Genomic DNA, 55,489 nt, shown 5'->3' on the forward strand with positions numbered 1-55,489 from the left:
CCCCCCCGGGGGTTTCCCCGGGGTTCCCCCGGGCGCACCGGTTTTGCCCTTGGGGGGGCCCCCCCGGCGAAAACGATCCCGCAGCGAGGAAACCGCTGAGGTTCCGCCACCCGACCACGACGCGGCAGAAGCAGCGAGAACAGGCATCAGCCCTCGACGACCGCCGTCGCTTCCAGTTCGACGAGCATGTCCGGCTCGGCGAGGGCGGCCACCCCGATGCCGGTGAACGGGGGCAGCACGGCCCCGCCCAGCTGCGCGCTCGCCCGCGCGCGCCCCGCCATGAACTGCTCGAACTTCTCCGGCGTCCAGTCCACGAGGTAGGCGGTCAGCTTCGCCACGTCCGCGAACGAGGCGCCCGCCGCCGCCAGCGCGGTGGCGACGTTGAGGTACACCTGCTCGACCTGCGCGGCGAGATCGCCCGTCCCGACCCGGTCGCCGTGCGCGTCCCGGGCGACCTGCCCGGCGACGAACACCAGCTTCGAGCCGGTGGCGACCGACACCTGCCGGTACAGCTCGACCTCCGGCAGCCCGTCCGGGTTCACCAGCGTGATGGCCATCGAGTTCCTCCGTGCTCTCTTGTGGTTACCGGGAAACCGTAGGAGAGTGTCGCGTGATGTGGAAGAACGCACTTTTTCGTAACCGGGGAACCTGATGGGAACCACGAACTTCACCAGCCCGCTCGAAGACGAGGCCGACCTGCGGCGCGCCGACTCCCTCGCCCGGGAGATCTTCACCGAGGTCGCCAACAAGTGGGCGTTCCTGATCATCGATCTGCTCGGGGAGGAGCGCAGCCTGCGCTTCAGCGAGCTGCGCGCGCGGATCGAGGGCATCAGCCACAAGATGCTCACCCAGAACCTGCGGATGCTGGAGCGCAACGGCCTGCTGGACCGCACCGTGCACCCCACCGTGCCGCCGCGGGTGGACTACGAGCTCACCGAACCGGGACGGGCGCTGCGCCAGGTCGTGCACGGGATGTGCGACTGGACCCACACCTACCTAACGAACATCGACGCTTCCCGCCGTGAATTTGACGGATAGGTGGTTCGTTTGCGGAGGGGTGGGGTGGCGGAACCTCAGCGCTTCCCTCGCTGCGGGATCGATTTCACAGGTGGCTCCGCCACATGAGAAATCGCTGTCCTCGCGAGGAAAGCGCTGAGAACCCGCTGCGGTGCCGGTTGCTCTGGTGGTCGTCAGCTCAGCGGCTGCGCCGCTGACAGGCAATGGACTGAGAGGCGGTTGGGGGTTCAGGGTTTTGGGTGAGGGTTGCCATTGCTCGGTCGAATTCCCAGAAGGCTCGCATCGAGATGAGCAGGCCGGTGTCGTCCACGCGGTAGAGGAAGACGCCGTCGGCGTCCATCGTCGCGCCGTCGGGGAGGTGGGTGCGGATGCGGCCGGTGTTGGCGACCTCCGAGCCGGCGGCGAACGAGTCGTGCACGTGGAAGTGCAGGCTCGCCGCCCCGGCGATCACCGAGTCCCAGAACGCGCCGATCGCCGCCGTGCCCCGATGCCCCTGCCCGGACGGGTCCAGCGGGGACGGGCCCACCGGGTCCTGCACCAGCGCGTCCGCGGCGAACAGCGCCAGCCAGTCCGCCTTCGCGCCGCGCGCCACCGCCGCCATCGAGGCCCGCGCCGCCCGCCGCGCCGGGTGGTCGGCCTCGGTCGCGTCCCACCGCACCGAACCGGTCATCGTCGCCTCCGTCGCATCCGGGCCGCTCATCCGGCCGCCGCCAGCGGGTGGATCACCTCGTCGGCGAAGCGCCGCAGCGAATCCCGCTTCACCTCGATGTCCGCGTCGAAACCGTGGCCGTCGAGCACCCACGGCACCACGATCGCATCGGTCACGCCCGCCGCCTCCTGCTCCCGGTAGCCGTCCGCGCCGAATCGGTCCACGCACACCGCCTGGATCTCGAAGGGCTCCGCCTCGCGGCCGAACTCGGCGCGCAGCTCGCCGAGCCGGGCGATGGTGGTGCGCAGCTCGGCGATCCGCATCATCGCCGAGGACCAGCCGTCCCCGCGGGCCGCCGCCCGCCGCAGCGCCCGCTCGGTGTGCCCGCCGACGTAGATCGGCACTCGGCGGCCGGGGGCGGGGGACATCTGCAGCCGGTCGAAGTCGAAGAACTCGCCGTGGTGCTCCACCATCCCGCCGCCGAGCACCAGGCGCAGCACCTCGATCGCCTCGTCCACCCGCGCTCCGCGCCGCTCGAACGGCGCCCCGCACCACTCGAACTCCTCCGGCGTCCAGCCGATGCCGACGCCGAGCCCGAACCGGTCCCCGGTCAGCGCCGCCACCGACGCCACCTGCCGCGCCAGCAGCAGCGGATTGCGCGGGCCCAGCTTCAGCACCGAGGTGTAGAACCGCAGCCGCTCGGTCACCGCGCCCATCGCCGCGGCCGCCACCAGCGGATCGGTCCACGGCGTCTCCTCGGTCCACATCCGCTCGCCGTCGGGGGTGTACGGGTAGTCGGCGGCGACGTGCTCGGAGTAGAACAGCGAGTCCGGCAGCGCGATCGCGGCGAACCCGGCCTCCTCCGCCGCGCGTGCCAGCGCGGTCAGCTCCGGCAGCGGGCACATGGCCACGGACAACGTGAACTCCATCAGCGCTCCCCGGGCCGCGCGGCGCCCACGACCCACATCGAGAAGTATTGCGAGCCCCCGCCGTAGGCGTGCCCGAGCGCGGTGCGCGCCCCGTCCACCTGGTGCTCGCCCGCCCGGCCCATCACCTGCATCGCCGCCTCGGCGAACCGCAGCATCCCGGAGGCGCCGATCGGGTTCGACGACAGCACACCACCGGACGGGTTCACCGGCAGCCTGCCGCCGATCGCCGTCTCGCCCGATTCGGTGAGCTTCCAGCCCTCGCCCTCGGCGGCGAAACCCAGGTTCTCCAGCCACATCGGCTCGAACCAGGAGAACGGCACGTAGAGCTCGGCGACGTCCACTTCGGACATCGGGTCGTTGATGCCGCCCTGCGCCCACAGCGCCGCCGCCGCGTCCCGCCCGGCCTGCGGGCTCACCTGGTCGCGGCCGGCGAACGTGGTCGGCTCGGTGCGCATCGCCGTGGCGTGGATCCAGGCCACCGGGCGGCCGGTGGCCGCGGCGGCCGGGGGGGGGGGGGGGGCCCCCCCCCCCCCCCCCCCCCCCCCCCCCCCCCGCGGCGCCCCCCCCCCCCGGGGGGAACCCGCCCCCCGCCCCCCCGCCGCGCCCCCCCGGGCGGGGGGGCCCCCGGGGGCGGGGCGGGGGGGGGGGGGGGGGGGGGGGCCCCGCGCGGGGGGGGGCCCCCCCCCCCCGGGGGGGCGGGGGCCCGCGGCGGCGTGCTCGTCGCCGAGCACCATCGCGCACGCCCCGTCCGAGGACGGGCAGGTCTCGTCGTAGCGGATCGGATCCCACAGCATCTGCGAGGCCAGCACCGATTCCACCGTCAGGTCCGCCTGCCGCACGTGTGCCCACGGGTTGCGGCTGCCGTTGCGCCGGTCCTTGACCGCCACCATCGCCCCGATGTGCGGCGGGGCGCCGGAACGGCGGATGTAGGAGCGCACGTGCGGGGCGAAGTAGCCGCCCGCGCCCGCGCCCACCGGCATCGAGAACGGCGGCATGATCGACAGCGCCCACATGGCGTTCGACTCGGACTGCTTCTCGAACGCCACCGCCAGCACGCGGCGGTGCACCCCGGCCTGCACCAGGCTCGCCGCCACGTTCGCGGTCGAGCCGCCCACGGAACCGGCGGTGTGCACCCGCAGCAGCGGTTTCCCGGTGGCGCCCAACGCATCGGCGAGCACCAGCTCCGGCATCATCACACCCTCGAACAGGTCGGGGGCCTTGCCGACGACGACCGCGTCCACCTCGTCCCAGCCGACCTCGGCGTCGGCCATCGCCCGGTCCACCGCCTCCCGGCACAACCCGGCCATCGACACGTCGGTGCGGCGGCTGGCGTGCCGGGTCTGGCCGGTTCCGAGCACCGCGGCGATCTGCTTGCCCATCAGCCCTCCATCACGCACACGAGGTTCTGCTGCAACGCGGGTCCGCTGGTGGCGTGCGCGAGGACCTTTCCCGCCTCGCCCGACCACACGCGCCGCGCCGCCTCGCCGATCCGGGTGAGCCCGGCGGCGAACATCGGATTGCCGCACAACGCCCCGCCCGAGGGGTTGATCCGCACCGACCCGCCGAGGCCGAGGGCGTCGCGCAGCAGCAGCTCCTGGTGGGTGAACGGCGCGTGCAGCTCGGCGAGCTCGACGCCGTCGGCGCCCGCCGCCCGCCCCGCGTCCGCGGTGGACGGTGAAGCGGTGAGGTCCCGGCCGCCCAGCTCGGCCGACTCGATGCGGTGTTCCACCCCGGTGATCCACGCCGGGCGGTCCCGCAGTTCCCGGGCCCGCCCCGCGCTCGCCAGCAGCACCGCCGAGGCTCCGTCGGTGATCGGCGCGCAGTCGTGCGCGCGCAGCGGATCCGCCAGGTACGGCCGCGCCAGCAGCTCCGCGACCAGCACCCGGCCGGACAGCTGCGCGTGCGGGTTGTGCTCGGCGTCGGCGCGCGAGCGGGCCGCGACCTCCGCCATGTCCTGCTCGGCGAACGCCCCGGACTCCAGGCCGAGCCGCGCCTGCAACCCCGCGACGCCCACCGAGTCCGGCCACAGCGGCGCGGCGAAGTACGGGTCCAGCTGCATCGCCAGCACCCGCCGCAGCTCACCCGCCGAGGACTTGCCGAAGCCGTACACCAGCGCCGTGTCCACCTCGCCGGCGCGGATCTTCACCCACGCCTCGTACAGCGCCCACGCCGCGTCCATCTCCACGTGCGACTCGTTGATCGGCGGGAACGCGCCGATCGCGTCGATCGCCGCGATGAACGAGAACGCCCGGCCCGCCAGGTAGTCCGAGGAACCCGAGCACCAGAAACCCACGTCCTCCGTGCGCATCCCGGCGCCGGAGAGCAGTTCCTCGAACACCGGCACCAGCATCTCCACGCCGTTCGTGGTGCCGCTGGTGGCGCGGACGTTCGGCGCCTGGGCGAAACCCACGACGGCCACATCGCTGTCGGTCATGCGCGCTCCCAACGCCGGCGGGCGGTCACAGGTGGTGGGCGTAGGACTCGTACGGCGCGTCCGGTTCACCGGACGGGCGGAAGTGGTCGATGTTGCGCAACGTCGTGTCCCACTCGGCGCGCGGCTTCCACTCCGCCCGCACCCGCATGCCCATCCGGACCTCCTCGGCCGCGCACCCCAGCACCAGGTGCAGGAACGCGATGTCCGCACCGTCGAGCAGCACGTAGGCCGCGACGTAGGGCGGGGTGATGCGCTGGCCCAGGAACGGGACGTTGACGATGCAGAACGTCGTGACGATTCCGGTGTCCGGGAGCTCCACCTCCTGCTCGGTGGGCACGCCGTCGGTGGGGCAGGCGCCGCGCGGCGGGATGTAGACCTTGCGGCAGGCCGGGCACCGCTGGCCCAGCAACCGGCCCTCGGCGAGGCCGCGCAGGTAGCGGCTCTCCTCCGGGGAGGCGGAATGCCGGTAGTGCAGGTGGATCGGGGTGGTCAGCAGCTGCACGGGTTCGAGGCCGGAGTCGTCCCGCGGCGCGGAGGAGGTGGTGTTGCCGGGCGCACCGGCATCACCGGGTGAATCGGTGTCGCCGGGAGAACCGGAACCGCCGGGCGAATCGGTGTCGCCGAGGGAATCGGGACCGTCGGGAACCGGGTCGAAGCAGGCGATGTCCCGGATGCCGCCGACCCGTTCCGCCGCCCACCGCGCCCGCACCCGCATCCCGGTGCGCATCCGGTCCGGCGACCCGCCGTCCACCGCGTGCAGCAGCGCGGTGTCCGCCCCGTCCAGCCGCACCAACGCCCAGGCGAACGCGTGCGGCAGCGGCTGGCCTTCGAGCGGTTCCGGGATCCACGACCAGCTGCGCACCGTCCCGGTGTCGCCGACCTCGACGAGCTCGTCGAGCGGGGCGGCGGTGACCGGGTCGTGCTCGACGGCGGGCACGTGCACCCGGCCGTCCGAGCCGCGCACCCCGGTGATCCGCCGCTGCCGCAACCCGGCGGCGAAGCGGCCGAGCACGGGGCCCGGCGAACGGGTGTAGTCGAAGCCGACTTCGAGCGGGGCGCTGAGCGGTTCCGCGATCTCGGTCACGCGATGAAGTGAAACATGTTCTCGCCAAGGCGGCAACGTTCGGCGCACGATGGGGGCAGCCGCGGCCACCCGGCCGCACCCCGACGCGAGGAGGCCCGCCGTGCGGCTCGGACTGCAACTCGGATATTGGGGAGCGGCGCCCCCGGCGGACGCCCCGGCACTGGTCGCCGCCGCCGAATCCGCCGGTTTCGACGGGGTCTTCGCCGCCGAGTCCTGGGGTTCCGACGCGTTCACCCCGCTGGCCTGGTGGGGCAGCGCCACCAGCCGGGTGCGGCTGGGCACCTCGGTGGCGCAGCTGTCCGCGCGGTCCCCGGCGGCCTGCGCGATGCACGCGCTCACCCTCGACCACCTCTCCGGCGGGCGCCACGTGCTCGGGCTCGGCGTCTCCGGGCCGCAGGTCGTGGAGGGCTGGTACGGCGCCCCGTTCGGGAAACCCTTGGCGCGCACCAGGGAATACGTCGACGTGGTGCGCCAGGTGCTGGCCCGCGAGGCGCCGGTGCGCAACGACGGCCCGCACTACCCGCTGCCGGCCACCGGTCCGGGCGCGCTCGGGCTCGGCAAGTCGCTGCGGCCGATCACCCATCCGCTGCGCGCGGACCTGCCGATCTGGCTCGGCGCCGAGGGGCCGCGCAACGTGGCGCAGACCGCGGAGATCGCCGACGGCTGGATCGCGGTGTACTTCTCGCTGCGCGCCGCCCCGCTCTACCAGCAGTGGCTCGCCGACGGCTTCGCCCGGCCCGGTGCGCGGCGGGACCGCGCCGGGTTCGAGGTCGCCGCCACGTGCCAGGTCGTGGTCACCGACGATCCGGCCGCGGCGAAGGAGCAGGTCAAGCCGTCGCTGGCACTCTACATCGGCGGCATGGGCGCGACCCGGATGAACTTCCACGCCGACCTGTTCCGGCGGATGGGCTACACCGCCGCGGTCGAGGAGATCACCGCGCACTTCCAGGCCGGGCGCCGCGCCGAGGCCGTCGCCGCGGTGCCGGACGAGCTGGTGGACGACGTCGCCATCATCGGCGACCGCGAGCAGGTCCGCGCCGGGGTCCGCGCCTGGCGGCGGGCCGGGGTGGACGTGCTGCTGGTGGGCTGCCGGGACGTCGCGCAGCTGCACGCGGTGGCGGACGCGGTGCTCGGCGCGGACGACGAGCCCTTGCCGTCGAAGTGAAACGCGTTCTAGCTTGGTGGGAACCGCCGGCCCCGGGAACAGGAGTGCGCCGTGACCGACATCGGACTCTGGAACATCGCCGCCGAACATCCCGGCCGCACCGCGCTGATCACCCCGGAGGAGCGGGAGATCGGCTACGGCGAACTCGCCGCCGAGGCCGACCGGCTCGGCCGCGGCTGGCAGGCGATGGGGCTCGAACCCGGCGACAGCGTGGTGCTGCTGCTGCCGAACGGACCCGAGCTGCTCGCCGCCTACTTCGCCGCGCTGCAGACCGGGCTGTACGTGGTCACGGTGAACTGGCACCTCGTCGGCGCCGAGATCGCCTACATCCTCGGCGACAGCGGGGCGAAGGCGTTCCTCGCGCACGAGCGCTTCGCCGCGGCCGCCACCGATGCCGCCGACCGCGCCGAGCTGGACGAGCACCGCCGGTTCGCCGTCGGCGAGGTCCCGGGGTTCCGGCCGCTGGCCGAGCTCGGCGGGGGGGGGGGGGGGGGGCCCCCCCCCCCCCCCCCCCCCGCCGGGGGGCGGGGGGGGGGGCCCGGGGGGCCCGGCCGGGGCCCGCGCGGGCCGCGGGCCCCCCCGCGACCCGCCCGGACGTGCGCACCGCGGGCTCGCCGATGCTCTACACCTCCGGCACCACCGGCAGGCCCAAGGGCGTCCGCCGGGCGCTGACCGGCGCCGATCCCGACCAAGTCCCGGTGTACTCGCAGTGGTTCTTCGGCATCTTCGGGCTGGAACCGTTCGACGGGCACGTGCACCTGTGCGGCTCGCCGCTGTACCACACCGCGGTGCTCAACTTCGCGAGCATTTCGCTGCAGCTGGGCCATCCGGTGGTGCTGGTGGACCGGTGGGACCCGGAGCGGATGCTCGCGCTAGTCGAGCGGCACCGGGTGACGCACACGCACGTGGTGCCGACCCAGTTCCACCGGCTGCTGGCGCTGCCCGAGCAGGTGCGGGAGCGCTACGACGTCTCCTCGATGCGCGTCGCCATCCACGGAGCCGCGCCTTGCCCGATCGAGGTGAAGCAGCGGATGCTCGACTGGTGGGGGCCGGTGGTCGTCGAGTACTACGCGGCCACCGAGGGCGGCGGCACCGTGATCCCCGCCGCCGAGTGGCTGCGCAAACCCGGTTCGGTCGGCCGGGCCTGGCCCGGGTCGGTGGTGCGGGTGCTCGACGACGACGGGGCGGAGCTGCCGCCGGGGGAGGTCGGGACCGTGTACATGCGGATGGGCACCTCCAGCTTCGAGTACCACCAGGCCCCGGAGAAGACCCGCGAGGGACGCGTCGGCGACCTGTTCACCCTCGGCGACGTCGGGTACCTCGACGAGGACGGGTACCTGTACCTGCGGGACCGCAAGAGCGACCTGATCATCTCGGGCGGGGTGAACATCTACCCGGCGGAGATCGAGAACGCGCTTTCGGTGCACCCGAAGGTCGCCGACGTCGCCGTGTTCGGCGTGCCGCACGAGGACTGGGGCGAGCAGGTCAAGGCCGTCGTGCAGCCCGCGCCCGGTGTCGCGGGGGAGGAGGCGCTCACCGCGGAACTGCTGGAGTTCGCCGCGGACCGCATCGCCGGGTTCAAGTTGCCGCGCATCGTCGACTACACCGACGAACTCCCGCGCGACCCCAACGGCAAGCTCTACAAACGCAAGCTCAAGTCCTGACCGCACTCGCCCGGACGGTTCAGGTGAACGGCTCCGCCCGATCGGACGGGCCGTTCACCCGGCGGTCATTCGCCGCGGAAGCGGGGCGTGCGCTTCTCCGCGAAGGCGCGGGGGCCCTCCTTCGCGTCGGCGCTGCGGAAGACCTCCAGGCCCAGCCGGGTGTCGACCTGGAAGGCCTCCTGTTCCGGCATGCCTTCGGTCTCGCGCATGGTGCGCAGGATCGCGCGCACCGCCAGCGGCCCGTTCGCGGCCACGAGCTCGGCGAGTTCCAGCGCGGTCGGCAGCGCCTCGCCGTCCGGCACCACCCGGCCGATGAGCCCGACGTCCGCGGCCTCCTCGGCGCTGAGGTGCCTGCCGGTCAGCAGGATCTCGGCGGCCCGCGCGTAGGGGATCTGCCGCGGCAGCCGCACCGCGGAACCGCCGAGGGGGAACAGGCCCCACCGGCACTCCGAGACGCCGAACCGCGCGCTGCGGCCCGCGATCCGGATGTCGGTGGCCTGCAGGATCTCGGTGCCGCCCGCGACGGCCGGGCCTTCGACGGCGGCGATGAGCGGTTTGGTGAGCCTGCGGCCCTTCAGCAGCGGTTCGATCACCGACAGGTCCCGCCCCGCCGTGGTGTCGCCGGGGTGGCTGCTGGTCATGGCCTTGAGGTCCGCGCCGGCGCAGAACGCGCCGCCCGCGCCGGTGAGCACGCAGGCGCGGATGTCGGGATCGGCGTCCACCTCGTCCCAGGCGCGCTGCATGATCGCCATCATCTCGGCGGACAGCGCGTTGCGGGCTTCGGGCCGGTTGAGCGTCACGACCAGCACCGGACCGCGCCGGTCCACCAGGCAGTGCGGGGATGTTCCGGACATGCGTTCCTCCCGGGGTGCGAGCGGGAAAGCCTTGCAGGGAAACGTGAACCGATCGGCCCGTTGCCTCGAACGATAACATGTTCTAATTTCGATCGGGTGGCACACAACATCGCGGATCTCTTCGAGCACGCCGTCGACCTGACACCCGAGCGCGTCGCCGTGATCTGCGGCGAGCGCCGGGCCACCTTCGCCGAACTGGAACGCCGATCGAACCGGCTCGCCCACCACTGGGCCGACCGCGGGCTGGGCCGGGGCTCGCACATCGGGGTGCACACCCGCAACCGCATCGAAGCCCTCGAAGCCATGCTGGCCGCGTACAAGCTGCGCGCGGTCGCGGTCAACGTCAACTACCGCTACGTGGCGGGAGAACTGCGCTACCTCTACGAGGACGCCGACCTCGTCGCACTGGTGCACGAACGCCGCTACGCCGACCGGGTGGCGCAGGCGCTGCCGCCCGGGCTGCGGCACGTGCTCGTCCTGGAAGACGGCAGCGACCTGGACTGCGACGCGACCCCCTACGAGACCGCCCTCGCCGAGGGCTCCGACGAGCGCGACTTCCCGGCCCGCTCCGACGACGACCTGTTCCTGCTCTACACCGGCGGCACCACCGGCGACCCGAAGGGCGTGATGTGGCGCCACGAAGACGTCTGGCGCACCCTCGGCGGCGGCATCGACTTCATGACCGGCGAACCGATGGCCGACGAGTGGCAGCAGGCCCGCGATGGCGCCGCGAACGGCGGGCTGGTGCGCTTGCCGGCCGCCCCGTTCATCCACGGTGCCGCGCAGTGGGCCGCCTTCGGGAACCTGTTCGCCTGCAGCCCCGTCGTGATCGTCCCCGAGTTCGACCCGCACGAGATCTGGCGCGCCGTCGAACGCCACGGCGTGCACGTCCTGGCCATCACCGGCGACGCGATGGCCCGGCCGCTGATCGAAGCGCTGCACGAGGGCGAGCACGACGTGTCCTCGCTGGTCGCGATCTCCAGCAGCGCCGCGCTGTTCTCCCCGTCGGTGCAGCGCCAGTACCTCGACGCGCTGCCCGGCGTGCTGCTCACCGACTCCATCGGCAGCTCCGAAACCGGGTTCAGCGGCATCGGCGTGCTCAGCGCGGACACCTCGACCACCGGCGGGCCCCGGGTGAACGCCGACGCGGCCACCGCGATCATCGGCCGGGACGGGACGCTGCTGCCGCCGGACTCGACCGAGGTCGGGCTGCTCGCCCGCTCCGGGCACGTGCCGCTGGGCTACTACAAGGACCCGGACAAGACCGGCGCGGTGTTCGTGGAGATCGACGGCACCCGCTACGTGGTGCCCGGCGACTACGCCCGCTACGAAGCCGACGGCACCGTCACCATGCTCGGCCGCGGCTCGATGTCGGTGAACACCGGCGGCGAGAAGGTCTACCCCGAAGAGGTCGAGGGCGTGCTCAAGGCGCACCCCGCCGTGTTCGACGCGCTCGTGTTCGGCGTCCCCGACGAGCGGCTCGGGCAGTGCGTGGCCGCCGTCGTGCAGACCCGCGACGGGGCCGCGCCCGTCTGGGACGACCTGGACCGGCACGCGCGCGAGCACATCGCCGGGTACAAGGTGCCGCGCAAGCTGTGGCTGGCGGGGGAGGTGCGCCGCTCGCCCAGCGGCAAGCCGGACTACCGGTGGGCCCGCGGGCTCGCCGAGCGGTTCCGGCCGAGCTGCGCCCGCTCCGGCAGAACTCCCGCCGCAGCAGCCGAATCCGGCCCGCAGCGCACCGCCGCCGAGAAGTCCGACCCACCCGCCGACGACCCCGGCTCCGCCGCGCGGGACGCGGCCGAAAGGACCCCCTGATGCGCACCGACCTCTGCGACCGGCTCGGCATCGAGCACCCGATCGTCGCCTTCACCCCGTCCGAGCACGTCGCCGCCGCCGTCAGCCGCGCGGGCGGGCTGGGGGTGCTCGGCTGCGTGCGGTTCAACGACGCCGCCGAGCTCGACGCGGTCCTGGACTGGATGGACCGCAACACCGGCGACCGCCCGTACGGCGTGGACGTCGTGATGCCCTCCACCGTGCCCACCGAAGGGTCCGATGTGGACCTGGCGGCGATGGTGCCGCAGCAGCACCGGGATTTCGTGCGCCGCACCCTCGACCGGCTCGGCGTGCCGGAGCTGCCCGCCGGGCAGGGGGCCGGGGACGCGGTGCTCGGCTGGCTGCACTCGGTGGCCCGCTCGCACGTGGACGTGGCGCTGCGGCACCCGGTCGCGCTCATCGCCAACGCGCTCGGTTCCCCGCCGCCGGACGTGATCGGCCGCGCCCACGAGCGCGGCGTGCAGGTCGCGGCGCTCGCCGGCAAGGCCGAGCACGCCCGCAGGCACGTCGAACAGGGCGTGGACCTGGTCGTGGCGCAGGGCCACGAGGCGGGCGGGCACACCGGCGAGATCGCCACCATGGTGCTGGTGCCGGAGGTCGTCGACGCCGTCGGCGACCGGGCCCCGGTGCTCGCCGCGGGCGGCATCGGCTCCGGGCGCCAGATCGCGGCCGCGCTGGCCCTGGGCGCGAGCGGGGCGTGGATGGGTTCGTACTGGCTGGCGACCCGCGAGTACGCGCAGACCACCGGCGGCGCGGCGATGCAGCGCGCGCTGGTCGCCGCGGGTTCCGCGGACACGGTGCGCACCCGCATCTACACCGGCAAACCGGCGCGGCTGCTCAAGACCCGCTGGACCGAGGCGTGGAGCGAACCGGACGCGCCCGAGCCGCTGCCGATGCCGCTGCAGAACATCCTGGTCAGCGAGGCGCACCAGCGGATCAGCGCGGCCGAGGACCCGGAGGTGGTCTCGATGCCGGTGGGGCAGGTCGTGGGCCGGATGAACGCGGTGCGCGGCGTCGACGAGCTGATGGGCGAGCTGCTCCGCGAGGCCGACGACACCCTCGCCCGCCTGGGCCGCCTGCGCTGACGCCCGTCGTCCGGGGCGGGCCGATCCCCCCGCCGCGGCCGCCGGGGTGCGCGTCGGCGGCAGCGCCCTCGTCCGGTGCTGCCTACAGGACCCCGACGCGGTGCAGCGGATGTGGGACCTGGGGGTGCGGCTGCCGGGCTACCTGTTCGCGGCGGTGGCGCTGCTGCTGCGGACCGCGGTGCTGCGGACCGCGGTGCGCCACGGCGCGTTCACCGACCTGGTACCGCGCCGGATGGCCGCGCTCGGGTGGTTTCTGGTGCTCGGCGTCCCGGTCGCCGCCGCGGTGACCGGGTGGTCGCGGCAGGCCCTGGTCGCGAGCACGGTCCCGGCGGCCACCCCGCCCGACGTGTTCGGCGGCGGCCAGCCGTGGCAGGCGATGAGCGGCAACCCGTTCCCGTGGTTCGCGGTGCTGGCCGGGCTCGCCGCCCTGATCCTCGCCCGGATCATGCGGGAAGCCGTGCGGATGCGCGAGGACCTGGCGGGGACGGTGTGACCGCCGACGACGAGCCGCACGGCGTCCGCGTGCACCTGGACCGGCTGCTGGCCGAGCGGGACATGACCCTGACCGAGCTCGGCGACCGGATCGGCATCACCCTCGCGAACCTGTCGATCCTGAAGAACCAGCGGGCCAGGGCGATCCGGTTCTCCACGCTGGCCAAGATCTGCGGCGCTCGACTGCCAGCCCGGGGATCTGCTCAGCTTCGAGGAACCGGACGCGTAGCGCGGCCGTCCAGCTCGGCCGCCCGCTCCGGGGGCAGGACCTCGTAGACCGGGTCCGGCCCGGGACGCCACCACACCGGGTCCGGGCAGTTCCAGCGTTGGGCGGCGAGTTCGCGCTTGAGCACCTTGTGCGTGCCGGTGCGCGGCAGCTCCGCGGCGATGCGGACGAACCGCGGCAGCTGCTTCGGACCCAGATCCGGTTGCGCGGCCAGGAAATCACCGAGGTCGTCGAGCTCGTCGGCGAGCACCAGCGCCGCCATTACCTGGTCGCCGACCGCCGGGTCCGGCACCGCGTACACCGCGGCGTGCGCGATCGCCGGATGCCGCAGCAGCACCCGCTCGATCGGCGCGGCACCCAGGTTCTCCCCGCCCAGCCGCAGCCATTCCGCGGAACGGCCCGCGAAGTAGCAGAACCCGTCCGCGTCGACGTAGCCGAGGTCGCCGGACCGGTACATGCCGCCGCCCATCCGCCGCGCGTCGTCCTCCGGCGCGCCGTAGTAGCCGGCGAACCAGCCGGCGCCCGCGGTGTTGACCAATTCGCCGACCGCCTCGTCCGGGTTGGCGAGCCGTCCGTCCCGGTCGAAGACCGCCACCGCGCACCGCCGCCCGGTGTCCGGGTGCAGCACCGCCACCCCCGGGCCGGGTCTGCCGAGCGAACCGGGTGGCGCGTCCGGGGTGCGGGCGATGGCGATGCCGCCTTCGGTGGAGCCGAACCCGTCCACCACCCGGCAGCCGAAGCGCTCCGCGAACCGCGCCAGGTCCCGCTCGGCGCCCTCGTTGCCGTAGGCGATCCGCAGCGGGTTGTCCGCGTCGTTCGGCCGCGGCGGCGTGGCCAGCACGTACGACAGGGGCGTGCCGACGTAGTTCGCGTAGGTGGCGCCGAACCGGCGCACGTCGGACAGGAACTCCGACGCGGAGAACCGGCGCCGCAACGAGATCGCCGCGCCCGCCGCCAGGCCCACCGCCCACCCGGCGAACAGTGCGTTCGAGTGGAACAGCGGCATCGAAACGTACGTGCCGTCCCGCCCGCCCAGCCGGAACCGGTCGGCGAGCATCCGGCCCGGGAACGCGACCTTGCCGTGCGTGCAGCGCACCGCCTTCGGCTCGCCGCCGGTGCCGGAGGTGAACAGCAGCGCGAACAGGTCGTCCGGGGTGGCGGGCACCGGGTCGAGCGGGGCGCCGCGGTGCGCGGCCAGCGCCCGCTCCCACTCCGGGGAGCCGAGCACCAGCACCTCGGCGTCGAGCTCGGCACTGTCCAGCAGCGGGGCGTGCCGCGGCTCGGTGATCACCAGAGCGCAGTCCGCGAGCCGCACGTCCCGAGCCAGCGCCGCGCCCCGGCGGCCCGGGTTGAGCCCGGCCAGCACGGTGCCGGACAGCGCGGCCGCGCCCAGCAGGAAGGAGAACTCCGGCACGTTGTCCAGCAGCACCCCGACGTGCGGCGGCCCGTCGGTGGGGTGCCGCGCGCGCAGCAGGGCCGCGAGTTCGGCGCTGCGCCGCACGTGCTCGGCCCAGCTCCACTCCCGGTCCTCGAAGCGCAGTCCGGGCCGCGCGTCGTCCGCGCGGGCCAGCAGCAGTTCGGTCACCGTCGGAGTCCGCTCAACCATGCCCGCTCCTCCCGTCGCTTCGATTTCCCACTGGTGTTGCGTAGCACTGGGGTGGCGGAACCTCAGCGGCTTCCTCGCTGCGGGATCGATTTCTGATGTATGTCCAACACACGGCGAAATCGCTGTCCTCGCGAGGAAGCCGCTGAGAACCCGCGGGTGGTCTTGTTGCTCTGGTGGTCGCTGCTCAGCGGCTTCGCCGCTGACAAGAAAACGACAAGGCCCAGTGGGCGCTACGCAACACGAGTGGAAGACAAGCCAGTCAGTCCAAGGAGATTTCGTCGGTGGCCAGCGCCTCGCCGATGCGGTGCAGCTGTGCGGTGGCGCCGCCGAGGACGAACTCGCGGCGCTTGGCGGCGGTGAAGTAGCGGTGCAGGTCGTGGTCCAGGTCGATGCCCGTGCCGCCGTGCACGTGGACCGCGGTGTGCGCCACGCGGTGCCCGGCTTCGGCGGCCCAGAACTTCGCGACGGCCACCTCGGCGGAGCACGGCAGGTCCTGCGCGGCGCGGCACGCGGCCTGCCACAGCGTGAGCCGGACGGCCTCCACGTCGACGTAGGCGTCGGCGAGCCGCTGCGAGACCGCCTGGAAGGTGCCGATCGGACGGTCGAACTGGACGCGTTCGCGGGCGTGCGCGGCGGTGAGCTCCAGCGCCCGCTCCAGCACGCCGAGCTGTTCGGCGCACGCCCCGAGCGCGTACCGGTCGGCGAGCCACCGCGCGACCTCGGCGCCGCCGAGCAGCCGGTCCGCGTCGAGCGCGACCGCCGCCAGCTCCAGCACCGCTTCCGCGTCCCCGTCCACGACCTGCTGCGCCCGTACCGAGACGCCCGGGTCGGCGGCGGCGACCACGAACACCCGGGTGCCGTCCGGGGTCGTGGCGGGGACGAGGAACGCGTCGGCGACCGTCCCGGCGGGCACCGCGACCTTCGCGCCGTGCAGCACCCACCGCTCGTCCGCCCGTTCGGCGCGGGTCGCGGGCGGGTCCGGAACGGGTTCGGCGCCTTCGGCGAACGCGGCGGTGAGCACGATCTCGCCGCCGCCCGCGGGCCGCGCCCAGCGCTCGCACTGCTGCTCGTCGCCGAACCGGGCGAGCGCACCCGCCCCGGCGACCAGCGACGCCAGGTACGGCACCGGGGCGACGGCGCGGCCCAGTTCCACCAGCACCGCGCACTGCTCCAGCGGCCCGCAGCCCCCGCCGCCGAGGGAATCGGGCAGCCCGGCGCCGAGCACGCCCGCCTTCGCCAGTTCCGCCCACAGCGCGCGGTCGAAGCGCTCCGGCCCGGATTCCACTTCGCGCAACCGCTCGCTGGTGACCCGGTCGGTCGTGATCCGGCGGGTCAGCTCGGTGAGGTCCTGCTGCTGCTCGGTGGGGGTGAAGTCCATCGCGGTGCTCCTCTGCGAGTGGTGGGTTCCGGCGCGCGTCACCGGCGGGCGCGCGGCAGGCCGAGGCCCGCGGTGGACACGATGTCGCGCTGCACCTCGTTGGTGCCGCCGCCGAAGGTGAGGATCAGCGCGGCCCGGTGCATCCGCTCGATCCGGCCGCGCAGCGCCGCACCCGGTGCGCCGCCGCGCACGTGAGCGGCGGGGCCGAGCACCTCCATCAGCAGCCGGTAGGCCTCGATGGCCAGCTCGGTGCCGTAGACCTTCGTCGCCGACGCCGCGGCGGGCGCCGGTCGTTGCTCTGCGGTCCAGGCGATCTTCCAGTTCATCAGCTTGAGCACCTCGGCGCCCGCGTGCACCCGCGCCAGGTGCGAGCGCACCCACTCCTGGTCGAGCACCCGGCGCCCGTCGGCGAGTTCGGTGCGCCGCGCCCACTCCCGCACCTGCCCGAGCGCCGCGATGATCGGGGCCGCGGAGGTGAGCGCGACCCGCTCGTGGTTGAGCTGGTTGGTGATCAGCGGCCAGCCGCCGTTCTCCGTCCCGACCAGCGCGCTCACCGGCACCCGCACGTCCTCGTAGTAGGTGGCGCTGGTGGTGGGCCCGGCGACGGTGCGTACCGGGGTCCAGGAGAAGCCGGGGGAGTCGGTCGGCACGACCAGCACGCTGAGGCCCTCGTGCTTGCGGGCGTCCGGGTCGGTGCGGCAGGCCAGCCAGATGTGGTCGGCGTACTGCACCAGGCTGGTCCACATCTTCTGCCCGTTGATCACGTAGTGGTCGCCGTCGCGCACCGCGGTGGTGCGCAGCGAGGCGAGATCGGTCCCCGCCTCGGGTTCGGAGTAGCCGATGGCGAAGTGCAGTTCGCCCGAAGCGATGCCCGGCAGGTACCGGGCGCGCTGCTCCGGGGTGCCGTAGCGCATGATCGTCGGGGCGATGCTGTTGAGCGTCAGGAACGGTACCGGGACGCCGGCGACGGCCGCCTCGTCAGTGAAGATGAGCTGTTCCAGCATGGTGCCGCCGTGGCCGCCGTGTTCGCGGGGCCAGCCGAGGGCGAGCCAGCCGTCGGCGCCGAGCCTGCGCACGACCCGCTCGTAGGCCCCGCCGTCGCCGTAGTCGCCGTCGCCGGTCAGTTCGGCGCGCAGCTCGTCGGTCATCAGGTCCGCGAAGTAGTCGCGCAGCCGTTGCCGCAGCCGCTGCTGCTCGGGGGTGAAGCCGATGTGCATGGGGCCTCCTGGCGCGAGCGATGCACGGTTCGAGTGCAACGTGTTGCAGTGACCATAGACCGGCGGGCGCTCGCGGGTCGACCTTCCTCCTACCGGTCGGCATCCATCGATTCCGGAGGTCCCGATCGGATAGCGTGGAACGCGTTCTAGGTTCGGATCCTCGCCGGGACTGACCGCGCTGGTCCGCTCGGGTGATCCGGCGGCCGGACGGTGTCCCGGGGCGGGTGCGGCTCGTTGGCCTCGCGGGAGGCCGATGCCGATCCGTCGCGCGGACAGGGGTCCACGAGTGCGGAGGTGGTCATGGAGATCGGCGTGCGACCGGAGCTGTGCGAGGCCAACGGGGTCTGCGCCGGGCTCGCTCCGGAGGTCTTCGAGCTGGACGAGGACGAGCGGCTGCACGTCCACCGCCCCGTCCCCGCCGAGCGGGTAGAACGTGTTACCAAAGCTGTGCAGCTGTGCCCCAAAGGAGCGTTGTACTTCGTTGAGGGAACCGATGAACTCGGGTCTTGAGCAGAACGGTAACAAGTTCTACCGTGTGTCGCAGGTAACGGTCCGCTCCGGCGGGCGTGGACGCGACGAGGGGACAGGACCGTGGAAGCAGCGGTGCTCGATCAGATCGGCGACGACCGGCTCCACGTCCGCTCGGACGCGGCCGTGGTGGCTCCCGGGCCAGGTGAAGTGCACGTGCGGATCCGCGCGGCCGGCATCTGCCACAGCGACCTGTCCGCGATGAACGGCACGCTTCCCGCGCTCGCCCCCGGCGTGATGGGCCACGAAGGCGCGGGCGAAGTGCTCGCCGTCGGCGACCAGGTGACCGACCTGGTGCCCGGCGACCACGTCACCATCACCTTCGTCCCGCCCTGCGGGACCTGCCGGGAATGCCTGCACGGCCAGCCGCACCTGTGCGCGGTGCACACGGTCGCCGCGTTCACCTCGCCGCGCTTCGAGGTGGGCTCCCAGCCGGTGTTCGGGTTCGCCGGCTGCGGCACCTTCGCCGAGGAGCTCGTGCTGCCCCGCGCCGGGGCGATCAAGGTCGAGCCGGACGTGCCGTTCGAGGTGGCCGCGCTGCTGGGCTGCGGGGTGCTGACCGGCGTGGGCGCGGTGCTCAACACAGCCCGGATCGAACCGGGCGCCACCGTCGCCGTCATCGGCTGCGGCGGCGTCGGGATCTCGGTGGTCCAGGGGGCGCGGCTGGCCGGGGCGACCACGATCGTCGCGGTGGACCCGGTGGTCGGCAAGCACGCCGGGGCTCGCCGGTTCGGCGCGACGCACACCGCCACCCCCGACGGCTTCGACGAGCTCAAGCAGGAGCTCACCGGCGGCGCCGGGTTCGACTGCGCCATCGAGGTCGTGGGGCTGGCGGGCACCATCCGCGCCGCCTACGACGCCACCCGCCGCGGCGGCAGCACCGTCATCGTCGGCGCGGGCGGGGCGGAGCAGAAGGTCGAGTTCACCGCGCAGGAGCTGTTCCTCAACGAGCGCAGGATCCTGCCGTCCTTCTACGGCTCGGCCGACCCGCGCCGGGACATCGACCGGATGCTGCGGTTCTGGCGCGCCGGGCTGCTCGACCTGGAGGGCATGGTCAGCAGGCGGCTGCCGCTGTCCGAGATCAACGAGGGGCTGGCCGCGCTGCAGGGCGGCGATGCCGCGCTGGTGCGCCAGATCGTCACCTTCGACTAGACCGCCGACCGGCCGGGCCGCCGACCGGGCCACCGACCGGCTGAGCCACTGATCTGCCGGGCCACTGACCGGCTTCGCCACCGAGCGGCCCGGCCACCGATCACCGGAGCAACCGACCTGAGGAGTCCACTGTGGAGCAGAGTCCGGAGCTGCGGCTGGACGGGCGGGTCGCCGTGGTCACCGGCGCGGGCGCCGGGCTCGGCCGGGCCGAGGCGCTCGCGCTCGCCGGAGCGGGGGCGAGCCTCGTGCTCAACGACGTGTCCGCCGCCGCCGACGACGTCGCCGCCGAGATCACCGGAGCGGGCGGCCGGGCCGTCGCGGTGCGCGGCGACGTGGCCGAGCGGGACACCGCGGACGGGCTGCTGGCCGCCGCGCTGGAGCACTTCGGCGGCCTGCACGTGGTGGTGAACAACGCGGGCGTGCTGCGCGACCGGATGGTGTTCGGCATGTCCGACCAGGACTGGGACGAGGTGGTCCGGGTGCACCTGCGCGGGCACTTCCTGCTCACCCGGGCCGCCACCGCGCACTGGCGCCGACTGTGCAAGGAGACCGGCGCCGAGGTCGGCGCCCGGATCGTGAACACCGCCTCCGAGGCGTTCCTGCTCGGGTCCGGCGGCCAGCCGAACTACGCGGCCGCGAAGGCCGGGATCGCCGCGCTCACCGTCTCCACCGCCCGCGCCACCGCCCGCTACGGGGTGCGCGCCAACGCGATCTGCCCGCGCGCCCGCACCGCCATGACCGAGGACGTCTTCGGCCCGGCGCCGGACGGCGGCGTGGACCCGCTGTCCACCGAGCACGTCGCGCCGTTCGTCGCCTACCTGGCGGCCCCGGCCGCCGACGCCGTCAACGGCCAGGTGTTCGTGGTGCACGGCGGGAAGGTGGCGCTGATGGCCCCGCCGACGATCGAGCGCCGCTTCGACGCCGCCGGACCCACCTGGACCACCGAGGAGCTGCACCGGGCCGTCGGCGGCCACTTCGCCGACCGCGCGGGCGGCATGTTCACCAGCGACGACCTGCTGTCGCTGGGCTAGACCCCGAAGCACGCCCGACCGCTCGACCAGGAGGAGTGACCAGGATGTCGCTGACCGTGCAGAAGCACCGCGAGCGGATCGGGCTGCCGGACGGCTCGCTGCTCGTCGACGGCGAGCGGCGCCAGGCCCGCTCCGGTCGCACCTGGACCCACCGCCATCCCGCCACCCAGGAGGAGATCGGGACGTTCCCGGTCGCCGGTGCCGAGGACGTGGACGACGCGGTCCGCGCCGCCCGCCGCGCCTTCGACGAGGGGGAATGGCCGGGACTGCCGGCCGGCCGTCGCGCCCGGTTGCTGCACCGCTACGCCGAATCGCTGCGGGAGCACGCCGAGGAGCTGCGCGGGCTGCAGGCGCTGGACAACGGGGTGCCGCTGTCGTTCGGCACCGTCTACGCCGGTTCCGTTGACGTCGCCGCCGACGTCTTCGACCACCACGCCGGGTGGATCGACAAGGCCGGTGGCGAGACGCTGCCGCCGTACCAGGGCGGCGACCACCTGGCGATGACGCTGCGCGAACCGATCGGCGTGGTCGCCGCGATCCTGCCGTGGAACGCGCCGTTCCTGCTGTTCGCGCAGAAGGTCGCGCCCGCGCTGGCCGCCGGGTGCACCGTGGTGCTGAAACCGTCCGAGCACGCGACGTTCTCGGTGCTGCGGATGGTGGAGCTGCTCGTCGAGGCGGGGCTGCCCGGCGGGGCGCTCAACGTGGTCACCGGGACCGGGGAGACCACCGGCGAAGCGCTCATCACCCACCCGGCGGTCGACAAGGTCAGCTTCACCGGCAGCCGCGAGGTCGGGCGGCGCATCGTGGAGGCCTCGGCGCCCACCTTCAAGCGCGTTTCGCTGGAACTCGGCGGCAAGAGCCCCGCGCTGGTGTTCCCGGACGCCGACGCCGGGATGGCGGGCATGACCGCGATGGGCATGGTGACCCTGGGGCTGTCCGGGCAGGCGTGCGTCGCGCACACCAGGGCGCTGGTGCACCGCGACGTCTACGACGAATTCCTCGGCGCGGCCGAGCTGATCGCCGCCTCGGTCACCTACGGCGACCCGTTCGACCCGGGCGTGCTCTCCAGCCCGCTGATCAACGAGCGGCAGCTGGAACGGGTGCTGGACCTGGTGGGGCGGGCGGAACGGGACGGCGCCCGGCTGGTCACCGGCGGGGTGCGCGCCGACGGCGAGCTGGCCGCAGGGAACTTCGTCACCCCCGCGATCTTCGCCGACGTGGACAACGGGATGGAGATCGCCCGCCAGGAGGTGTTCGGCCCGGTGCTGTCGGTGGTGCCGTTCACCGACGAGGACGAGGCGGTGCGGCTGGCCAACGACACCGAGTACGGGCTCGGCGCGGGCGTGTTCACCGCCGACGCCGCGCGGGCGTTCCGCGTCGCGCGGAAGCTGCGCGCCGGCACGGTCGGCATCAACGGGTTCCAGGTCGAACCGCACCTGCCGTTCGGCGGGTACAAGCAGTCCGGGCTGGGCCGCGAAGGCGGCCGCAGCGCCTACGAGGCCTACACCGAGCTGAAGTCGGTGCTGCTGCCGCTGACCGACGAGCTGATGTGAGGTGGCCGGGTTGCGCGGCAAGGTCGCGATCATCACCGGGGCGGCGGGTGGCCAAGGCGCGGCGGCGGCGCGGCGCGGCGGGGCCCCCGCGCGGGGGGGGGGGGGGGGGGCGGGGGCCCCCCGGGGGGGCGGGGGGGGGGCCCCCGGCCCGCCGGGGGGGGGGGGCGGCGCGGCGGCGGCGCCGTGGCGGTGGGGCGGGCGCTGGCCGCCGAACTCGGGGCGGACGCCCGGTTCCGGCACCTCGACGTCACCGACGAGGCCGGGTGGGACGGTGCCGTCGCGGCCGCCGAGGACGCGTTCGGCCCGGTGGACGTGCTGGTGAACAACGCGGGCGTGCTGCACCTGGCGCCGCTGGCCGAGACAGAACCCGCCGACTTCGAGCGGGTGGTGCGGGTCAACCAGTTCGGCGCCTTCCTCGGCATGCGGGCGGTGCAGCGGTCGATGCGCGACGGTGGCTCCATCATCAACGTCTCCTCGGTCGAGGGATTGGCCGGGATGGCCGGTTCGATCGCCTACTCGGCGAGCAAGTTCGCGGTGCGCGGCATGACGAAGGTGGCCGCGCTGGAGCTCGGCCACCGCGGCATCCGGGTCAACTCGGTGCACCCCGGCGTGATCGACACCGCGATGGTGCGCGCGCAGGTGGGCGCCGCGCTGGACGACTTCGCCGCCGCCCGGCTCGCCCTCGGCCGCGTCGGGCGGCCCGAGGAGGTCGCGAACCTGGTGGCGTTCCTGGCGAGCGACGACAGCTCCTACTGCACCGGCGCCGAGTTCGTCGCGGACGGAGGTGCCACCGCAACGCATTCCCTGGCCAGATGACCCCGCCGCCGGGCCCGCCGGGTCGGGCACCGGCGGGGACCGAGCAGGTCGCCCCCGGTGCCGCCGCGGGCAGGACCCGACGCGAGCGCGACGACGAGGTGGTGCAGCGATGGGCGTCGAAGTGGTGCGGTGCCGCCGCGCGGGCGGGGAGTCGCCGTGAACTCGCCCGGCTCCAGCCACCGCGTCCCCGCGAGCGCCGCCTTCGCCCAGGTCGGCAGGCTCGCCACGCTGTCCTGGGAAGTGCTGCGCGCCGTGCCCAGGCGCCCGTTCCAGGTGCGGGAGTGGGTGCAGCAGGCGTGGCTGTTCGCGAGCGTCACCATCCTGCCGACCGCGCTGGTGGCCATCCCGTTCGGCGCGGTGATCGCCATGCAGCTCGGGTCGCTGACCCAGCAGATCGGCGCCCAGTCGTTCACCGGCGCGGCCAGCGCGCTGTCCATCCTGCAGCAGGCCAGCCCGCTGATCACCGCGCTGCTGGTGGCCGGGGCGGGCGGTTCGGCGGTGTGCGCGGACATCGGCGCCCGCACCATCCGCGAGGAGATCGACGCGATGGAAGTGCTCGGCGTCTCCGTGGTGCACCGGCTGATCGTGCCGCGCGTGCTCGGTGCCGTGTTCGTGTCGCTGCTGCTCAACGGGCTGGTGAGCGTGGTGGGCGTGGCGGGTGGCTACTTCTTCAACGTGGTGCTGCAGGGCGGCACGCCCGGCGCCTACCTGGCCAGCTTCAACGCGCTCGCGCAGCTGCCCGACCTCTACGTCAGCGAGCTCAAGGCGCTGATCTACGGGTTCGTGGCCGGGGTGGTCGCCGCCTACCGGGGCCTGCACCCGGCCGGCGGGCCGAAGGGCGTGGGCGACGCGGTGAACCAGGCCGTGGTGATCACCTTCCTGCTGCTGTTCGCGATCAACCTGGTGATCACCGGGATCTACCTGCAACTCGTTCCGCCGAAGGAGTTGTGATGGTCGCGACCGAGCAGTACCTGCCGCCGCCGACGCCGTGGCGGCGCCGGTTCGCGCTGCTGTTCTCCCGCCCCGGCGACGCGCTCGCCGGGCTCGGGTGGCAGCTGGCGTTCTACCTGCGGGCGCTGGCGCTGGCGCCGTTGACGTTGCGCAAGTACCCGCGGGAGACGGGGCGGCTGCTCACCGAGGTGATGTTCGGCAGCGGCGCGCTCGCCGTCATCGGCGGCACGCTCGGCGTGATGATCGGGATGACGGTGTGCACCGGCGCGATCGTCGGGTTGCAGGGCTACTCCTCGCTGGACCAGCTCGGCACCTCCGCGCTGACCGGGTTCATCGCCGCCTACTTCGACACCCGCGAGGTCGCGCCGCTGTCGGCGGGCCTGGCGTTGTCGGCGACGGTCGGCTGCGGGTTCACCGCGCAGCTCGGCGCGATGCGCATCTCCGACGAGATCGACGCGCTGGAGGTGATGGGCGTGCGCACCGTGCCGTACCTGGTGACCAGCCGGGTGCTGGCCGGGCTCGCTGCGGTGATCCCGCTGTACGTGGTGGGGCTGCTCGGTTCCTACTTCGCGTCGCGGCAGATCACGGTGTGGTTCTACGGGCAGTCCGCGGGCACCTACGACCACTACTTCCACCTGTTCCTGCCGCCGCAGGACGTGCTGTGGTCGTTCGGGAAGGTGCTGGTGTTCAGCCTCGTGGTGATCCTGACGCACTGCTACTACGGCTACACCGCGCGCGGCGGGCCCGCGGGCGTGGGCATCGCGGTGGGGCGGGCGGTGCGCACCTCGATCGTGCTGGTGGCGGTGCTGGACTTCTTCCTGAGCCTGGCGATCTGGGGTTCCACCACGACCGTGCGGATCGCCGGATGAGGCGGGCGCGGCGGGACCGGCGCGGGCACCAGCTGCTGGGGCTGGTGTTCCTGCTGGTGTCCGCGCTGTTCTTCACCAGCATGATCGGCTTCTACCGGAAGTCGTTCACGCCGGTGGTGCCGGTCGTGCTGCACACCGACCGGGCGGGCAACGAGCTGCGCGCCGGATCGGACGTGAAGGTGCGCGGCGTGCTCGTCGGCGAGGTGCGCGCGGTGCGGCCCGGGCCGGACCGCGCCGAGCTGGACCTGGCGTTGCGCCCGGAGATGGCCGAGCGGATCCCCGCCTCCGCCACCGCGCGGCTGCTGCCGAAGACGCTGTTCGGGGAGCGCTACGTGTCCCTCGCGCACACCGGCCCGGGCACCGGCCCGCACCTGGTCGCCGGGGACGTGATCGGGCAGGACCGCAGCTCCGCCGCCATCGAGGTGGAACGCGTCCTCGACGACCTGCTGCCACTGCTGCAGGCCGTGCGGCCGCAGCAGCTCGCGGCCACGCTGAACGCGGTGTCGCAGGCGCTGGACGGACGCGGCGCGCAGCTCGGCGGCACGTTGCGCGACCTCGACGGCTACCTCGCCCGGTTCAACCCGTCGCTGCCGCGGCTGCGGTCGGTGCTGGGCCGCGTCGACGACGTCGCCCGCACCTACCACGAGGCGGCACCCGACCTGCTGCGCGCGATGCGGGACCTCACCACCACCAGCGGCACGATCGCGGAACGGCGCGACTCGTTCGAGCAAGTCTGGAACACCACCGCCGTCACCGCGGAGAACGCGACCCGGTTCCTGGAAGCCAACGGGGACAACCTGATCCGGCTCGCCGCCGATTCGCGGTCCACAGTGGACCTGCTCGCCCGGTACGCGCCGCAGTACGGCTGCGTGCTCGATCAGCTCACCCGCAGCATCCCCATCGCCGAGCGGGCGTTCGGCGCGGGCGACGCGAACCCGATGCAGAAGGTCACCATCGAGATCACCGGCAGCCGCGGGAAGTACCTGCCCGGCGTCGACACGCCCCGCTACGAGGACACCCGCGGCCCGCGCTGCTACCCGTGGGTCGAACCGCCGGACCGCTTCCCGCAGTACCCGCCCGGCGGGCCGTTGCAGGACGGCTCCACGCACCCGCCGCCGCACGGCCCGGGGGAGCAGCAGCCCGCCGCCACCAGCGCGCAGTCCGCGGACGGGCCGCTGGTGAACTCGCCCGCCGAACGCGACCTGGTCGCCGCGCTGCTCGCGCCCGAGCTGCACCGCATCCCGGGCGACGTGCCGGACTGGAGCAGCGTGCTCGTCGGACCCGTCTACCGCGGAGCGGAGGTGACCCTGCGATGAGGGCCGGACTCGCCGCACCGCTGGTCAAGCTGTCGTTGTTCACGCTCGTCACCGGGCTGCTCACCGGGCTGCTCGCGATGACCATCGCCGCCTCCGACGTCGGGTCCACCACCGGCTACGCCGCCGAGTTCGACGACGCCTCCGGGCTCGGCGAAGGCGACGAGGTCCGCATCGCCGGGGTGCGGGTCGGGCAGGTCACCTCGCTGGAGGTGATCGACGGGCGCCGCGCGCTGGCCCGGTTCCAGGTGGACGCGGCGCGGCGGCTGCCCGCGGACGCCATCGCCACCGTGAAGTACCGCAACCTCGCCGGGCAGCGCTACCTCGCGCTCGACGCGGCCCTCGACCCCGGCGAAGCCGTGCTGCCCGCCGACGCGGTGCTGCCCGTCGCCCAGACCCGGCCGGCGCTGAACCTCACCGCGCTGTTCAACGGGTTCCAGCCGCTGCTGCGCGCCCTCGAACCGGGTGACGTCAACCGGCTCTCCGGCGAGCTCGTCCAGGTGCTGCAAGGGGAAGGCGGCACCGTGCAGAGCATCCTCGCGCACACCGCGTCGCTGACCGGGACGCTCGCCGAGAAGGACCAGGTGATCGGGCAGGTGATCGACAACCTCAACGCCGTGCTCGCCCAGGTCGGCGCCCGCGGACCGGAACTCGCCGGGCTCGTCGACGCGCTGCAACGCCTCGTCAGCGGCTTCGCCGCGCAGCGCGAACCCGTCGGTGACGCGGTCGCCGCCCTCGACGAGCTCACCGGCACCACCGCCGGGCTGCTGCGCGACGTCCGGCCGCCGCTGCGCGAGGACGTGGCCGCGCTCGGCGACCTGTCGGCGAACCTGAACGCCGGGCTGCCGCAGCTGGAGCACGACCTGCGGACGCTGCCGGGCCGCCTCGACTCGCTGACCCGCACGGTGAGCTACGGCAGCTGGTTCAACTTCTACCTGTGCCGCCTCACCGGAACCGTCGGCATCTCCGGGCTCGACGTGCGAGCCCAGGTGCTGCCGCTGCCCCCGACCCGGATGCCCGAGAGGTGCCGCCCATGAGCACCGCGCTGCGCGACCGCGACCAGGCCACCGTCGGCGTCGTCGCCCTCGGGCTGCTGACCGCCGTGACGCTGCTGGCGTTCTTCGCGAACGACCTGCCGCTGCTCGGCGGCGGCACCACCTACTCGGCGCGGTTCACCGAATCCGCCGGGCTCGCCGCGGGCGACGACGTGGAGGTCGCCGGCGTCCGCGTCGGCGAGGTCACCGAGGTGGGCCTCGACGGGAACCGGGTGCTGGTGCGGTTCCGCGTCGAGGACGTGCCCGTCGGCGACCGCAGCACGGTGTCCATCCAGCTGAAGACCTTGCTGGGCGCGAAGAACCTGGCGCTGCGTCCCGACGGCGCGCACCCGCAGGACCCGGACCGCACCATCCCCGACGCCCGCACCGAGGTGCCCTTCGACATCCCCGACGCCCTCGACCAGGTCGCCCGCAGCACCGGCCGGGTCGACACCGACCAGCTCGCCCGCAGCTTCCAGGTCCTGTCCGAGAGCCTGCGCGGCGGGGAGCAGCACCTCGGCGGCGCCGTGGACGGGCTCGCCGCCCTGTCCCGCACCATCGCCTCCCGCGACGAGCAGCTCGCCGACCTGCTGCACCACGCCGCCGACGTCAGCGGCATCGCCGCCGACCGCGACGCGCAGGTCGCCCGGCTCGTCGGCGACGGGAACCTGCTGCTCGGCGAACTCCAACGCCGCCGCGACGCCATCGGCTCGCTGCTGCGCGGCACCCAGGAGGTCTCCGCGCAGCTGCGCGGGCTCGTCGCCGACAACCAGCAGCGGCTGAACCCGGCGCTGCGCGAGCTGCAGCAGGTCACCGCCATGCTGCAGCGCAACCAGGACCAGGTGGCGGCCACCATCGCCGCGCTGCGGCCCTACGTGACCGGGTTCAACAACACCGTCGGCAACGGGCGCTGGTTCGACGGCTACCTGTGCGGGCTGGTGCCGCCGACCGTGGACGCCGGCCCGCTGCAGATCAACCCGCACGGCTGCGACCTCCGCGGAGGTGGACGATGAACCGGAGACCGGCGACGGCGCTGCTCGCCTTCGGCTGCGTGCTGGTGCTGCTGCTCAGCGGCGCGCTGTGGTGGGTGCTGCGCGACCCGGGCACCCGCATCACCGCCTACTTCGAGCGGGCCGTGGGCCTGTACCCGCAGTCGTCGGTACGGGTGCTGGGCGTCGAGGTCGGCCGCGTCACCTCGGTGCGGCCCGAAGGTGGCCGGGTGCGGGTGGAGCTGAGCGTGGACCGCGAGCTCCGCGTCCCCGCCGCGGCGGGCGCGGTGGTGGTGGCGCCGAGCCTCGTCAGCGACCGGTACGTGCAGCTCACCCCCGCCTACGAGGGCGGCCCGGAGCTGGCCCCCGGCGCGGTGCTCGGCACCGACCGCACGATGGTCCCCGCCGACCTCGACGACCTGTACCGCAGCGCCAACGCGCTCACCGAAGCCCTCGGGCCGGACGGCGCCAACCGGGACGGGGCGCTGTCGGACCTGCTCGGCACCGCCGCGGCGAACCTCGACGGCAACGGGGCGAAGCTGAACGAGACGGTGCGGCGGCTCGGCGAACTGTCGGCCACCCTCGACGGCTCGCACGACGACCTGTTCGCCACCGTCGACCACCTCAACGAGTTCACCGCGACGCTGGCCGCCAACGACGCGCAGGTGCGGGACTTCCACACCCGGCTCGCCGACGTCTCCGGGTTCCTCGCCGACGAGCGGCAGCAGACCGCCGCCGCGCTGAGCTCGCTGACGGCCGCGCTCACCGAACTCGACGGGTTCGTGCGGGACAACCGGGAATCGGTGACCGCCAACGTGGACCAGCTCGCCGACGTGACCCGGGCGCTGGTGGAGCAGCGGGAAGCGCTCGGCGAAGTCCTCGACATCGCCCCGACCGGGATGAGCAACTTCATCAACGCCTACGACGCCGCCTCCGGCACCGTCGCGGTCCGCGCCAACATCAACGAGCTGACGTTCCCGCCGGTGCTGCTGGTGTGCAAGCTGCTGGAATCCGCGGCGCGGGGGGGGGGGGGGGGGGGGGCGGGGGGGGGGGGGGGGGGGGGGGGGGGGGGGGGGCCCCCCCCCCCGCCGCCCCCCCCCCCCCCCGGGGCCCCCGGGGGCCGGGGGGGGGGCCGCGGTGCGTCCGGGCCGGGCTGGACGAAGATCCACCTGGTGGCGGTGCCATCGCCCGACCGGGAATTCCGGCCGGGTGCGCGGAGGTTCCGCTGTGAAGTCGGGTGCTGGGGCGGCACGCGAGTCGCGCGGACACGTACGCTCTAGGGGTGCTCTCCGTGGTACCCACCCCCATCACCGTGCGTGTCCCGGCCAAGGTGAACCTGCACCTGTCGGTCGGCGATACCCGCCCGGACGGCTACCACGAGCTGGTCACCGTCTTCCAAGCGCTCTCGCTCACCGACGAGGTGACGGTGCGCACCGCCGACGAGCCCGGCATCGAGGTGCACGGCGAAGGCGCCGACTCGGTCCCGACCGGGCCGAGCAACCTGGCGTGGCGGGCGGTGCAGCTGCTCGCCGAGCACTCCGGCCGCGACCCGGAGGAACCGGGCGTGCAGCTCACGATCCGCAAGGGCATCCCCGTCGCGGGCGGCATGGCGGGCGGCAGCGCCGACGCGGCCGCCGCGCTGCTGGCCGTGAACGCGCTGTGGCGGCTGGAGATCGGCCGGGACGACCTCGCCGACCTCGCCGCGAAGATCGGCAGCGACGTGCCGTTCTCGCTGCTGGGCGGGACCGCGCTCGGCACCGGTCGCGGCGAGCGGCTGGTCCCGGTGCTGGCCCGGCACACCTTCCACTGGGTGATCGCGCTGGACCGGCGCGGCCTGGAGACCCCCGGCGTGTACGCAGAGCTGGACCGGCTGCGCGGCGACACCGGCCCGCACCGCGTCGGCGAGGTGGAACCGCTGCTGGAGGCGCTGGCCTCCGGCGACCCGCGGCAGCTGGCGCTGCTGCTGGGCAACGACCTGCAGTCCGCGGCGGTGTCGCTGCGGCCGAACCTGCGCCGCACGCTGCGCGCCGGCGTGGAAGCGGGCGCGCTCGCCGGGATCGTGTCCGGCTCCGGCCCGACCTGCGCGTTCCTGTGCACCGACGACGACGCCGCGGTCCGGGTGGCCGCCGAGCTGTCCGGCGCGGGCGTGTGCCGCACCGTGCGGGTCGCGCAGGGCCCGGTGCCCGGCGCGCGGATCGTCGGTGACGACCGCGCCGACCGGCCCACCCCGCCGCAGGTCCACGCCTGACCCACCCCCACGTTCCTCTGGAGATCCACACCCCCGATGGCGAACCTGATCAACCTCGAATCGGTGAGCAAGAGCTACGGAGTGCGACCGCTGCTGGATGGCGTCTCCCTCGGCGTCGACGAAGGCGAACGCATCGGGGTCGTCGGCCTCAACGGCGGCGGCAAGACCACGCTGCTGGAAGTGCTCTCCGGTGCCGAAGAACCCGACTCCGGCCGCGTCAGCCAGTCCCGCGACCTGCGGATGGCCGTCGTCACCCAGCGCACCGAACTCCCGCCCGGGTCGACCGTGCGCAACGCCGTGCTCGACCCGCACGGGTTCACCGCCGAGCACGAGTGGGCCGCCGACGCGCGGGTCCGCTCGGTGCTCACCGGGCTCGGCATGACCCGGCTCGGGCTGGACACGCCCGTCGCCGACTTCTCCGGCGGGGAGCGCCGCCGGGTCGCGCTGGCCGCCGCGCTGGTGCGCGACCTCGACCTGCTGGTGCTGGACGAGCCGACGAACCACCTCGACGTGGAAGGGGTGCGCTGGCTGGCCGATCACCTGCTGGCCCGCCGCTGCGCCCTCGTCATCGTCACGCACGACCGCTGGTTCCTGGACACCGTCTGCAACCGCACCTGGGAGGTCACCCAGGGCAAGGTGGAGCAGTACGAAGGCGGCTACGCCGACTGGATCTACGCCCGCGCCGAGCGCGGCAGGCTCGCCCAGCAGGCCGAGGAGAAGCGGCAGAACCTGGCCCGCAAGGAACTCGCCTGGCTGCAGCGCGGTGCGAAGGCCCGCACCTCCAAGCCGCGCTACCGGGTGGAGGCCGCCGAAGCGCTGATCTCCGACGTCCCGCCGCCGCGGGACACCGTCGAACTGGTCAGCTTCGCGAAGCGGCGGCTCGGCAAGACCGTCGTCGAGCTGGAGGACGTCGACCTGCGGATCGCCGACCGCACCCTGCTGCGGGACGTGACCTGGCGAATCGGCCCCGGCGACCGGATCGGCGTCGTCGGCGTGAACGGCTCCGGCAAGACGACGCTGCTGCGGCTGATCGCGGGCGAACGCGAACCGGACGCGGGCACCCGCAAGGTCGGCGCCACCGTGCGGCTCGCCCACCTCACGCAGGAACTGCACGACCTGCCCGGCGACTGGCGGGTGCTGGAGGCCATCGAGGACGTGGCCGAACGCGTGCAGCTCGGCAAGTACGAGCTCACCGCCTCCCAGCTGGGGGAGCGCTTCGGGTTCGGCAAGGGGCGGCAGTGGACGCCCGTCGGCGACCTCTCCGGCGGGGAGCGCCGCAGGCTCCAGCTCGCGCGGCTGCTGATGGGCGAGCCGAACGTGCTGGTGCTCGACGAACCGACGAACGACCTGGACATCGACACCCTGCAGCAGCTCGAAGACCTCCTCGACGGCTGGCCCGGCACCCTCGTCGTCGTCTCGCACGACCGGTACCTGGTGGAGCGGGTGTGCGACCGGGTCGTCGCCCTGTTCGGCGACGGGAAGCTCAGCGACCTCGTCGGCGGCATTGAAGAGTACCTGCGGCGGCGCAGCTCGCTGCTCGAAGCGGAGGAGTCCGTCGGCAAGCAGGCCGTCGACTCGGCCGAGGCCAAGGAGAACAAGCTCTCCGGGGCGCAGGAGCGGGCCGCGCGCAAGGACCTCGCCAAGCTGGAGCGCCAGCTCGACAAGCTCGGCAAGAAGGAGCAGGACCTGCACGTCAAGCTCGCCGAGGCCGCCACCGAACCCGAGCGGCTGCAGGGGCTCAACGCCGAGCTGCGGGCGCTGTCGCAGGAGAAGGACGAAGTAGAAGCCCGCTGGCTGGAACTGGCCGATCAGCTGGATTGAGGTCGTTGTCCTGCTGCGAGGGGGTGGGGTGGCGGAACCTCAGCGTTTCCCTCGCTGCGGGATCTTTTTCCCGAGTGGCTCCGCCACGAGGGGAAAGCTGTCCTCGCGAGGGAAACGCTGAGAACCCGCGGGTGGTCCTGTTGATCGGGTGGTCGTCAGCTCATCGGCTTCGCCGCTGACATGCAACGGATACGACCTGCCGAGCAGGTTCACGGGCAGGCGGTCCTCGCTGTGGGTCGAGGTGGGCGGGTTCGGTCGGTAGGACCTTTCGCCGGGGTGGATTGGTCGCTGCGACGGTTTCCCGCACCTGGGAACGGTCGTAATGTGCGTCACATGAGCCGGTTCGTGGACGGGATCGTGGCCTCGGCGCTCGACGGCGGGGCGGACGCGCGCGGGCTGGTCACCGGCGAACCCCGCGCACCCCGGCGCCGCACCTGGGCCGAGGTGCACGAGCAGGCCCGGTGCGTTGCCGCCGCGCTCACCGGCACCGTCCGGCCCGGCGCGGCGGTCGCCGTGCTCGCCGCCGACCCCGGCCTGATCGCACCGGCCGTGCAAGGCGGCTGGCTCGCCGGGAACAGCGTGACGATGCTGCACCAGCCGACGCCGCGCACCGACCTGGCGCGCTGGGCGCAGGACGCGGTGCGGGTGCTCGGCGTGATCGACGCCGAGCTGGTGCTGCTCGGGCCGCCGTTCGAGCCGCTCGCCGACCTGCTCGACTCGCACCGCATCCGGTACCGCGACCTCGCGGGCCTCGTCGCGCACCCCGAGCCGCTGGCCGAGCCGGTGCCGGTGGCGGAGGACGCGACCGCGCTGCTGCAGCTGACCAGCGGATCGACCGCGGAGCCGAAGGCGGTGCGGATCACCCACGGCAACCTGGCCGCGAACACCGCCGCGATGGTCGAGGCCGCCCACCTGGACCCGGCGGGGGACGTGGCCGTGTCCTGGCTGCCGCTGTTCCACGACATGGGCCTCGTCGGCACCCTCACCGTGCCGATGGCGATCGGGATGGAGGCGGTGCAGGTGACACCGACCGACTTCCTCGCCGCCCCGCTGCTGTGGCCGAAGCTGATCGGCAAGTACGGCGGCACCGTGACCGCGGCGCCGAACTTCGCCTACGCCATCGCCGCGCGCCGGATGAGCCGCGCCGAGGACGGCGAGTTCGACCTGTCCGGGCTGCGGTTCGCGCTCAACGGCGCCGAACCGATCGACGTGTCGGCGGTCCGCTCGTTCACCGCGGCCGGTGCCCGCTTCGGGCTGGGCGACGCGGCGGTGGTGTGCGCCTACGGGATGGCGGAGGCGACGCTGGCCGTGACGTTCGCCGAGCTCGACCGGCCGACGCGGGTGGACGTGGTCTCCGCCGAAGCGCTGGAGGTGCGCGGCCGCGCCGAACCCGCCACCGGCGGCGGAACGCGATCGTTCGCGCTGCTCGGGCCGCCGCTGCCCGGGATGGAAGTGCAGGTCGTCGACGACGCGGGGAACGAGCTGGGCGAGCGCGCGGTGGGCCGGGTGCGGGTGCGCGGCGCCGCCGTCACGCCCGGCTACCGCACCGCGGACGGGCCGGTGCCCGCGCAGGACGCGGCGGGCTGGCTGGACACCGGGGACGACGGTTACCTCGTCGACGGCCAGGTCGTCATCTGCGGCAGGCGCAAGGACGTGATCATCATGGGCGGGCGGAACGTCTACCCGGTGGACGTGGAGCGCGCCGCGAGCGAGGTCGCCGGGGTGCGCGCGGGGAACGCGGCCGCGGTCCGGCTCGACGCGGGGAGCCGCCGGGAGCGGTTCGCGGTCGTCTGCGAATCGGCGTCCGCGGGCGACGGGGCGGCGGAGAAGGCGCTGCGCAAGGAGATCACCAGCAGCGTGGTGCGGGCCGTCGGCGTCCGCCCGGCCGCAGTCGTGGTGCTGCCGCCCGGATCTCTGCCGAAGACCCCGTCCGGCAAGCTCAAGCGCGCCGCCACCGCGGAACTCGTGCCGCCCGCCGCCGGCTGATCAGTGGAAGCGGTTCTGCGCGGCTTCCAGACCGTCCGCGGCCAGCGCCTCGACGGCGTCGGCGCACAGGTCCACGAAGTAGCCGAGGTCCTTGCGCTCCGCGCCGGAGAAGTCCTTGAGCACGTAGTCCGCCGGGTCCATCCGGCCCGGCGGGCGGTCCACGCCGAACCGCACCCGCAGGTAGTCCTTGGTGCCCAGCGACTTGGTGATGGACCGCAGCCCGTTGTGCCCGTTCTCGCCGCCGCCGCGCTTGAGCCGGACGGTGCCGTACGGCAGGTCCAGCTCGTCGTGCACCACGATCAGCGTCTCGGGGGTGGCCTTGAAGAACTTCGACGTGCCCGCCACGGGGCCGCCGGAGAGGTTCATGAACGACCGGGGCTTCGCCAGCACGACGCGGCGGGCGCCCAACCGGCCTTCGACGACGTCGGCGCCGGACTTGTGCGCCTTGAACCCACCGCCGACGCGGGCGGCGAGCTCGTCGGCGACGAGGAAACCGACGTTGTGCCGGTTGCCCGCGTAGCGCGGTCCCGGATTGCCGAGTCCGACGATCAGGACGGGCGAGTCAGGAGTGGTCACCAGGCTGCGTCCTCGGATGGGGGTCGCAGCTGATCAGCGGCGACCTCGGGATGGCCGGCCCCGTGCCGGGGCGGCCGCGCGGTGTTCGGCCCGGGCGGGCCGGAGCCGCGGCGGCCGGGACGCGGTTCACCGCATCCCGGCCGCCGGCCCGACGTCGTGGGCTCAGGACTCCGAGGCGGTGGCGTCCTCGGGCTCGTCCTCGACGCCGACCGCACCCTCGGCGTCGATCTCGGACTCCATGTCGGCGGCGCTGGGGGCCTCGCTGATGCTGGCGACCAGGCCCTCGGGGGCGGAGCTCAGCGTGACGCCCTTCGGCAGCCGCACGTCGGAGGCGTGGATCTGGGTGCCGTCCTCGGCGCCCTCCACGGAGACCTCGAACTGCTCGGGGATGTGCAGCGCCTCGGCCTCGACCTCGAGCTCGTTGAGGTCCTGGGTGACCAGGGTGCCCGGGGCGGCGTCGCCGACCAGCACGACCGGCACGTTCACGGTGACCTTCTCGCCGCGCTTGACCAGCAGCAGGTCGACGTGCTCGATGTAGTTCTTGATCGGGTGCGCGGTGATGGTCTTGGTCAGCGCGAGCTCGTTGGCCGAACCGGCGACCTCCAGGGTCAGCACCGCGTTCTGGCCGTTGTCGCGGACGGCGCGGGCGAACTCGACCGCGGGCAGCGACAGGTGCTTCGGGTCGGAGCCGTGGCCGTAGAGGACCGCGGGGATCTTGCCGGCGCGGCGGGTGCGACGGGCTGCGCCTTTGCCGAACTCGGTGCGCGGTTCGACGGAAATACGTACCTCGGACACGGTGGTGCACTCCTCGTGACGTCGGGCGGAACGGAACTGGTCGGCGGCCTGCGGCGGCGGGGGCACCACTTGCGTGGTCGGCGCGTACCGGACGGGGCGGCACCTTGTGCGGGCGGCGCCGGCGGTCCTTCGCGTCCACGAGGGCGAACACCGAGCCGCCGCGTCGATCACGCCGGGTGGCAGGACCCGGCCTCGCCGAGGCAACCCGAACAGTTTAGAGCCTGCGCGGGAAGGGGGCGCCGCCCGGGTGGGTGCAGGGGCGATCAGCGGTCCTCGCGGGCCGCGTCGTACTCGGCACGGGCGGCTTCCACGTCGGTCACGTGGGCTTCGGCCCAGTCGGTGATGGCCTGGATCGGGGTGCTCAGCGACCGGCCCAGCGCGGTGAGCTCGTAGTCCACCCGCGGGGGAACTTCCGCGTGGACGGTCCGGTGGAGCAGGCCGTCGCGCTCCATCGCGCGCAAGGTCTGGGTGAGCACCTTCGGCGCCACTCCGCCGATGGCCGCGCGCAGCCGGGTGAACCGCAGCGGGCCGTCCAGCAGGTTCAGCACCACCAGCGACGTCCAGCGATCTCCGATGCGGTCGAGCACCACGCGAGTGGGGCAGGCGGGGTCGTGCACGTCCGGGACCAGGTTGGTAACCACCAGGTACTTATAGCACTGTGAAGTCACTGGTCACCAATGGTTACCATCCTGGTCAGGTCCACGACTGGAGGAGATCTCGCATGCGGATCGTTCTGTTCGGCGCCACCGGGTACGCGGGCGGCCGGATCGCGAAGGAAGCGCTGTCCCGCGGCCACGAGGTGATCGGGGTGGCCCGCGACGTGAGCGGACTGCCCGAAGCCGACGGGCTCAGCGGGCGCCAGGGCACGATGCACGACCCGGCGTTCGTGCTCGACGTGACGAAGGGTGCCGACGCGGTGCTCATCGCCACCCCGGGCCGCCCGGCGGCCGACGGCAAGAAGCTGCTCGACGCGGTGCCGACACTGCTCGACGCCGCGCGCACCAACGGCTTCCGGCTCGGCGTCGTCGGCGGGGCGGGCAGCCTGCGCGTCGCCGAAGGCGGTCCCCGCGTCATCGACACCCCGGACTTCCCGGCGGAGTTCAAGCTGGAGGCGGGTTCGCACGCCGAGGTGCTGGACGCGCTGCGCGAAGCCCCCGCCGACGTCGACTGGTTCTACGTGAGCCCGCCCGCGGTGTTCGGCGCCTACGCGCCGGGGGAGCGGACCGGCACCTACCGGGTCGGCGGCGACCTGCTGCTGTCCGACGAGGCGGGGAACTCGACGATCGGCGGCGACGACTTCGCCCTGGCCTTCGTCGACGAGCTCGATGCACCGGCCCACCACCGCACCCGCTTCACGGTCGCTTACTGAGGCTTCGTGGGCTCGTCTCCGCTCAGCGGCTTCGCCGCTGACAGGCGAAGTGCGGCAGTGCCGGTGCCCGTGCGTCACGGTTTGGTCGCCGACGGGTGACCGGCACCACGCGCGGCGATAGTTTGACGCGCATGTCCGCAGACACGAGCTCCGGCCAGGGCGCCGAGAACGGCAGCGCGCCGCAGGTCCCGGCCACCGGCTGGGCGCGGTTCAAGCAGATCGGCCCCGGCATCATGGCCGCCGCCACCGGGGTCGGCGCGGGCGACCTGGTCGCAACCATGGTCGCCGGCGCCCGGTACGGGTACACGCTGTTCTGGGCGGTGCTGCTGGGCACGGTGTTCAAGCTGGCGCTCGGCGAGGCGGTCGGGCGCTGGCACCTCGGCGGCGAGCGCACGATGCTCTCCGGCTGGCGCTCGCTCGGCCGGTGGGCCACCGCCTACTTCGGCGTGTACATCGTGATCTGGGGCTTCGTGTACGGGGCCACCGCGATGTCCGCCTCGGCGCTGCCGCTGAACGCGCTGTTCCCGGTGCTGCCGGTCGGCGGCTGGGCGGCGCTGTGCGGGCTGCTCGGCCTGGCGCTGGTGTGGTTCGGCCGCTACGCGGTGCTGGAGAAGATCATGACGGTGCTGGTCGGGGTCATGTTCGTGACCGTCGTCGGCACCGCGTTCCTGGTCGGGCCGAACCTGCTGGAGCTCGGCGAGGGCCTGGTGCCGCGGCTGCCCGCGGGCTCGGTGGCCTACGTGCTCGGCCTGATGGGCGGTGTCGGCGGCACCATCACGATGGCCGCCTACGGCTACTGGACGTTCGCGAAGGGCTGGCGGACGCCGAAGTGGCTGCCGATCATGCGGATGGACAACACCGTCGGCTACCTCACCACCGGCATCTTCGTGGTGGCGATGCTGGTGGTGGGCGCGGAGATCCTGCTCGGCCAGGACCTGACCGAGAGCGACAAGGGCCTGCTCAACCTCGGCGACGTGCTCGCCGCCGACTACGGCGAATGGGCGCGGATCCCGTTCCTGGTCGGCTTCTTCGCCGTCGCGTTCAGCTCGGTGATCGGCGTGTGGAACGGCGTGAGCCTGCTGTTCGCCGACTGGTGGCGGACTTGGCGGCTGCCGAAGGAGGCGCCGGTGGAGACCGCCGAGGCCTACGACCACAAGGCGGGCATGCACAGCGCGCCCTACCGGATCTACCTGCTGTGGCTGACCTTCCCGCCGATGCTGCTGCTGCTGTTCAGCAAGCCGTTCCAGCTGACGCTGGTGTACGGGGTGCTGGGCGCGCTGTTCATGCCGTTCCTGGCGGGCACGCTGCTGGTGCTGCTGAACTCGCGCTCGATGATGCCGGCCGAGCACCGCTCCCGGTGGTTGTCGAACACGCTGCTGGTGCTGTGCCTGCTGCTGTTCGTCGGCGTGGCGATCAACGAGCTCGTCGGCCTGTTCTGACGAGCGGGACGGGTGTGACGCGCGCCTCTGCCGGAATGGTGGAAGCTTCAAACACGTTGCTCGGAGAAACCGCGAGCAAGGAAGTGATCATGACCTCGACCGATTCGACGACCGGCCTCCAGCTGTCCGAGGAAGCCCAGGACCTGCTGTTCCGCAACGCCCGCACGGCCAACACCTTCAGCGCCGACGAGGTCACCGACGAGCAGCTGCGCGCCATCCACGACCTGGTCAAGTGGGGCCCGACCTCCATGAACCAGCAGCCGCTGCGCATCGTCCTGATCCGCTCCGACGAGGGCAAGCAGCGCCTGCTGCCGCACCTGGGCGGGGGCAACCGGGCCAAGACCGAGAGCGCTCCGGTCGTCGCCGTGCTCGCCGCCGACACCGACTTCCACGAGAACCTGCCGCGGATGTTCCCGCACGCCCCCAACGCCAAGGACATGTGGGCGGACGACGACTTCCGCACCGAGCACGCCAGGCTCAACGCGAGCCTGCAGGTCGCCTACTTCATCCTCGGCGTGCGCGCCGCCGGCTTGGCCGCGGGCCCGATGACCGGCTTCGACCCGGCGGGCATCAACGCCGAGTTCTTCCCGGACGGCAAGCAGCAGGTGCTCGTCGTGGTCAACATCGGCAAGCCGGGCGAGGACCCGTGGTTCGACCGCCTGCCCCGCCACGACTACGACGAGGTCGTCACGACCATCTGATCGCGCTCGGCCCGCCCGCTCCGGGCCGACCGCCGCGGACGCGCAACGGCCCGGCCCCGAGGGGGACCGGGCCGTCGTGCGTTCGGACTTCGCTCAGGCGTGGCCGTCGAACAGGCTGGTGACCGAACCGTCCTCGAACACCTGGTGGATCGCCTCGGCGACCAGCGGGGCGATCGAGAGCACCCGCAGCGTGTCGAAGTGGTGGTCGTCCGGGATCGGCAGCGTGTTCGTCAGCACGACCTCCTTCGCCCCGCAGGACGACAGCCGCTCCACCGCCGGGCCGGAGAGCACGCCGTGGGTCGCCGCGATGATGACGTCCTTCGCGCCGGACTCCAGCAGCTGCTCGGTGGCCTTGGTGATCGTGCCACCGGTGTCGATCATGTCGTCGACCAGCACGCACAGCCGGCCTTCGACGTCACCGACGACGCGGTTCGCGACGACCTGGTTCGGCTTCGTGGGGTCCCTGGTCTTGTGGATGAACGCAAGCGGGGTCCCGCCGAGGTTGTCCGCCCACTTCTCCGCGACCCGCACCCGGCCGGAGTCCGGCGAGACCACGGTGATCTTCTCGTCGGAGTAGGTCTGCCGGATGTAGTCCGACAGCACCGTCTGCGCGAGCAGGTGGTCCACCGGCCCGTCGAAGAAGCCCTGGATCTGGTCGGTGTGCAGGTCCACCGTCATGATCCGGTCGGCGCCCGCGGTCTTGAACAGGTCCGCCATCAGGCGGGCCGAGATCGGTTCGCGGCCCTTGTGCTTCTTGTCCTGCCGGGCGTAGCCGTAGAACGGCATGACCACGGTGATGCGCTTGGCGCTGGCCCGCTTCAGCGCGTCCACCATGATCAGCTGTTCCATGATGGCGTCGTTGAGCGGCGTGCAGTGCGACTGGATCACGAAGGCGTCGCAGCCGCGGACCGACTCGTCGTAGCGGACGAAGATCTCGCCGTTCGCGAACTTGTAGGCCGATTGGGGCGTGACCGTCACGTCGAGTTGCTTGGCCACCTCCTCGGCAAGTTCCGGGTGGCTGCTCCCGGAGAAGAGCTTGAGGCTCTTCTTCGGGGTCGCAGACATGGCACTCACGGTCATCGTCCCTCCCCGTTGACGCCCATCATCGGGTGTCACTCGTCGGATTGGTGGTCAGGTCGTCAGATCCCGACCGCTGCTGAGCCTGCCGGGAGGCTCGATCGGCGGCGGTGTCCGGGCGGCGGCGAGCCACCCAGCCTTCGATGTTGCGCTGCCTCCCGCGGGCGACCGCCATGGCGCCCGGGGGGACATCTTGGGTGATGACCGAACCGGCGGCCGTGTAGGCGCCGTCCCCGACCTCGACGGGAGCGACGAACATGTTGTCCGCCCCCGTCCGGGCGTGGGAACCGATCACGGTGCGGTGCTTGGCGACGCCGTCGTAGTTCACGAAGACGCTCGCCGCACCGATGTTGCTGCCCTCGCCGATCTCGGCGTCGCCGACGTAGGTGAGGTGCGGGATCTTGCTGCCGGTGCCGATCTCGGCGTTCTTGACCTCGACGAAGGTGCCGATCTTGCCCTTCTCGCCGAGCCGCGCGCCGGGGCGCAGGTAGGCGAACGGCCCCACCGAGGCGCCGGGACCGACCTCGGCGCCTTCGCCGTGGGTGCGCACGACCGAGGCACCCGGGTGCACGGTGCAGCCGGTCAGCGTGGTGTCCGGGCCGATCAGCGCGCCCTCGCCGACGGTGGTGCCCGCGCGCAGCTGCACTCCCGGCTCCACGGTCACGTCGCGGTCGAGCACCACGTCGCAGTCCAGCCACACCGAGGACGGGTCGGTGACGGTGACGCCCTCGCGCATCCAGCCGAGCACCAGCCTGCGGTTGAGCTCCGCACCGAGCCGGGCCAGCTGCACCCGGTCGTTGACGCCCTCCACGAGCCAGGTGTCCGCGCACACCAGCGCGCCCACCGGGTGGCCGTCGGAGCGGGCGATGGACAGCACGTCGGTCAGGTACAGCTCGCCCTGCGCGTTGTCGGTGGACAACCGCTCCAGCGCGTCGGAGAGCACCGCCGCGTCGAACGCGTACACCCCGGAGTTGATCTCCCCGATGGCGGCCTGCTCGGCGGTGGCGTCCTTCTGCTCGACGATGCCGGTGACGTTCCCGGCGGCGTCGCGGACCAGCCTGCCGTAGCCCGTGGGGTCGTCGACGACCGCCGAGAGCACGGTGACCGCGTTGCCGCGCTCGTGGTGCTCGGCGAGCAGCGCGTCGAGCGTCGCGGTGTCCAGCAGCGGGACGTCGCCGTAGCTGACCAGCACGGTGCCCTGCCGCTGGTTCGCCAGCGCGGTCATCCCGCACGCGACCGCGTGCCCGGTGCCGAGCTGCCGGTCCTGGACGACGGTGTGCACCTTGCGGCCGAGGCCGTCGGCGACCTGCGCGAGGTGCTCGCCGACGGCGTCCCGGCCGTGGCCGATCACGACCACCAGGTCGTCCGGCCCGGTCCCGGCCGCCGCCCGCACCGCGTGCTCGACCAGCGGCCGGCCGGCGAGCGGGTGCAGCACCTTCGGCGTCGCGGAGCGCATCCGGGTCCCCTCGCCCGCGGCGAGCACGATGGTGCTGACCGCGGAGCCCGCGTTGCCGAGTGCGGAGGGGGAAGCGGAGGAAGCCGCGCCGGACGTGCTGGGGGCGGGCCGGGCGTTCTCGCCCTGAGGCATCAACGCACTCCCTTGGGTCTCAAGCGGGTTCGACGCCGACACGCCGGAGTCGCCCTGGTCGGTGTGGTCACGGTGAGCAGTCTCGCCGCGAACCGGCTGCTGGTGGCGTCCAAGCGGGTGAAGGGTAACCGGGGCGTGCCGCGCGCGCGCCGGTGGCCCTTCCCGCTTGTCCGGCGGACGCCGATGCTACCTGCCCGGTCCACCCCGCTCCGGACGTCGCAGCCGTCCCGAACTGCTGCTTTGTGATCAATCGGGCGGAATGCTGGCGGGTGGTCGCCGACGTCGCGGTGCGTTGCGGGCCGCCGGGTCCCGACTGCCCGCCCCGGGGACGGGTCGCTCACGGAGAGTGCACGCACGAGCATCGGCTGGGCCGGTCCGGGTGAACCATCAGCGGGGCTGCGGCGGGATCCAGGTCTCCTCGTCGTCGCCGCCCGACGACTCCACCGCGAACGTGGCCACCTGGTTACCGCCGTCCCGCTTGGCCTGGTACATCGCCGCGTCCGCGCGGGCCTGCACCTGCGCGCCGGACTCCTGCGGTCGCCGCGCGACCACGCCGATCGACAGCGTCACCCCGCGGGACAGCGCCTTCGGCAGCCGCGCGATCGCCTCCACCGTCCGCCGCAGCGCCGACTCGGCCGCGGCCAGCGTCACGCCGGGCAGCAGCACCACGAACTCGTCGCCGCCGTAGCGGGCCACGAAGTCGTCCACCCGCAGCGTGTCCCGCAGCGTGCTCGCCACGACCCGCAGCACGTCATCGCCCTCGGCGTGCGAGCAGCGGTCGTTGACCTCCTTGAAGCCGTCCAGGTCGACCAGCGCCACCGACAGCGGCTGCGCCTCCGGGGAGTCCAGCAGCGCGTCCAGCCGTTCGTCCAGCGCCCGCCGGTTGGACAGCCCGGTCAGCGGGTCCTGCAGCGCCTGCTGGGTGATCGCGTCGTGGCGCAGGTTCAGCCGCGAGTTCTCCAGCCGCGTGCTCAGCGTCAGGTAGCGGCCTTCCCGCATCGCCCACAGCTCGTTCTCCAGGTCCAGCACGTAGTCGTGCACCGCATCGCTGGTGGGCCGGTCCTGGTCGAGCTCGGTGAGCTGCGCGTACTCGCGGGCGAGCGAGATCCGCAGCGTGGGGTCGGCGGCGTCGCTGGTGACCTTGGAGCGGGTGTCGGAGAGCATCCGCACCGCCTCCGACCGCCGGCCCGCGCCGATCAGGCAGCGGGACAGCGCGATCGTCACGATGATCTTCTCGCGCGGGTGGATGGCCCGGTCCAGCGAGCGCAGCCGCCGCAACCGCTCGATGTGCTCCTCGCCGGGCTGGGCGAGCGCGTGCGCGGCGCCGAGCACCGGGATCTGGTCGGCGGCGGAGCGGTCCGCGAGCCGGGGGAACAGCGATTCCCGCCACGGCACCTCCACACCGAGCGCCAGCCCGGAGGCGGTGGCGAACCGCTCGCCCGCCGCGTCCTGCTGGCCGATGCGCTCCAGCCGCAAACCCCAGCCGAGGAACATCCGGCAGCGGTTCATCATGTGCAGCGCTATCTCGTGCGGGCCGCCGCTCTCCCGGATCCGGTGCAGCGCGCGGGCCATCACCTCGTCCGCGGTCTCGTACACGCCGAGCTGGGTGAGCACCGAGCCCAGGTCGATCAGCGCGGTCGCCAGCAGCCGGTCCCAGGAGCGCCTGCCCAGCGCGGTGTCCGGGACGGGTTCGTCCTCCAGCATGGCGAGCCCGCTGGCGACCTCGGTGATCGCGTTGTCCTCGCTGCCGGTGAGCAGCGCGCGCCTGCCGCGCAGCGCGTAGGCGTCGGCTTCCAGCACGGTCAGGCCGTGCCTGCGGCTGTGCGTGAGGAGTTCGTCCAGCAGCGGTTCGGCGCCGTGCGCGAGCCCGGAGGAGGACAGCCGCATCGCGGCGCAGTGCCGCAGCAGCTGGGCGACGATGCGGGGTTCACCGCGCCGCTGCGCCTCGGCGAGCAGGCCGTCGGCTTCGCGGATGGTGCCGCGCTGGCCCAGTGCGTCGCTGTTCTGGCCGACGGCGTTGAGTTCGCGAGCGCGACCGACCAACCACGCGTCGCTGACCTCGCTCAGCGCGGTTGCCGCATCGTCGCGCACGTCCGTCGTGTCCTCGCGCAGCGGCGCACACCCCCTGCTGGCATCCAAGCCCGGCCGGGGCCGGGGAGGTCGGCGATCGACCACGGTTCCCGTCGGGACATCGCGCACGGCGTCGCGGGGACCGCTGCTCCGCCGCCAGGACTCGAACCTGGACCATCAGAACCAAAATCTGAGGTGCTGCCTTTACACCACGGCGGATCGGGCGATGTGGTCCGGCGCCAGAGCTTACCGCCACGCCGACCGACCGCGGTCGCCCAGTCGACATCGTGGCATGCCCGTCCAGGGTGATCGTTCTCACGGGTGCACGAACGATCGGAACCGACGATCCGGACACGCCCGGGCGGTAGCGACACGCCGTATTTCCGTCGCCGGGGGGTGACGATTGTGCATCCACCAACTTACGCTGGCGTAGGTTACGGTCCCGTAGGATCTGCGGGGCCGACACCGCTTTCCCGGCGCTGCCGACCAACGTTCTTCCGCCACCTGACCCAGTAGAGGTACTGAGTATGACCGCAGCAACCGACGTTGCCCCCGAGACTTCCGGGGCCGAGTCCGGGCCCAAGCCGCTCACCGCGGGGGCCCGTCCCCGACTCGCCCAGTTCTTCGTCTACGCGTTCGTCCTGATCCCGTGCGTCGCGCTCGTCGCCGCGATCCCGTTCGCCTGGGGCTGGGGCCTCGGCTGGGTCGACGTCGGCCTCGCGGCCTTCTTCTACGTGTTCAGCGGGCTCGGCGTCACCGTCGGGTTCCACCGGCTGTTCACGCACGGCTCGTTCAAGTCCAACTGGCCGGTGCGCGCCACGCTCGCGATCGCGGGCATGACCTCGCTGCAGGGCCCGGTGATCACCTGGGTCGCCGACCACCGGCGGCACCACGCCTACTCGGACCGCGACGGCGACCCGCACTCGCCGTGGCGCTTCGGCAGCACTCCGGGTGCGCTGGCCAAGGGCTTCTGGCACGCGCACATGGGCTGGCTGTTCGACCGGAACATGACCAACGAGGAGCGGTTCGCGCCCGACCTGCACAAGGAGGAGCGGCTGGTCAAGCTGAACAACCTCTTCGTGCTGTGGACCGCGCTGAGCCTGGTGCTGCCCGCGGTGCTCGGCGGGCTCCTCACCTGGTCCTGGTGGGGCGCGCTGACCGGCTTCTTCTGGGCCGGGCTGGTGCGGGTCTCGCTGCTGCACCACATCACGTGGTCGGTGAACTCGATCTGCCACATGATCGGCGAGCGCCCGTTCAAGAGCCGCGACAAGGCGGCGAACTTCTGGCCGCTGGCGATCGTGTCGTTCGGCGAGTCCTGGCACAACTCCCACCACGCTGACCCGACCTGCGCCCGGCACGGGGTGCTGCGCGGGCAGCTGGACATCTCGGCGCGGGTGATCTGGTTCTTCGAGAAGGTCGGCTGGGCCTGGAAGGTCCGCTGGCCGAACGAGAAGCGGCTGGCCCGGATCGCGGTCACCGACTACAAGGGCTGACCCTCCGGCGGTCACGGCGGTGGAACCTCGCCGGGGCCGGTCCTCGCGGACCGGTGACCCAGCGGGGGCGCCGCCGGGCCGGCCTCCTCGTCGCGCGGCCGCGCGCCCGCCCTCCCCGGGTGCGCAGCGCCGCGCGCGATCGGGGAGGCGCGCACCTCGGCGGATCTCGACGGATAGGGTGACCTGCGTGGCAGCAGGACGGCGCAAGCGGAACTCGCCGGATTCGGAGACCAGGCGGCGTTCGGCCCGCACCACCCGAGTCCGGATGACCGGTGAGGAACGACGTCAGCAGCTGCTCGACGTGGCCAGGGCCCTGTTCGCGGAGAAGGGCTTCGAAGCGGCCTCCATCGAGGAGATCGCGCACCGGGCCGGCGTGTCCAAGCCGGTCGTCTACGAGCACTTCGGCGGCAAGGAAGGCATCTACGCGGTGGTCGTGGACCGCGAGATGCGCGCCCTGCTGGACCGCATCGTCTCGGCGCTCTCGGCCGGGCACCCCCGCGCGCTGCTGGAGCAGGCCGCGGGCGCGCTGCTCGAATACATCGACACCTGCACCGACGGGTTCCGCATCCTGGTCCGCGACTCGCCGGTGGCCTCCACCACCGGCACGTTCTCCTCGCTGCTCAACGACATCGCCAGCCAGGTCGAGCACATCCTCGGGCTCCAGTTCAGCGCGAAGGGCTACGACGCGAAGCTCGCCCCGCTCTACAGCCAGGCGCTGGTCGGCATGGTCGCGCTGGTCGGCCAGTGGTGGCTGGAGGCGCGCAAGCCGAAGAAGGACGACGTGGCCGCGCACCTGGTCAACATCGCCTGGAACGGCCTCTCCAACCTGGAGCACAAGCCCAAGCTCGGCACCTGGCGCTGACCTCCGTCCGGCGGGTCAGGACGAGGTGACGCGCAGGATCCGGTCGTCGGTGCCGTTGGACGTGGTGACGTAGAGGGCGCCGTCCAGGCCGAGCCGCGCGGCGCGGAGCCTGCCGTGCAGGCCGTCGAGCTCCGGTGGTACCAGGACCTCCCGCACCGACCCGTCCGGGGCCAGGCGGAACAGCATCAGCTTCGACCCCTTCAGCGCGGTCACCGCGAGCATCCCGTCGAACCGCCCCCACGTCCCCCCGGTGAGGAACGCGGCCGCGCACACCGCCTCCGTCGTCCCTCCCGAGGACCACACCGCGGTCACCGCGTCCGGGAACCGGCGCAGGTCCGTCATCGGCACCGACTCGTCGTAGGAATCGGAGTCGCCGCCGCGCGACGGGTCCCAGCCGTGGTTGCCGCCCGGGCGCAGCAGGTTGAGCTCGTCGTCGGAGTCCGGCCCGTGCTCGGCGACGAACACCTGGCCGCCGGGGCGCTGCGCGATGCCCTGCGGGTTGCGGTGCCCGTAGCTGTAGACCAACCGTTCGGCGGGGTCCGGGGAGTCAAGGAAGGGGTTGCCGGGCAGCGGCGCACCGGTGCGCAGGTCCATCCGCAGCACCTTCCCGCCCAGCCCGCGGCGGTCCTGCGCGGCGGCCGGGTCGGCGGTGTCGCCGGTGGTGACCAGCAGCGCGCCGTCCGCGGCCAGCTCCGGGCGGCAGCCGGAGTGCCTGCCACCCGGGTTCACCGGCAGGCCCGCCAGCAGCGGCGGTCCGACGCGTTCGGCGCTGCCGCCGTCCTCGGCGAGCCGCCAGGTCACCAGCCGCACGTCCACCGCCCGCCCGTCCCGCCGGTGCGTCTGGCAGGTGACGAAGCGCCTGCTCTCGGCGAAGTCCGGGTGCACCACCATTCCCAGCAGGCCGCCCTCGCCCTCGGCGAGCACGTCGTCGAGGTCGGCGCGCACCGGCCGGATCTGCGCCCCGGGACTGGTGTCGGCGAGCAGCGCCAGCCGTCCCGGCCGCTGCGTCACCAGCGCGGTGCCGTCGGGCAGGAAGCCGAGGTCCCACGGGTGCTCCAAGCCGCCGCCGAGGACCTCCACCCGCAGCGTGGACGGCACCGGGTCCGGAGCGCGGGTGCTCGGCGGCGGTGGCGCGCCGTCCGGGGCGCCGCACGCGCCGAGCAGGACGACCAGGGCGACGGCGGCGACTCGGCTAGCGCGCATCGCCACAGTGTGGCACCGCCCGGGCACCCGCCGTGCCCGTCCGCGCCCCGCCGGCGCGGGGCGACCGGACGTCGTCGGTGCGGAGTCGTAGGCTGGACGGCGACTCCCGCCACCCGGCAACCGGTCCGCCTGGGGAGAGCCGGTCCCGGCTCAGCCGTCGCGACGCCGACCCCCGCACGCCGGACTCGGACGCAGTCGTCCCGGGGACGGGTCTGTGCGCTTTCCGTTCTCGGTGCGAGGGATTCTGATGATCCAGGCTGGTCCTGCCACGGCGACCGACGCGGCTCCGGCCGCGCTGCACGGGCTGCTCGACGCGCTGCTGCGGGAGGAGACCTTCCGCGAAGTGGTGTCCGCGGCCGGTCGGCCGCACCTGGTGCTGGAGGGCCCGGTCGCCGCCCGTCCGCTGGCCGCGGCGGCGCTCGCCGCCGACACCGGTGCGGCGGCCCCGGTGCTGCTGGTGACCGCGACCGGCCGGGAGGCCGAGGAGACCGCGTCCGCGCTGGAGGACCTGCTCGGCGCGGACGGCATCGCGGTGCTCCCGTCCTGGGAGACGCTGCCGCACGAGCGGCTGTCCCCGCGCGCGGACACGGTGGGGCGCAGGCTCGCGGTGCTGCGCAGGCTCGCGCACCCCGAGGAGCACGCCGAAGGCCCGGTGCGGGTGCTGGTCACGACGGTCCGCAGCCTCATCCAGCCGATCGCGCCCGGCCTGGGCGAGCTGGCCCCGGTGCGGCTGCGGCTCGGCGACGAGCACGACTTCGAGGACCTGGTGGAACGGCTGGCCGGCCTCGCCTACTCGCGCGTGGACATGGTGGAGAAGCGCGGCGAGTTCGCCGTGCGCGGCGGCATCGTGGACGTGTTCCCGCCGACCGTGGAACACCCGCTGCGGGTGGAGTTCTGGGGCGACGAGGTCACCGAGATCCGCCCGTTCTCGGTCGCCGACCAGCGCTCGCTGCCGGATGCCACCGACACCGCGCTGTACGCCCCCGCCTGCCGCGAACTGCTGATCACCCCGGAGGTGGCGGAGCGCGCGGCCGAGCTGGCCCGGCGGCACGAGGCGGACGCGCACCTGTCCGAGATGCTCGGCAAGATCGCGGGCGGCGCCGCCGTCGAAGGCATGGAGGCGCTGATCCCGGCGCTGTGCGACGGCGAGATGCGGCTGCTCACCGAACTCGTGCCGGACGGCACCCACGTGCTGCTGTCCGACCCGGAGAAGGTGCGGGCGCGGGCCGCGGACCTGGTGCGCACCGGGCAGGAGTTCCTGGAGGCGTCCTGGATGGTCGCCGCCGACGGCGGCAAGGCCCCCATCGACCTGGGCGCCTCGGCGTACCGGGGCCTCGCGGAGGTCGAGGAGCGGACCCGGGAGATCGGGCTGCCGTGGTGGACGCTGACCCAGCTCAGCAGCGACAGCGCGGACCGCGGCGTGGTGCACCTGGGCCTCAAGCAGGTCGAGGCCTACCGCGGCGAGGTGGAGCGGGCCTTCACCGACCTGCGCGCGCACACCGCCTCCGGCGGCGCCGCGGTGCTGGTGGTGCCCGGCCAGGGGACGGCGCAGCGCGCGGTGCAGCAGTTCCGGGACGGCGAGCTGCCGGTGCGCCACGCCGCCGACGGGCTGACCGCGGCCCCCGAGACCGGCGTGATCACCGTGGTGCGCGGCGGCCTGGAGGACGGTTTCGCCGCCGCCGGGGTGGGCCTGGTGGTGCTCACCGAGACCGACCTGACCGGTGGCCGCGGCGGTACGTCCACGAAGGACATGCGCCGGATGCCCTCGCGGCGGCGCAACGCGGTGGACCCGCTGGCGCTGAAGGCCGGTGACTTCGTCGTCCACGAGCAGCACGGCATCGGCAAGTACGTGGAGATGGTGCAGCGCACCGTCGGCGGCGCCACCCGCGAGTACCTGGTGCTGGAGTACGCCTCCAGCAAACGGGGCCAGCCCGGCGACCGGCTGTTCGTGCCCACCGACCAGCTCGACGAGGTGTCCCGCTACGTCGGCGGCGAGCTGCCGACGCTGAACAAGCTCGGCGGCTCCGACTGGAAGAACACCAAGGCCAAGGCGCGCAAGGCGGTCAAGGAGATCGCCGCCGAACTCGTGCAGCTCTACGCGGCCCGCCAGTCCGCGCCCGGCCACGCGTTCGGCCCGGACACCCCGTGGCAGCGGGAGCTGGAGGACGCGTTCCCCTACACCGAGACCGGGGACCAGCTCGCCGCGATCGACGAGGCGAAGGCCGACATGCAGCGCGCCGTCCCGATGGACCGGGTGATCTGCGGCGACGTCGGCTACGGCAAGACGGAGATCGCGGTGCGCGCCGCGTTCAAGGCCGTGCAGGACGGCAAGCAGGTGGCGGTGCTGGTGCCGACGACGCTGCTCGCCCAGCAGCACCTGAACACCTTCACCGACCGGATGCGCTCCTTCCCGGTCACCATCAAGGGCCTGTCCCGGTTCACCACCCCGCAGGAGTCGGAGCAGACGCTGCAGGGCCTCGCGGACGGTTCGGTGGACATCGTGATCGGCACGCACCGGCTGCTGCAGACCGGCGTGCGCTACAAGGACCTCGGACTGGTCATCGTCGACGAGGAGCAGCGCTTCGGCGTCGAGCACAAGGAGCACATCAAGGCGCTGCGCACACACGTGGACGTGCTGACGATGTCGGCGACGCCCATCCCGCGGACCCTGGAGATGAGCATGGCCGGCATCCGCGAGATGTCGACCATCCTGACCCCGCCGGAGGAGCGGCACCCGGTGCTGACCTACGTCGGCGCCTACGACGAGAAGCAGGTCGGCGCCGCGATCCGCCGCGAGCTGCTGCGCGACGGCCAGGTGTTCTTCGTGCACAACCGGGTCTCCACGATCGAGAAGGCCGCCCGGTCGCTGCGCGAGCTGGTGCCGGAGGCGCGGATCGTCACCGCGCACGGCCAGATGAACGAGGAGCGCCTGGAGAAGATCATCCAGGGGTTCTGGGAGCGCGAGCACGACGTGCTGGTGTGCACCACGATCGTCGAGACCGGGCTGGACATCTCCAACGCGAACACGCTGATCGTGGAGCGCTCCGACATGCTCGGCCTCTCCCAGCTGCACCAGCTGCGCGGCCGGGTCGGGCGCGCCCGCGAGCGCGGCTACGCGTACTTCCTGTACCCGGGCGAGAAGCCGCTCACCGACACCGCGCACGACCGGCTCGCGACGATCGCGCAGAACTCGGAGCTGGGCGCGGGCATGGCGGTGGCGATGAAGGACCTGGAGATCCGCGGCGCGGGCAACATCCTCGGCGCCGAGCAGTCCGGGCACATCGCGGGCGTCGGCTTCGACCTGTACGTGCGGCTCGTCGGCGAGGCCGTGGAGGCGTTCAAGCAGCACGCGGGCGCGGGCACCGCCGACCTGGAGCAGGAGCTCGCCGAGGTGCGGGTGGACCTGCCGGTCGACGCGCACATCCCGCACGACTACGTGCCGGGGGAGCGGTTGCGGCTGGAGGCCTACCGGAAGATCGCGGCGGCCGGGGACCAGGCCGCGCTGGACGCGGTGCGCGCCGAGCTGGAGGACCGCTACGGTCCGCTGCCGGAACCGGTGCGGCGACTGCTGAAGGTCGCCGCGTTCCGCCAGGTGTGCCGGGAACACGGCGTCACCGAGGTGACCTTGCAGGGCTCCTCGCTGCGGGTGGCGCCGCTGGAACTGGCCGACTCGCAGCAGATGCGGCTCAAGCGGCTCTACCCGAAGGCGGTGTACAAGGCGACGGTCCGCACCGTGTCCGTGCCGCGGCCGACCGAAGGTGCCGCGGGCGGGCGGATCGGCGCGCCGCCGCTGCGGGACGAGGCGCTGCTGGAGTGGTGCGCGACCCTGCTGACCTCGCTCGCCGGTCGACCGGCGCCGGTGGGCTGACCGCGTCCTGAACCCGCTGCCGCGCGGTGCGTTCCGCTCGGCCGGACGGGTGCGTGCTCGGCGGTTCTGCTGGCGGTGGTGCGTGCGCCGGGGCATGATCGGCGCGCGTTCGCGAGCGCTCCGCTCCCGCCGGTGGTCCGGGGTCTGATCGGTGGTCGTGCGGTGCCGGGAGGCAACCCGCTCGGCCGTGGCGCGTCTGAACTCGTAGGTGGCCGCGCCGGTCGGCGCGCCTCCTGGTGTTGCAGGGGCGGGGAGAGGACGAGGGCGTGGAGCGTGCACGAGGACCGCAGCGACCGAGGAATGCTCGTCCGGGGCCGTCCCGTCCCGGCGAGGCGACGACCGTGCGGCACCCCGTCGTTCCCCGCGAACCACCTCGCCCGCGCAGGCCGCGCCGCGCGCGGAAGTTCTTCGGGCGCACGGTGATCGCCCTGCTGTCGGTGGCGGTCCTGGGGAGCAGCGCCTACGCGTGGGGCGCCCTCAACGGGGTCACCGGCGGGCTCTCCGGCAGCGATGTCATCGGCAGCGGCCTGAACTCGCCGGACGGCGCGACCGACGTGCTGCTGGTCGGCAACGACAGCCGCACCGACGCCGACGGGAACCCGCTGCCCGAAGAGGTGCTCAAGGAACTGCGCGCCACCGACGACGAGGGCGGCGACCTCACCGACACGATGATCCTGGTGCGCATCCCCAACGGCGGGCAACGCGCCAGCGCCGTGTCCTTCCCCCGCGACACCATGGTCCAGCTCGGCAACGGCTACGGCGAGCAGAAGCTCAACTCCGCCCTCGGCCGCGCCAAGAGCGAAGCCCGCCACCGCCTCGAACAGGACGGCGTCACCGACCCCAAGCAGCTGGAACTGCAATCCAAGGCCGAAGGCCAGAAATTCCTGATCAAAACGATCGAAGAGCTCTCCGGCGCCAGCATCGACCACTACGCCGAGGTCAACCTGCTGGGGTTCTACGACGTCACCAAGGCCGTGGGCGGCGTCGAGGTGTGCTTGAACGAGGCGGTGGACGACAGCGCGCACTCCGGCGCGGTGTTCCCCGCCGGGCGTCAGACGGTCGAAGGCGCGGACGCGTTGGCCTTCGTCCGCCAGCGCTACGGCCTGCCGAACTACGACCTGGACCGGGTGGTGCGCCAGCAGGTGTTCATGTCCGGACTGGCGAACAAGATCCTGTCCGCGGGCACGCTGGGCAACCCGGTGCGGCTCGGCGAGCTGATCGGGGCGCTGCAGAAGTCGGTGGTGGTCGATTCCGGCTGGGACATCATGGAGTTCGCGCAGCAGATGCACGGCATCGCGGGCGGCGACATCGACTTCCACACCATCCCGGTGGAGCTCGTCGGCCCGTCCGGGCGCGAAGACGTGCAGGCCGACGAGGACGAGGTGCACCGGTTCGTGGCGAACCTGCTGCTGTCCCCGCAAGAACGCGCGGTGCGCCAGCAGGCCGAGCGGTCGCCGGAGGCGCAGCCCGAGACCTCCGAGTCGAGCTCCCCGGCGGAGGTCTCCGTGGACGTCTACAACGCCTCCGGCATCACCGGCCTGGCCGCGGGCGTGGCGAACCACCTGGCGGCGCAGGGCTTCGGCACCGGGTCGACGGGCAACGCGGCGTCGGCGAGCTCCTCCTCGGTGCGGGTCGCCGCGGGCGAGCAGGACGCGGGGGAGCAGGTCGCGGCGGCGCTCGGCGGAATCCCGGTGCGCACCAGCGGATCCGTCCCGGCGGGCACCGCCGAGGTGTACCTCGGCGCGGACTACGACGGTCCGGGTGCGGTGAACTTCGCCGGTGCGAAGGCACTGCGGCTGGACGGACTGCGGCTCGCCCAGGAACCGGAGCAGCCGATCACCGCGGGCGGCGTGCCCTGCGTGAACTGACCGGGGCCGGACCCGGCGGGCGGAGGTTTCACCCTGCGATGATCTCGTGAGAGGGTGATCGCTGTGAGTTCCGCCATGCACCGGGTCCGCCCGCTCGCGTTGATCCTGCTCTGCTGCGCACTGCTCGCCGGTTGCGGTGTCGAACCGGGCAAGGCGGGCGCCGCGGCGTTCGTCGGGGAGGCGCGGATCCCGGTCAACGAGGTGCAGAGCCGCTACCGCGCGGTCCTGGACAAGGAGCCCGAGGCGAAGGCGCAGCTGTCCGAGCAGGGCATGCTCGGCGAGCTCAGCCGCCGGATGGCCGCCGATCTGGTGCGCCGCGAGCTGATGAAGCAGGCCGCGCGGACCGAGGACCTGGACGTGGACGAGCGGCGGGTCGCCGACGTCATCGACTCGGCCGGTGGTCCGCAGGCCGCCAGCAAGGGCCAGATCTACACCGAGAGCGACATCCAGGACGTGGTGCGCAGCCGGCTGCTCGCGGCCGAGCTGGGCCGCAAGTACGTGGACCGGTTGTCGGTCGTCTACGACGTCACCTCCGCGGTGAACCGCCGCGAAGCCGAGGAGAAGGTGCGGCGGATGGCGGGCGGTGACGCGGAATCGGCCGCGCTCGTCGCCGAGGACCGGCAGGCCGGGACGGGTGCCGCCGCCGACCAGCGGCTGCGCTCCGCCGACGTGCCCGACCTGGCGGCGGGCACCCCGCTGTTCGGCGCGCGCACCGGCACGGCGATGGCGTTCGAGCTGCAGCCGCAGTCCGGGCAGTGGACGGTGGTGCGGATCAAGCGCCGCGAGGTGGGCCCGCCGCCGCCCGCGCCGAGCGCCGCCGGAGCGGACGAGATGAAGATGCAGGCCCTGGGCGACCAGCTGCTGCGGGTCACCGCTCAGCAGGTCGGGGTCGAGCTGAGCCCGCGCTACGGCGTGTGGGACGAGCTGGGCCTGTCGGCGGCGCCGAACGCGGACGAGACCACCGGGATCGTCCTGCCCGGCGCGCGTTCCTGACGGCGGATCGGGCGGTCGCCGTCCCGCGTCCGCACCGCCGACCGGGCGGGGTGCCGCGGTGCCGATGCCCCGGCTGCGGCCGAACAGGTGATCTTCGCGGCGCGAGTCGCCGAAGATCACCCGTACCGGGTGATGCGCCGGTGTGTCGGACGGGGGTGCGGGCGGGTTCCCCGGCAACCTCCGCGGCATGGATCGAGCACTGCGGCGGAGGACGGCCGCGCGGTTGGGACAATCGCGCCATGCACAACGCACGTTCGGCGGCGCCGGGGTCCGGCGACCGCACCAGCGGTTCCGGTGGAACCGGCGCGACCTCCCGCTTCCCGGATCTCGGGACGGTGGCGCCCGGGACGGCGGTGGTGCTCGTGGACGACCGCCTCGGGGACGTGATCCCGGCGGCGGCGGTGCCCGCGCTGCGCCGCGCCGCCGCGGTGCACGCGGTGCCGGGACTCCCGCCCGCCACGGTCTCCGCGCTGGACGACCCGGGAACGCCCGACGTGCCGGAGCTGCTGGCCGGGGCCGAGCGCGAACCGGTGGTGCTGTTCGCCCCGGACGTGCACTCGGCGCAGGCGGCGGCGCTGCTGGAAGCGGGTGCGGTCCTGCTCGGCGCGCAACCACCGGTGGGTGCGGAACTGCTGGACGCGGTGGCGGTGATGGACCGGCTGCGCTCGCCGGGCGGCTGCCCGTGGGACGCGGAGCAGGACCACGACTCGCTGCGCCGCTACCTGGTGGAGGAGACCTACGAGCTGCTGGACGCGATCGAGCAGCGGGACCGGGCGTCGCTGCGCGAAGAGCTGGGGGACGTGCTGCTGCAGGTGCTGTTCCACGCGCGGATCGCGGCCGAGGACGGCGCGGAACCGTTCGGGGTGGACGAGGTCGCCGCCGACCTGGTCGGCAAGCTGGTGTCCCGGCACCCGCAGGTGTTCACCGAGGCAGGTTCGGTGCACGACGCCGAGTCCCAGCAGCTGCGCTGGGACGAGCTGAAGCAGCGGGAGAAGCAGCGCGAGTCCGTCCTGGACGGCGTGGCCACCGGGCAGCCCGCCGCGGCGCTGGCGGCCAAGTTGGTGAACCGCGCCGACCGCGCCGGAGTGCCGCGCGAGCTGCTCACCGCCGCCGGATCACCGGGGGCGGGCTTGTTCGAGCTGGTCGCCCGCGCCAGGCTGGACGGCGGTGATCCGGAGGACGAGCTGCGCGCCGCCGCGCTGGACTTCGACGGGCGCGTGCGGGCAGCGGAGGCCGCGGCGCGGGCCGACGGGCACGATCCGCACCGGCTCACCTCGGAGCAGTGGGCCTCCTACTGGAGCCGTGGCGGTGCGACCAGCGGGAACGATCACAACTAGTCCACTGTGGACTGAATCGGTGGGGCGGCCGTCCGCCCGCACCGCGGCACCCCCGCACTCGTTGATCCGGGCGGTGCCCGCGCGGCGGCGAGCGAAAAGTCCGGTTCGCTCCCGGGTGTTGATCCGGTACGTGCACACTGGAGTGGGAGAGGGAGGGCATTCGTGTCGCAGCAACTCAGCACGAGCAGGTCGTGGCGGTTCGCCGGAGTGGTACCGATGATCGCGCTGCTCGTCTCGTGCGGCACCGAGCCGGACCGCGAACCCGAGCAGATCCGACCCAGCGTGCAGGCCGTCCCCCCGCCCGCGGTGGCGCCCCCCGACGGCGG

General features: G+C 73.3%; 44 protein-coding genes, 1 tRNA gene and 3 pseudogenes. 30 read left to right on the forward strand and 18 right to left on the reverse strand.

Annotated features, from left to right (window positions below):
- Nucleotides 1-146 precede the first annotated feature (146 nt).
- Complete coding sequence (locus LCD31_RS13895; RefSeq protein ID WP_224958563.1) at nt 147-557, reverse strand: RidA family protein; 411 nt, start codon at nt 555-557, stop codon at nt 147-149.
- 94 nt (nt 558-651) lie between these two features.
- Between LCD31_RS13895 and LCD31_RS13900 the strand changes: the two genes are divergently transcribed.
- Entirely contained in the window at nt 652-1,038 is a 387-nt protein-coding gene (locus tag LCD31_RS13900; RefSeq protein ID WP_224958565.1) for a helix-turn-helix domain-containing protein, read from the forward strand.
- Nucleotides 1,039-1,195: 157 nt separating this feature from the next.
- Here the strand turns inward: LCD31_RS13900 and LCD31_RS13905 are convergent, their stop codons facing one another.
- From LCD31_RS13905 to LCD31_RS13925, 5 genes are read right to left on the reverse strand one after another with little or no spacing between them, the layout of a single operon-like run.
- Nucleotides 1,196-1,687: a nuclear transport factor 2 family protein gene (locus LCD31_RS13905; protein ID WP_224958567.1), complete on the reverse strand. Its 492-nt coding sequence runs from the start codon at nt 1,685-1,687 to the stop codon at nt 1,196-1,198.
- 26 nt (nt 1,688-1,713) lie between these two features.
- Nucleotides 1,714-2,595: a TIGR03619 family F420-dependent LLM class oxidoreductase gene (locus LCD31_RS13910; protein WP_224958569.1), complete on the reverse strand. Its 882-nt coding sequence runs from the start codon at nt 2,593-2,595 to the stop codon at nt 1,714-1,716.
- Nucleotides 2,595-3,974: a thiolase domain-containing protein gene (locus LCD31_RS13915; RefSeq protein WP_224958570.1), complete on the reverse strand. Its 1,380-nt coding sequence runs from the start codon at nt 3,972-3,974 to the stop codon at nt 2,595-2,597. Before LCD31_RS13915 ends, LCD31_RS13910 begins: the two co-directional genes overlap by 1 nt.
- Entirely contained in the window at nt 3,974-5,029 is a 1,056-nt protein-coding gene (locus LCD31_RS13920; RefSeq protein ID WP_224958571.1) for a thiolase domain-containing protein, read from the reverse strand. The genes LCD31_RS13915 and LCD31_RS13920 overlap by 1 nt, the downstream gene beginning before the upstream one ends.
- A gap of 25 nt (nt 5,030-5,054) precedes the next feature.
- A complete protein-coding gene (locus tag LCD31_RS13925; protein WP_224958572.1) occupies nt 5,055-6,113 on the reverse strand; it encodes a Zn-ribbon domain-containing OB-fold protein in 1,059 nt (352 codons plus the stop codon).
- Nucleotides 6,114-6,213: 100 nt separating this feature from the next.
- Between LCD31_RS13925 and LCD31_RS13930 the strand changes: the two genes are divergently transcribed.
- Together LCD31_RS13930 and LCD31_RS13935 are read left to right on the forward strand one after the other, a co-directional pair.
- Nucleotides 6,214-7,278 carry an LLM class F420-dependent oxidoreductase gene (locus LCD31_RS13930; RefSeq protein ID WP_224958573.1) on the forward strand — a complete coding sequence of 355 codons (1,065 nt, stop codon included), beginning with the start codon at nt 6,214-6,216 and terminating at the stop codon, nt 7,276-7,278.
- A 51-nt stretch (nt 7,279-7,329) separates the two neighbouring features.
- Nucleotides 7,330-8,942: pseudogene (locus tag LCD31_RS13935) on the forward strand (acyl-CoA synthetase).
- Nucleotides 8,943-9,007: 65 nt separating this feature from the next.
- Here LCD31_RS13935 and LCD31_RS13940 read toward each other — a convergent pair.
- Nucleotides 9,008-9,796, reverse strand: coding sequence for a crotonase/enoyl-CoA hydratase family protein (locus LCD31_RS13940; RefSeq protein ID WP_224958574.1), 789 nt, complete (start codon nt 9,794-9,796; stop codon nt 9,008-9,010).
- A gap of 96 nt (nt 9,797-9,892) precedes the next feature.
- Between LCD31_RS13940 and LCD31_RS13945 the strand changes: the two genes are divergently transcribed.
- The 4 genes and pseudogenes from LCD31_RS13945 (at nt 9,893) to LCD31_RS13960 (ending at nt 13,435) form a co-directional block, all read left to right on the forward strand.
- A complete protein-coding gene (locus LCD31_RS13945; RefSeq protein WP_224958575.1) occupies nt 9,893-11,611 on the forward strand; it encodes an acyl-CoA synthetase in 1,719 nt (572 codons plus the stop codon).
- On the forward strand, nt 11,611-12,714 hold the full coding sequence (locus tag LCD31_RS13950) for a nitronate monooxygenase family protein (protein WP_224958576.1): 1,104 nt from the start codon (nt 11,611-11,613) through the stop codon (nt 12,712-12,714). Before LCD31_RS13945 ends, LCD31_RS13950 begins: the two co-directional genes overlap by 1 nt.
- Nucleotides 12,715-12,814: 100 nt before the next feature.
- Nucleotides 12,815-13,207: a hypothetical protein gene (locus tag LCD31_RS13955; RefSeq protein ID WP_374108137.1), complete on the forward strand. Its 393-nt coding sequence runs from the start codon at nt 12,815-12,817 to the stop codon at nt 13,205-13,207.
- 62 nt (nt 13,208-13,269) lie between these two features.
- Nucleotides 13,270-13,435: pseudogene (locus LCD31_RS13960) on the forward strand (helix-turn-helix domain-containing protein).
- Here LCD31_RS13960 and LCD31_RS13965 read toward each other — a convergent pair.
- The 3 genes from LCD31_RS13965 to LCD31_RS13975 form a co-directional block, all read right to left on the reverse strand.
- A complete protein-coding gene (locus tag LCD31_RS13965; protein ID WP_224958577.1) occupies nt 13,410-15,038 on the reverse strand; it encodes a long-chain-fatty-acid--CoA ligase in 1,629 nt (542 codons plus the stop codon). The pseudogene LCD31_RS13960 and the gene LCD31_RS13965 overlap by 26 nt on opposite strands.
- Before the next feature lie 259 nt (nt 15,039-15,297).
- On the reverse strand, nt 15,298-16,416 hold the full coding sequence (locus tag LCD31_RS13970) for an acyl-CoA dehydrogenase family protein (protein WP_224958579.1): 1,119 nt from the start codon (nt 16,414-16,416) through the stop codon (nt 15,298-15,300).
- Nucleotides 16,417-16,454: 38 nt separating this feature from the next.
- Complete coding sequence (locus LCD31_RS13975) at nt 16,455-17,633, reverse strand: acyl-CoA dehydrogenase family protein (protein WP_224958581.1); 1,179 nt, start codon at nt 17,631-17,633, stop codon at nt 16,455-16,457.
- A 300-nt stretch (nt 17,634-17,933) separates the two neighbouring features.
- Here LCD31_RS13975 and LCD31_RS13980 point away from each other — a divergent pair, with 300 nt between their 5' ends.
- The 14 genes and pseudogenes from LCD31_RS13980 (at nt 17,934) to LCD31_RS14045 (ending at nt 33,924) form a co-directional block, all read left to right on the forward strand.
- On the forward strand, nt 17,934-18,143 hold the full coding sequence (locus LCD31_RS13980; RefSeq protein ID WP_224958584.1) for a ferredoxin: 210 nt from the start codon (nt 17,934-17,936) through the stop codon (nt 18,141-18,143).
- Between the two features lie 81 nt (nt 18,144-18,224).
- On the forward strand, nt 18,225-19,313 hold the full coding sequence (locus LCD31_RS29570) for a Zn-dependent alcohol dehydrogenase (protein WP_224958586.1): 1,089 nt from the start codon (nt 18,225-18,227) through the stop codon (nt 19,311-19,313).
- Nucleotides 19,314-19,462: 149 nt separating this feature from the next.
- Entirely contained in the window at nt 19,463-20,344 is an 882-nt protein-coding gene (locus LCD31_RS13990) for a 3-oxoacyl-ACP reductase (protein ID WP_224958620.1), read from the forward strand.
- Between the two features lie 44 nt (nt 20,345-20,388).
- A complete protein-coding gene (locus LCD31_RS13995) occupies nt 20,389-21,897 on the forward strand; it encodes an aldehyde dehydrogenase (protein ID WP_224958588.1) in 1,509 nt (502 codons plus the stop codon).
- 1 nt (nt 21,898) lies between these two features.
- Nucleotides 21,899-22,713: pseudogene (locus LCD31_RS14000) on the forward strand (SDR family NAD(P)-dependent oxidoreductase).
- A 156-nt stretch (nt 22,714-22,869) separates the two neighbouring features.
- Nucleotides 22,870-23,664: an ABC transporter permease gene (locus LCD31_RS14005; RefSeq protein ID WP_224958591.1), complete on the forward strand. Its 795-nt coding sequence runs from the start codon at nt 22,870-22,872 to the stop codon at nt 23,662-23,664.
- Complete coding sequence (locus tag LCD31_RS14010) at nt 23,664-24,533, forward strand: ABC transporter permease (protein WP_224958592.1); 870 nt, start codon at nt 23,664-23,666, stop codon at nt 24,531-24,533. Before LCD31_RS14005 ends, LCD31_RS14010 begins: the two co-directional genes overlap by 1 nt.
- A complete protein-coding gene (locus tag LCD31_RS14015; protein ID WP_224958593.1) occupies nt 24,530-25,849 on the forward strand; it encodes an MCE family protein in 1,320 nt (439 codons plus the stop codon). Before LCD31_RS14010 ends, LCD31_RS14015 begins: the two co-directional genes overlap by 4 nt.
- Nucleotides 25,846-26,883, forward strand: coding sequence for an MCE family protein (locus tag LCD31_RS14020; RefSeq protein WP_224958594.1), 1,038 nt, complete (start codon nt 25,846-25,848; stop codon nt 26,881-26,883). The genes LCD31_RS14015 and LCD31_RS14020 overlap by 4 nt, the downstream gene beginning before the upstream one ends.
- Complete coding sequence (locus tag LCD31_RS14025) at nt 26,880-27,893, forward strand: MCE family protein (protein WP_224958595.1); 1,014 nt, start codon at nt 26,880-26,882, stop codon at nt 27,891-27,893. Before LCD31_RS14020 ends, LCD31_RS14025 begins: the two co-directional genes overlap by 4 nt.
- Complete coding sequence (locus tag LCD31_RS14030) at nt 27,890-29,149, forward strand: MCE family protein (protein ID WP_224958596.1); 1,260 nt, start codon at nt 27,890-27,892, stop codon at nt 29,147-29,149. Before LCD31_RS14025 ends, LCD31_RS14030 begins: the two co-directional genes overlap by 4 nt.
- Nucleotides 29,150-29,160: 11 nt before the next feature.
- Complete coding sequence (locus LCD31_RS14035; RefSeq protein ID WP_224958621.1) at nt 29,161-30,117, forward strand: 4-(cytidine 5'-diphospho)-2-C-methyl-D-erythritol kinase; 957 nt, start codon at nt 29,161-29,163, stop codon at nt 30,115-30,117.
- 36 nt (nt 30,118-30,153) lie between these two features.
- Nucleotides 30,154-31,938: an ABC-F family ATP-binding cassette domain-containing protein gene (locus tag LCD31_RS14040; RefSeq protein ID WP_224958597.1), complete on the forward strand. Its 1,785-nt coding sequence runs from the start codon at nt 30,154-30,156 to the stop codon at nt 31,936-31,938.
- 333 nt (nt 31,939-32,271) lie between these two features.
- The gene (locus tag LCD31_RS14045; RefSeq protein ID WP_224958598.1) at nt 32,272-33,924 is read left to right on the forward strand and encodes a fatty acyl-AMP ligase; all 1,653 of its coding nucleotides are present in this window, start codon (nt 32,272-32,274) and stop codon (nt 33,922-33,924) included.
- Here LCD31_RS14045 and pth read toward each other — a convergent pair whose 3' ends face one another.
- The 3 genes from pth to LCD31_RS14060 all read right to left on the reverse strand — a co-directional run bounded on the left by pth (nt 33,925) and on the right by LCD31_RS14060 (nt 35,936).
- The gene (gene pth, locus LCD31_RS14050) at nt 33,925-34,500 is read right to left on the reverse strand and encodes an aminoacyl-tRNA hydrolase (RefSeq protein ID WP_224958600.1); all 576 of its coding nucleotides are present in this window, start codon (nt 34,498-34,500) and stop codon (nt 33,925-33,927) included.
- Between the two features lie 162 nt (nt 34,501-34,662).
- Nucleotides 34,663-35,295, reverse strand: a complete 633-nt coding sequence (locus LCD31_RS14055; RefSeq protein ID WP_224958602.1) for a 50S ribosomal protein L25/general stress protein Ctc — start codon at nt 35,293-35,295, stop codon at nt 34,663-34,665.
- 263 nt (nt 35,296-35,558) lie between these two features.
- Entirely contained in the window at nt 35,559-35,936 is a 378-nt protein-coding gene (locus LCD31_RS14060; protein WP_374108039.1) for a winged helix-turn-helix transcriptional regulator, read from the reverse strand.
- Nucleotides 35,937-36,016: 80 nt separating this feature from the next.
- On the opposite strand from LCD31_RS14060, the gene LCD31_RS14065 reads away from it, so the two are divergent.
- From LCD31_RS14065 to LCD31_RS14075, 3 genes are all read left to right on the forward strand, one after another.
- The gene (locus LCD31_RS14065; RefSeq protein ID WP_224958604.1) at nt 36,017-36,664 is read left to right on the forward strand and encodes an NAD(P)-dependent oxidoreductase; all 648 of its coding nucleotides are present in this window, start codon (nt 36,017-36,019) and stop codon (nt 36,662-36,664) included.
- A 131-nt stretch (nt 36,665-36,795) separates the two neighbouring features.
- Complete coding sequence (locus LCD31_RS14070) at nt 36,796-38,103, forward strand: Nramp family divalent metal transporter (protein ID WP_224958605.1); 1,308 nt, start codon at nt 36,796-36,798, stop codon at nt 38,101-38,103.
- A gap of 89 nt (nt 38,104-38,192) precedes the next feature.
- Nucleotides 38,193-38,804: a malonic semialdehyde reductase gene (locus LCD31_RS14075; RefSeq protein ID WP_224958606.1), complete on the forward strand. Its 612-nt coding sequence runs from the start codon at nt 38,193-38,195 to the stop codon at nt 38,802-38,804.
- A gap of 93 nt (nt 38,805-38,897) precedes the next feature.
- On the opposite strand, the gene LCD31_RS14080 is transcribed toward LCD31_RS14075, so the two are convergent.
- The 4 genes from LCD31_RS14080 to LCD31_RS14095 all read right to left on the reverse strand — a co-directional run bounded on the left by LCD31_RS14080 (nt 38,898) and on the right by LCD31_RS14095 (nt 43,758).
- Nucleotides 38,898-39,869, reverse strand: coding sequence for a ribose-phosphate diphosphokinase (locus tag LCD31_RS14080; RefSeq protein ID WP_224958607.1), 972 nt, complete (start codon nt 39,867-39,869; stop codon nt 38,898-38,900).
- A 37-nt stretch (nt 39,870-39,906) separates the two neighbouring features.
- The gene (gene glmU / locus LCD31_RS14085) at nt 39,907-41,337 is read right to left on the reverse strand and encodes a bifunctional UDP-N-acetylglucosamine diphosphorylase/glucosamine-1-phosphate N-acetyltransferase GlmU (RefSeq protein WP_374108041.1); all 1,431 of its coding nucleotides are present in this window, start codon (nt 41,335-41,337) and stop codon (nt 39,907-39,909) included.
- A 519-nt stretch (nt 41,338-41,856) separates the two neighbouring features.
- Nucleotides 41,857-43,560 carry a diguanylate cyclase gene (locus LCD31_RS14090; RefSeq protein ID WP_224958609.1) on the reverse strand — a complete coding sequence of 568 codons (1,704 nt, stop codon included), beginning with the start codon at nt 43,558-43,560 and terminating at the stop codon, nt 41,857-41,859.
- A 127-nt stretch (nt 43,561-43,687) separates the two neighbouring features.
- A tRNA-Gln gene (locus LCD31_RS14095) sits at nt 43,688-43,758 on the reverse strand.
- Nucleotides 43,759-44,066: 308 nt separating this feature from the next.
- Here LCD31_RS14095 and LCD31_RS14100 point away from each other — a divergent pair.
- Together LCD31_RS14100 and LCD31_RS14105 are read left to right on the forward strand one after the other, a co-directional pair.
- Nucleotides 44,067-45,032, forward strand: a complete 966-nt coding sequence (locus tag LCD31_RS14100) for an acyl-CoA desaturase (RefSeq protein WP_224958610.1) — start codon at nt 44,067-44,069, stop codon at nt 45,030-45,032.
- Nucleotides 45,033-45,297: 265 nt separating this feature from the next.
- The gene (locus LCD31_RS14105; RefSeq protein WP_224958623.1) at nt 45,298-45,894 is read left to right on the forward strand and encodes a TetR/AcrR family transcriptional regulator; all 597 of its coding nucleotides are present in this window, start codon (nt 45,298-45,300) and stop codon (nt 45,892-45,894) included.
- Nucleotides 45,895-45,909: 15 nt separating this feature from the next.
- Here the strand turns inward: LCD31_RS14105 and LCD31_RS14110 are convergent, their stop codons facing one another.
- Complete coding sequence (locus LCD31_RS14110; protein WP_224958611.1) at nt 45,910-47,097, reverse strand: sorbosone dehydrogenase family protein; 1,188 nt, start codon at nt 47,095-47,097, stop codon at nt 45,910-45,912.
- Between the two features lie 247 nt (nt 47,098-47,344).
- Between LCD31_RS14110 and mfd the strand changes: the two genes are divergently transcribed.
- The 4 genes from mfd to LCD31_RS14130 all read left to right on the forward strand — a co-directional run bounded on the left by mfd (nt 47,345) and on the right by LCD31_RS14130 (nt 55,163).
- Complete coding sequence (gene mfd / locus LCD31_RS14115; protein WP_224958613.1) at nt 47,345-50,965, forward strand: transcription-repair coupling factor; 3,621 nt, start codon at nt 47,345-47,347, stop codon at nt 50,963-50,965.
- Nucleotides 50,966-51,306: 341 nt separating this feature from the next.
- Nucleotides 51,307-52,833, forward strand: a complete 1,527-nt coding sequence (locus LCD31_RS14120) for an LCP family protein (protein WP_224958615.1) — start codon at nt 51,307-51,309, stop codon at nt 52,831-52,833.
- 63 nt (nt 52,834-52,896) lie between these two features.
- Entirely contained in the window at nt 52,897-53,826 is a 930-nt protein-coding gene (locus LCD31_RS14125; RefSeq protein ID WP_224958617.1) for a SurA N-terminal domain-containing protein, read from the forward strand.
- Nucleotides 53,827-54,065: 239 nt separating this feature from the next.
- Nucleotides 54,066-55,163 (forward strand): MazG family protein, encoded by a 1,098-nt coding sequence (locus LCD31_RS14130; RefSeq protein WP_224958618.1) that lies wholly within the window; start codon nt 54,066-54,068, stop codon nt 55,161-55,163.
- Nucleotides 55,164-55,489: the final 326 nt, after the last annotated feature.

This window comes from Saccharopolyspora sp. 6M (genome assembly GCF_020176775.1).
GTDB lineage: Bacteria > Actinomycetota > Actinomycetes > Mycobacteriales > Pseudonocardiaceae > Saccharopolyspora_C > Saccharopolyspora_C gregorii.

Coding starts and splice junctions, on each gene's coding strand:
- LCD31_RS14025 (WP_224958595.1), top strand. CDS start 26,880: ATGAGCACCGCGCTGCGCGACCGCGACCAGGCCACCGTCGGCGTCGTC.
- LCD31_RS14075 (WP_224958606.1), top strand. CDS start 38,193: ATGACCTCGACCGATTCGACGACCGGCCTCCAGCTGTCCGAGGAAGCC.
- LCD31_RS13995 (WP_224958588.1), top strand. CDS start 20,389: ATGTCGCTGACCGTGCAGAAGCACCGCGAGCGGATCGGGCTGCCGGAC.
- LCD31_RS13975 (WP_224958581.1), bottom strand. CDS start 17,633: ATGCACATCGGCTTCACCCCCGAGCAGCAGCGGCTGCGGCAACGGCTG.
- LCD31_RS14045 (WP_224958598.1), top strand. CDS start 32,272: ATGAGCCGGTTCGTGGACGGGATCGTGGCCTCGGCGCTCGACGGCGGG.
- LCD31_RS13970 (WP_224958579.1), bottom strand. CDS start 16,416: ATGGACTTCACCCCCACCGAGCAGCAGCAGGACCTCACCGAGCTGACC.
- LCD31_RS14130 (WP_224958618.1), top strand. CDS start 54,066: ATGCACAACGCACGTTCGGCGGCGCCGGGGTCCGGCGACCGCACCAGC.
- LCD31_RS14020 (WP_224958594.1), top strand. CDS start 25,846: ATGAGGGCCGGACTCGCCGCACCGCTGGTCAAGCTGTCGTTGTTCACG.
- LCD31_RS14080 (WP_224958607.1), bottom strand. CDS start 39,869: ATGTCTGCGACCCCGAAGAAGAGCCTCAAGCTCTTCTCCGGGAGCAGC.
- LCD31_RS14100 (WP_224958610.1), top strand. CDS start 44,067: ATGACCGCAGCAACCGACGTTGCCCCCGAGACTTCCGGGGCCGAGTCC.
- LCD31_RS13980 (WP_224958584.1), top strand. CDS start 17,934: ATGGAGATCGGCGTGCGACCGGAGCTGTGCGAGGCCAACGGGGTCTGC.
- LCD31_RS13895 (WP_224958563.1), bottom strand. CDS start 557: ATGGCCATCACGCTGGTGAACCCGGACGGGCTGCCGGAGGTCGAGCTG.
- LCD31_RS14065 (WP_224958604.1), top strand. CDS start 36,017: ATGCGGATCGTTCTGTTCGGCGCCACCGGGTACGCGGGCGGCCGGATC.
- mfd (WP_224958613.1), top strand. CDS start 47,345: ATGATCCAGGCTGGTCCTGCCACGGCGACCGACGCGGCTCCGGCCGCG.
- LCD31_RS13920 (WP_224958571.1), bottom strand. CDS start 5,029: ATGACCGACAGCGATGTGGCCGTCGTGGGTTTCGCCCAGGCGCCGAAC.
- glmU (WP_374108041.1), bottom strand. CDS start 41,337: ATGCGCTCCGCGACGCCGAAGGTGCTGCACCCGCTCGCCGGCCGGCCG.
- LCD31_RS13910 (WP_224958569.1), bottom strand. CDS start 2,595: ATGGAGTTCACGTTGTCCGTGGCCATGTGCCCGCTGCCGGAGCTGACC.
- LCD31_RS13940 (WP_224958574.1), bottom strand. CDS start 9,796: ATGTCCGGAACATCCCCGCACTGCCTGGTGGACCGGCGCGGTCCGGTG.
- LCD31_RS13905 (WP_224958567.1), bottom strand. CDS start 1,687: ATGACCGGTTCGGTGCGGTGGGACGCGACCGAGGCCGACCACCCGGCG.
- LCD31_RS14110 (WP_224958611.1), bottom strand. CDS start 47,097: ATGCGCGCTAGCCGAGTCGCCGCCGTCGCCCTGGTCGTCCTGCTCGGC.
- LCD31_RS13915 (WP_224958570.1), bottom strand. CDS start 3,974: ATGGGCAAGCAGATCGCCGCGGTGCTCGGAACCGGCCAGACCCGGCAC.
- LCD31_RS13900 (WP_224958565.1), top strand. CDS start 652: ATGGGAACCACGAACTTCACCAGCCCGCTCGAAGACGAGGCCGACCTG.
- LCD31_RS14105 (WP_224958623.1), top strand. CDS start 45,298: ATGACCGGTGAGGAACGACGTCAGCAGCTGCTCGACGTGGCCAGGGCC.
- LCD31_RS14010 (WP_224958592.1), top strand. CDS start 23,664: ATGGTCGCGACCGAGCAGTACCTGCCGCCGCCGACGCCGTGGCGGCGC.
- LCD31_RS14030 (WP_224958596.1), top strand. CDS start 27,890: ATGAACCGGAGACCGGCGACGGCGCTGCTCGCCTTCGGCTGCGTGCTG.
- LCD31_RS13950 (WP_224958576.1), top strand. CDS start 11,611: ATGCGCACCGACCTCTGCGACCGGCTCGGCATCGAGCACCCGATCGTC.
- LCD31_RS13965 (WP_224958577.1), bottom strand. CDS start 15,038: ATGGTTGAGCGGACTCCGACGGTGACCGAACTGCTGCTGGCCCGCGCG.
- LCD31_RS14040 (WP_224958597.1), top strand. CDS start 30,154: ATGGCGAACCTGATCAACCTCGAATCGGTGAGCAAGAGCTACGGAGTG.
- LCD31_RS14070 (WP_224958605.1), top strand. CDS start 36,796: ATGTCCGCAGACACGAGCTCCGGCCAGGGCGCCGAGAACGGCAGCGCG.
- LCD31_RS14015 (WP_224958593.1), top strand. CDS start 24,530: ATGAGGCGGGCGCGGCGGGACCGGCGCGGGCACCAGCTGCTGGGGCTG.